The 54,373-nt window shown below is 67.5% G+C and carries 59 protein-coding genes and 4 tRNA genes (2 of these 63 only partly in view); 9 read left to right on the top strand and 54 right to left on the bottom strand.

Annotated elements, in window-relative coordinates; translation table 11 throughout:
- A protein-coding gene (locus ACQYVW_RS15395; protein ID WP_434932358.1) for a LysR family transcriptional regulator crosses the window boundary here: on the bottom strand, positions 1 to 626 show its 5' portion. 331 nt of this gene lie to the left of the window's left edge; 626 of the gene's 957 nt are visible here — the first part of the coding sequence; its start codon is at positions 624 to 626; its stop codon lies off the left edge, out of view.
- A 220-nt stretch (positions 627 to 846) separates the two neighbouring features.
- Here ACQYVW_RS15395 and ACQYVW_RS15390 point away from each other — a divergent pair, with 220 nt between their 5' ends.
- The 6 genes from ACQYVW_RS15390 to ACQYVW_RS15365 all read left to right on the top strand — a co-directional run bounded on the left by ACQYVW_RS15390 (position 847) and on the right by ACQYVW_RS15365 (position 7,435).
- A complete protein-coding gene (locus ACQYVW_RS15390) occupies positions 847 to 1,896 on the top strand; it encodes an aldo/keto reductase (protein ID WP_434947568.1) in 1,050 nt (349 codons plus the stop codon).
- A 19-nt stretch (positions 1,897 to 1,915) separates the two neighbouring features.
- A complete protein-coding gene (locus tag ACQYVW_RS15385) occupies positions 1,916 to 2,854 on the top strand; it encodes a PhzF family phenazine biosynthesis protein (protein ID WP_434947566.1) in 939 nt (312 codons plus the stop codon).
- Entirely contained in the window at positions 2,784 to 3,800 is a 1,017-nt protein-coding gene (locus ACQYVW_RS15380; RefSeq protein WP_434947584.1) for a zinc-binding alcohol dehydrogenase family protein, read from the top strand. Before ACQYVW_RS15385 ends, ACQYVW_RS15380 begins: the two co-directional genes overlap by 71 nt.
- Before the next feature lie 80 nt (positions 3,801 to 3,880).
- Positions 3,881 to 4,489, top strand: coding sequence for a membrane protein YczE (gene yczE, locus ACQYVW_RS15375; RefSeq protein ID WP_434947583.1), 609 nt, complete (start codon positions 3,881 to 3,883; stop codon positions 4,487 to 4,489).
- A 73-nt stretch (positions 4,490 to 4,562) separates the two neighbouring features.
- Positions 4,563 to 6,599 (top strand): FAD-dependent oxidoreductase, encoded by a 2,037-nt coding sequence (locus ACQYVW_RS15370; RefSeq protein WP_434947565.1) that lies wholly within the window; start codon positions 4,563 to 4,565, stop codon positions 6,597 to 6,599.
- A 380-nt stretch (positions 6,600 to 6,979) separates the two neighbouring features.
- Positions 6,980 to 7,435 (top strand): cell wall hydrolase, encoded by a 456-nt coding sequence (locus ACQYVW_RS15365; protein ID WP_434947564.1) that lies wholly within the window; start codon positions 6,980 to 6,982, stop codon positions 7,433 to 7,435.
- Between the two features lie 75 nt (positions 7,436 to 7,510).
- On the opposite strand, the gene ACQYVW_RS15360 is transcribed toward ACQYVW_RS15365, so the two are convergent.
- The 6 genes from ACQYVW_RS15360 to ACQYVW_RS15335 all read right to left on the bottom strand — a co-directional run bounded on the left by ACQYVW_RS15360 (position 7,511) and on the right by ACQYVW_RS15335 (position 13,772).
- Positions 7,511 to 8,017, bottom strand: a complete 507-nt coding sequence (locus tag ACQYVW_RS15360; RefSeq protein WP_434932353.1) for a hypothetical protein — start codon at positions 8,015 to 8,017, stop codon at positions 7,511 to 7,513.
- A 280-nt stretch (positions 8,018 to 8,297) separates the two neighbouring features.
- A complete protein-coding gene (gene prpE / locus ACQYVW_RS15355; protein WP_434932352.1) occupies positions 8,298 to 10,196 on the bottom strand; it encodes a propionate--CoA ligase in 1,899 nt (632 codons plus the stop codon).
- A gap of 226 nt (positions 10,197 to 10,422) precedes the next feature.
- Positions 10,423 to 11,409 carry a malate dehydrogenase gene (locus ACQYVW_RS15350; protein ID WP_434932351.1) on the bottom strand — a complete coding sequence of 329 codons (987 nt, stop codon included), beginning with the start codon at positions 11,407 to 11,409 and terminating at the stop codon, positions 10,423 to 10,425.
- A 31-nt stretch (positions 11,410 to 11,440) separates the two neighbouring features.
- Positions 11,441 to 11,803 (bottom strand): glutaredoxin family protein, encoded by a 363-nt coding sequence (locus tag ACQYVW_RS15345; RefSeq protein ID WP_434932350.1) that lies wholly within the window; start codon positions 11,801 to 11,803, stop codon positions 11,441 to 11,443.
- Between the two features lie 8 nt (positions 11,804 to 11,811).
- Complete coding sequence (locus ACQYVW_RS15340) at positions 11,812 to 13,017, bottom strand: aminotransferase class I/II-fold pyridoxal phosphate-dependent enzyme (RefSeq protein ID WP_434947563.1); 1,206 nt, start codon at positions 13,015 to 13,017, stop codon at positions 11,812 to 11,814.
- Positions 13,018 to 13,277: 260 nt separating this feature from the next.
- Positions 13,278 to 13,772, bottom strand: coding sequence for a peptidylprolyl isomerase (locus ACQYVW_RS15335; RefSeq protein WP_434932348.1), 495 nt, complete (start codon positions 13,770 to 13,772; stop codon positions 13,278 to 13,280).
- 122 nt (positions 13,773 to 13,894) lie between these two features.
- Between ACQYVW_RS15335 and typA the strand changes: the two genes are divergently transcribed.
- Genes typA through ACQYVW_RS15320 form a run of 3 tightly spaced genes read left to right on the top strand, consistent with a single transcriptional unit; the run spans position 13,895 to position 16,784 of the window.
- On the top strand, positions 13,895 to 15,724 hold the full coding sequence (gene typA / locus ACQYVW_RS15330) for a translational GTPase TypA (RefSeq protein ID WP_434932347.1): 1,830 nt from the start codon (positions 13,895 to 13,897) through the stop codon (positions 15,722 to 15,724).
- Positions 15,721 to 16,302 carry a 2'-5' RNA ligase family protein gene (locus tag ACQYVW_RS15325; protein WP_434947562.1) on the top strand — a complete coding sequence of 194 codons (582 nt, stop codon included), beginning with the start codon at positions 15,721 to 15,723 and terminating at the stop codon, positions 16,300 to 16,302. The genes typA and ACQYVW_RS15325 overlap by 4 nt, the downstream gene beginning before the upstream one ends.
- 5 nt (positions 16,303 to 16,307) lie before the next feature.
- Complete coding sequence (locus ACQYVW_RS15320) at positions 16,308 to 16,784, top strand: DUF2127 domain-containing protein (protein WP_434947561.1); 477 nt, start codon at positions 16,308 to 16,310, stop codon at positions 16,782 to 16,784.
- Positions 16,785 to 16,817: 33 nt separating this feature from the next.
- Here the strand turns inward: ACQYVW_RS15320 and ACQYVW_RS15315 are convergent, their stop codons facing one another.
- The 47 genes from ACQYVW_RS15315 to ychF all read right to left on the bottom strand — a co-directional run.
- On the bottom strand, positions 16,818 to 18,212 hold the full coding sequence (locus ACQYVW_RS15315) for a class II 3-deoxy-7-phosphoheptulonate synthase (RefSeq protein WP_434932344.1): 1,395 nt from the start codon (positions 18,210 to 18,212) through the stop codon (positions 16,818 to 16,820).
- Between the two features lie 79 nt (positions 18,213 to 18,291).
- Complete coding sequence (locus ACQYVW_RS15310; protein WP_434947560.1) at positions 18,292 to 18,789, bottom strand: disulfide bond formation protein B; 498 nt, start codon at positions 18,787 to 18,789, stop codon at positions 18,292 to 18,294.
- A gap of 252 nt (positions 18,790 to 19,041) precedes the next feature.
- Positions 19,042 to 19,416: a 50S ribosomal protein L17 gene (gene rplQ / locus ACQYVW_RS15305; RefSeq protein WP_434932342.1), complete on the bottom strand. Its 375-nt coding sequence runs from the start codon at positions 19,414 to 19,416 to the stop codon at positions 19,042 to 19,044.
- A gap of 264 nt (positions 19,417 to 19,680) precedes the next feature.
- Positions 19,681 to 20,679, bottom strand: a complete 999-nt coding sequence (locus tag ACQYVW_RS15300; RefSeq protein ID WP_434932341.1) for a DNA-directed RNA polymerase subunit alpha — start codon at positions 20,677 to 20,679, stop codon at positions 19,681 to 19,683.
- A gap of 147 nt (positions 20,680 to 20,826) precedes the next feature.
- The gene (gene rpsD / locus ACQYVW_RS15295) at positions 20,827 to 21,462 is read right to left on the bottom strand and encodes a 30S ribosomal protein S4 (RefSeq protein ID WP_280578315.1); all 636 of its coding nucleotides are present in this window, start codon (positions 21,460 to 21,462) and stop codon (positions 20,827 to 20,829) included.
- A gap of 14 nt (positions 21,463 to 21,476) precedes the next feature.
- Positions 21,477 to 21,866, bottom strand: coding sequence for a 30S ribosomal protein S11 (rpsK, locus tag ACQYVW_RS15290; RefSeq protein ID WP_280943425.1), 390 nt, complete (start codon positions 21,864 to 21,866; stop codon positions 21,477 to 21,479).
- A gap of 12 nt (positions 21,867 to 21,878) precedes the next feature.
- Complete coding sequence (gene rpsM, locus ACQYVW_RS15285) at positions 21,879 to 22,235, bottom strand: 30S ribosomal protein S13 (RefSeq protein ID WP_434947559.1); 357 nt, start codon at positions 22,233 to 22,235, stop codon at positions 21,879 to 21,881.
- 403 nt (positions 22,236 to 22,638) lie between these two features.
- Positions 22,639 to 23,964: a preprotein translocase subunit SecY gene (gene secY / locus ACQYVW_RS15280; protein ID WP_434932392.1), complete on the bottom strand. Its 1,326-nt coding sequence runs from the start codon at positions 23,962 to 23,964 to the stop codon at positions 22,639 to 22,641.
- Between the two features lie 28 nt (positions 23,965 to 23,992).
- Complete coding sequence (gene rplO, locus ACQYVW_RS15275; RefSeq protein WP_434932339.1) at positions 23,993 to 24,427, bottom strand: 50S ribosomal protein L15; 435 nt, start codon at positions 24,425 to 24,427, stop codon at positions 23,993 to 23,995.
- A 4-nt stretch (positions 24,428 to 24,431) separates the two neighbouring features.
- Positions 24,432 to 24,629: a 50S ribosomal protein L30 gene (rpmD, locus tag ACQYVW_RS15270; protein WP_434932338.1), complete on the bottom strand. Its 198-nt coding sequence runs from the start codon at positions 24,627 to 24,629 to the stop codon at positions 24,432 to 24,434.
- Positions 24,622 to 25,161: a 30S ribosomal protein S5 gene (rpsE, locus tag ACQYVW_RS15265; protein WP_434932337.1), complete on the bottom strand. Its 540-nt coding sequence runs from the start codon at positions 25,159 to 25,161 to the stop codon at positions 24,622 to 24,624. Before rpsE ends, rpmD begins: the two co-directional genes overlap by 8 nt.
- Before the next feature lie 277 nt (positions 25,162 to 25,438).
- Positions 25,439 to 25,798 (bottom strand): 50S ribosomal protein L18, encoded by a 360-nt coding sequence (rplR, locus tag ACQYVW_RS15260; protein ID WP_434932391.1) that lies wholly within the window; start codon positions 25,796 to 25,798, stop codon positions 25,439 to 25,441.
- A 54-nt stretch (positions 25,799 to 25,852) separates the two neighbouring features.
- Entirely contained in the window at positions 25,853 to 26,380 is a 528-nt protein-coding gene (gene rplF, locus ACQYVW_RS15255) for a 50S ribosomal protein L6 (RefSeq protein ID WP_434947558.1), read from the bottom strand.
- A 13-nt stretch (positions 26,381 to 26,393) separates the two neighbouring features.
- Positions 26,394 to 26,789, bottom strand: a complete 396-nt coding sequence (gene rpsH / locus ACQYVW_RS15250) for a 30S ribosomal protein S8 (RefSeq protein ID WP_434932335.1) — start codon at positions 26,787 to 26,789, stop codon at positions 26,394 to 26,396.
- A gap of 211 nt (positions 26,790 to 27,000) precedes the next feature.
- Positions 27,001 to 27,306, bottom strand: a complete 306-nt coding sequence (gene rpsN, locus ACQYVW_RS15245; protein WP_434932334.1) for a 30S ribosomal protein S14 — start codon at positions 27,304 to 27,306, stop codon at positions 27,001 to 27,003.
- A gap of 10 nt (positions 27,307 to 27,316) precedes the next feature.
- Positions 27,317 to 27,859 carry a 50S ribosomal protein L5 gene (gene rplE, locus ACQYVW_RS15240; RefSeq protein WP_280943416.1) on the bottom strand — a complete coding sequence of 181 codons (543 nt, stop codon included), beginning with the start codon at positions 27,857 to 27,859 and terminating at the stop codon, positions 27,317 to 27,319.
- Positions 27,860 to 27,891: 32 nt separating this feature from the next.
- Positions 27,892 to 28,203: a 50S ribosomal protein L24 gene (gene rplX, locus ACQYVW_RS15235; RefSeq protein WP_280943415.1), complete on the bottom strand. Its 312-nt coding sequence runs from the start codon at positions 28,201 to 28,203 to the stop codon at positions 27,892 to 27,894.
- A 16-nt stretch (positions 28,204 to 28,219) separates the two neighbouring features.
- Entirely contained in the window at positions 28,220 to 28,588 is a 369-nt protein-coding gene (gene rplN, locus ACQYVW_RS15230; RefSeq protein ID WP_298577826.1) for a 50S ribosomal protein L14, read from the bottom strand.
- Positions 28,589 to 28,604: 16 nt separating this feature from the next.
- Positions 28,605 to 28,868: a 30S ribosomal protein S17 gene (gene rpsQ / locus ACQYVW_RS15225; RefSeq protein ID WP_434932332.1), complete on the bottom strand. Its 264-nt coding sequence runs from the start codon at positions 28,866 to 28,868 to the stop codon at positions 28,605 to 28,607.
- 11 nt (positions 28,869 to 28,879) lie between these two features.
- Positions 28,880 to 29,068 carry a 50S ribosomal protein L29 gene (gene rpmC, locus ACQYVW_RS15220; protein ID WP_434932331.1) on the bottom strand — a complete coding sequence of 63 codons (189 nt, stop codon included), beginning with the start codon at positions 29,066 to 29,068 and terminating at the stop codon, positions 28,880 to 28,882.
- A complete protein-coding gene (gene rplP, locus ACQYVW_RS15215; protein WP_434932330.1) occupies positions 29,068 to 29,481 on the bottom strand; it encodes a 50S ribosomal protein L16 in 414 nt (137 codons plus the stop codon). Before rplP ends, rpmC begins: the two co-directional genes overlap by 1 nt.
- Positions 29,482 to 29,484: 3 nt before the next feature.
- Positions 29,485 to 30,234, bottom strand: a complete 750-nt coding sequence (rpsC, locus tag ACQYVW_RS15210; protein WP_280943410.1) for a 30S ribosomal protein S3 — start codon at positions 30,232 to 30,234, stop codon at positions 29,485 to 29,487.
- A gap of 1 nt (position 30,235) precedes the next feature.
- Positions 30,236 to 30,628: a 50S ribosomal protein L22 gene (gene rplV, locus ACQYVW_RS15205; protein ID WP_434932329.1), complete on the bottom strand. Its 393-nt coding sequence runs from the start codon at positions 30,626 to 30,628 to the stop codon at positions 30,236 to 30,238.
- Positions 30,629 to 30,638: 10 nt separating this feature from the next.
- Complete coding sequence (rpsS, locus tag ACQYVW_RS15200) at positions 30,639 to 30,908, bottom strand: 30S ribosomal protein S19 (protein ID WP_298577821.1); 270 nt, start codon at positions 30,906 to 30,908, stop codon at positions 30,639 to 30,641.
- 6 nt (positions 30,909 to 30,914) lie between these two features.
- On the bottom strand, positions 30,915 to 31,742 hold the full coding sequence (rplB, locus tag ACQYVW_RS15195; protein WP_434932328.1) for a 50S ribosomal protein L2: 828 nt from the start codon (positions 31,740 to 31,742) through the stop codon (positions 30,915 to 30,917).
- A gap of 10 nt (positions 31,743 to 31,752) precedes the next feature.
- A complete protein-coding gene (gene rplW / locus ACQYVW_RS15190) occupies positions 31,753 to 32,052 on the bottom strand; it encodes a 50S ribosomal protein L23 (RefSeq protein ID WP_434932326.1) in 300 nt (99 codons plus the stop codon).
- Complete coding sequence (gene rplD, locus ACQYVW_RS15185) at positions 32,049 to 32,654, bottom strand: 50S ribosomal protein L4 (protein WP_434932325.1); 606 nt, start codon at positions 32,652 to 32,654, stop codon at positions 32,049 to 32,051. Before rplD ends, rplW begins: the two co-directional genes overlap by 4 nt.
- Before the next feature lie 12 nt (positions 32,655 to 32,666).
- Entirely contained in the window at positions 32,667 to 33,320 is a 654-nt protein-coding gene (gene rplC, locus ACQYVW_RS15180) for a 50S ribosomal protein L3 (protein ID WP_434932324.1), read from the bottom strand.
- A gap of 11 nt (positions 33,321 to 33,331) precedes the next feature.
- Positions 33,332 to 33,643, bottom strand: coding sequence for a 30S ribosomal protein S10 (rpsJ, locus tag ACQYVW_RS15175; protein ID WP_140908250.1), 312 nt, complete (start codon positions 33,641 to 33,643; stop codon positions 33,332 to 33,334).
- A gap of 540 nt (positions 33,644 to 34,183) precedes the next feature.
- Positions 34,184 to 35,374: an elongation factor Tu gene (gene tuf / locus ACQYVW_RS15170; RefSeq protein ID WP_434932315.1), complete on the bottom strand. Its 1,191-nt coding sequence runs from the start codon at positions 35,372 to 35,374 to the stop codon at positions 34,184 to 34,186.
- Positions 35,375 to 35,446: 72 nt separating this feature from the next.
- Entirely contained in the window at positions 35,447 to 37,576 is a 2,130-nt protein-coding gene (gene fusA, locus ACQYVW_RS15165; RefSeq protein WP_434932323.1) for an elongation factor G, read from the bottom strand.
- A 180-nt stretch (positions 37,577 to 37,756) separates the two neighbouring features.
- Positions 37,757 to 38,224 (bottom strand): 30S ribosomal protein S7, encoded by a 468-nt coding sequence (gene rpsG / locus ACQYVW_RS15160; protein WP_434932322.1) that lies wholly within the window; start codon positions 38,222 to 38,224, stop codon positions 37,757 to 37,759.
- Positions 38,225 to 38,236: 12 nt separating this feature from the next.
- The gene (gene rpsL, locus ACQYVW_RS15155) at positions 38,237 to 38,611 is read right to left on the bottom strand and encodes a 30S ribosomal protein S12 (protein ID WP_146387473.1); all 375 of its coding nucleotides are present in this window, start codon (positions 38,609 to 38,611) and stop codon (positions 38,237 to 38,239) included.
- A 256-nt stretch (positions 38,612 to 38,867) separates the two neighbouring features.
- Positions 38,868 to 43,118, bottom strand: a complete 4,251-nt coding sequence (gene rpoC / locus ACQYVW_RS15150) for a DNA-directed RNA polymerase subunit beta' (RefSeq protein WP_434932321.1) — start codon at positions 43,116 to 43,118, stop codon at positions 38,868 to 38,870.
- Between the two features lie 118 nt (positions 43,119 to 43,236).
- On the bottom strand, positions 43,237 to 47,409 hold the full coding sequence (rpoB, locus tag ACQYVW_RS15145; protein WP_434932320.1) for a DNA-directed RNA polymerase subunit beta: 4,173 nt from the start codon (positions 47,407 to 47,409) through the stop codon (positions 43,237 to 43,239).
- Positions 47,410 to 47,845: 436 nt separating this feature from the next.
- Positions 47,846 to 48,214 (bottom strand): 50S ribosomal protein L7/L12, encoded by a 369-nt coding sequence (gene rplL, locus ACQYVW_RS15140; protein ID WP_434932319.1) that lies wholly within the window; start codon positions 48,212 to 48,214, stop codon positions 47,846 to 47,848.
- A gap of 59 nt (positions 48,215 to 48,273) precedes the next feature.
- On the bottom strand, positions 48,274 to 48,810 hold the full coding sequence (rplJ, locus tag ACQYVW_RS15135; RefSeq protein ID WP_434932318.1) for a 50S ribosomal protein L10: 537 nt from the start codon (positions 48,808 to 48,810) through the stop codon (positions 48,274 to 48,276).
- A 354-nt stretch (positions 48,811 to 49,164) separates the two neighbouring features.
- Positions 49,165 to 49,863, bottom strand: a complete 699-nt coding sequence (gene rplA / locus ACQYVW_RS15130) for a 50S ribosomal protein L1 (RefSeq protein ID WP_434947557.1) — start codon at positions 49,861 to 49,863, stop codon at positions 49,165 to 49,167.
- Between the two features lie 4 nt (positions 49,864 to 49,867).
- Entirely contained in the window at positions 49,868 to 50,296 is a 429-nt protein-coding gene (gene rplK / locus ACQYVW_RS15125) for a 50S ribosomal protein L11 (protein WP_028840193.1), read from the bottom strand.
- 202 nt (positions 50,297 to 50,498) lie between these two features.
- Positions 50,499 to 51,071, bottom strand: coding sequence for a transcription termination/antitermination protein NusG (nusG, locus tag ACQYVW_RS15120; protein WP_280943514.1), 573 nt, complete (start codon positions 51,069 to 51,071; stop codon positions 50,499 to 50,501).
- 17 nt (positions 51,072 to 51,088) lie between these two features.
- On the bottom strand, positions 51,089 to 51,469 hold the full coding sequence (gene secE, locus ACQYVW_RS15115) for a preprotein translocase subunit SecE (protein WP_434932316.1): 381 nt from the start codon (positions 51,467 to 51,469) through the stop codon (positions 51,089 to 51,091).
- 18 nt (positions 51,470 to 51,487) lie between these two features.
- Positions 51,488 to 51,563: transfer RNA gene (locus ACQYVW_RS15110), tRNA-Trp, on the bottom strand.
- A 192-nt stretch (positions 51,564 to 51,755) separates the two neighbouring features.
- Complete coding sequence (gene tuf / locus ACQYVW_RS15105) at positions 51,756 to 52,946, bottom strand: elongation factor Tu (protein WP_434932315.1); 1,191 nt, start codon at positions 52,944 to 52,946, stop codon at positions 51,756 to 51,758.
- Between the two features lie 88 nt (positions 52,947 to 53,034).
- Positions 53,035 to 53,110 (bottom strand) — tRNA-Thr (locus tag ACQYVW_RS15100).
- A 29-nt stretch (positions 53,111 to 53,139) separates the two neighbouring features.
- Positions 53,140 to 53,213: transfer RNA gene (locus ACQYVW_RS15095), tRNA-Gly, on the bottom strand.
- Between the two features lie 35 nt (positions 53,214 to 53,248).
- Positions 53,249 to 53,334 (bottom strand) — tRNA-Tyr (locus ACQYVW_RS15090).
- A 136-nt stretch (positions 53,335 to 53,470) separates the two neighbouring features.
- A protein-coding gene (gene ychF / locus ACQYVW_RS15085) for a redox-regulated ATPase YchF (protein WP_434932314.1) crosses the window boundary here: on the bottom strand, positions 53,471 to 54,373 show its 3' portion. Its footprint extends 189 nt past the window's final position; the window shows 903 of its 1,092 coding nt (coding positions 190-1,092); its start codon lies off the right edge, out of view; its stop codon occupies positions 53,471 to 53,473.

Genomic DNA, 54,373 nt, shown 5'->3' with positions numbered 1-54,373 from the left:
CCATCCGTGCCGGTCAGCGGCCAGCTCTCATGCCGCCCGTCGCGACCGCTCAGGAGCAGGCAGTCGTGGTGGGCGAGGTCGGCAGGCGTCTGCGGCTCCCCGCGCCGGCGCAGGTAGTCCGGCGAGGCGCACAGCACGCGTTCGTTGTGGGCCAGCTGGCGCGAGACCAGCGAGGAATCGTCGAGCCGCCCGATCCGGATCGCCAGGTCGTAGCCGGCACCGACCAGGTCGACGACGCGGTCGTCGAGGTGCAGGCTCACCCGCAGCCCCGGATGCTTCGCGAGAAAGCCGGGCAGCAGGGCGGCGATGTACTGGCGGCCGAACGAGGCCGAAGCGGTGACCCGCAGCGTGCCGGTGACTTCGCCGCCGCGCTGCTTGAGCCGGTCGCCCAGCGCGGCGAGTTCGTCCACGAGCGCGCGCCCCTCCTGCGCCAGCGCCAGGCCTTCCGCGGTGGGATGCAGCCTGCGCGTGGTCCGGTGCAGCAGGCGCACGCCGAGGTCGCGCTCCAGGCGCTTGAGCCGCTGGCTGGCCACGGCGACCGACAGGTCGAGCTGCCGCGCGGCCGCGCTGATCGAGCCCTGGTCGAGTACCTGCAGGAACAGGGCGATATCGCCGACGCGGTCCATGGCTGTCAACAATCCATTGAAAGTGCTTCTCCATCTTCTCCATTTTTCATCGAGAAGCAAACGGCGACAGTGGGCGCCCTTCGTCGCAATGCCCGCGTCCATGCCCGCCCCGGCCGCCTCCCGCTCGCGGCCCCGGCGGTTGCCTGGTTCGCCCGGCGCGGCGCTCCCGCATCCACGTCCTGACCGCCGGTGTCGCCCGGCACCACGACCGGAGACCCCCATGCAATACCGCTCCCTCGGCACGTCCGGCCTGAAGGTCTCGGCACTCGGTTTCGGCGCCGGCACCTTCGGCGGCAAGGGCCCGCTGTTCTCGGCCTGGGGCGACACCGGCGTCGACGAGGCATCTCGCCTGGCCGACATCGCGCTCGATGCCGGCGTCACCCTGTTCGACACCGCCGACGTGTACTCGGACGGCGCGTCCGAATCGATCCTTGGCGCTGCGCTCGCGGGCCGCCGCGACCGCGTCGTGCTCTCGACCAAGACCGCGCTCCGCCTCGGCGACGGACCCAACGACGCGGGCGCCTCGCGCCATCGCCTGCTGCGCGCGGTCGACGCCTCGCTCGCACGCCTGCGCACCGACTACATCGACCTGCTGCAGCTGCATGCCTTCGATGCGAACACGCCGCTGGAGGAGACCCTCGACACGCTCGATGGCCTGGTACGCGCGGGCAAGCTGCGTTACTACGGCGTGTCGAACTTTTCCGGCTGGCAGCTGATGAAGGCGCTGGCCATCGCCGACCGGCGTGGCCTCACGCCGCCCATCGCGCACCAGGCCTACTACTCGCTGGTCGGCCGCGACTACGAGTGGGAACTGATGCCGCTGGCGCTCGACCAGGGCATCGGCACGGTGGTCTGGAGCCCGCTGGGATGGGGGCGGTTGACCGGCAGGATCCGCCGCGGCCAGCCGCTGCCCGAACGCAGCCGCCTGCACGACACCGAGGCCTTCGCGCCGCCGCTCGAGGCCGAACGCCTGTACCGCGTGGTCGATGCGCTGGACGCGGTCGCGGCGCAGCTCGATGCCAGCGTGCCCGAAGTCGCACTGGCCTGGCTGCTGCGGCGGCCGACCGTGTCCACCGTGCTGGTCGGCGCGCGCAACGAGGCGCAGCTGCGCGAGAACCTCGGGGCCGCCGCGTTGCCGCTGTCGCAGGAACACATCGCCCTGCTCGATGCCGCCAGCCACGTGCCGCCGCCCTACCCCTACTATCCCTACTGGAACGGCATGTTCACCGAGCTCGCACCGCCTTCCGTGCCCCTGCCCGTCGCCGGCTGAGCCGCCCCCGAGAATCCACATGGCATCGCAACTGCTGCGTTACACCGCGTTCTCCCGCGATCCCGCCGGCGGCAACCCCGCCGGCGTCTGGCTGGGCGAGCAGCTGCCCGACGCAGCGCGGATGCAGCGAATCGCCGCGCAGGTCGGCGATTCGGAAACCGCTTTCGTCGCCGCGCCCGGCGCGGACGGCCGGCGTCCCACGCGCTACTTCAGTCCCGAGGCCGAAGTGCCGTTCTGCGGCCATGCCACCATCGCCGCCGCCGTCGCCCTGGGCGATCGCGAAGGCGATGGCCGCTACGTGTTCGCCACGGCCACCGGCGACATCCCCGCGCAGGTGTCGACGCATGCCGGGGCGCGCATGGCCAGCCTGGTCTCGGTGCCGCCTCGCCACGAGCCCGCCCCGCCGGCGCTGCTGCGCGACGTGCTGGACACGCTGGGTTGGCGCGAGGCCGAACTCGATCCCGCGATACCGCCCGCGCGCGCCTTCGCGGGTGCCTGGCACCTGGTGCTGGCCGCCGCGGATGCCGCGCGCCTGGCGCGGCTGGACTACGACTTCGCGCGCCTCAAGGCGCTGATGCTGGGCGACGGCCTCACCACGCTGCAGCTCGTCTGGCGCGAATCGCCCACGCGCTGGCATGCGCGCAATCCCTTCCCCGTCGGCGGCGTGGTCGAAGATCCCGCCACCGGCGCCGCGGCGGCCGCGCTGGGCGGCTACCTCCGCGATGCCGGCATCGTCATGGCGCCCGCGCGCCTGGAGATCCACCAGGGCGCGGCGATGGGCCGTCCGGGCCTGCTGCGGGTCGACATCCCGGCTGCCGGCGGCATCACCGTGTCAGGCGATGCCGTCGCCCTTCCTTCCCCCACACGGATATCTCCCCATGAGCACCATGCGAGCGGTCGGCCTGCGCCGCTACCTGCCCATCGACGACCCCGATTCCCTCATCGAGCTCGAGCTTGAACGCCCCGTGCCCGGCGCGCGCGACCTGCTGGTGCGCGTGGAAGCGGTGTCGGTCAATCCGGTCGACACCAAGGTGCGCGCGCCCAGGCCGCAGGTCGAAGCGCAGCCGCGGGTGCTGGGCTACGACGGCGCAGGCGTGGTGGAGGCGGTCGGCAGCCACGTCACCGGCTTCCGCCCCGGCGATGCGGTGTATTACGCGGGCGACATCACCCGGCCCGGCAGCAACGCGCAACTGCAGCTGGTGGATGAACGCATCGTCGCGCGCAAGCCCGCATCGCTCGATTTCGCGCAGGCCGCGGCGCTGCCCCTGACCGCGCTCACCGCCTGGGAGCTGCTGTTCGACCGCATGGGTTATGCGTTCGAAGGCGGTGGGGCCGGCCGCAGCCTGCTGGTGATCGGGGGCGCCGGCGGCGTGGGTTCGATCGCGATCCAGCTGGCGAAGCTTGCGGGCTTCCGCGTCGTCGCCACTGCTTCGCGCCAGGAAAGCGCCGACTGGTGCCGCGAGCTGGGTGCCGACGAGGTGGTCGACCATCGCCAGCCGCTGGCGCCTCAGCTGCAGTCGCAAGGCATCGATGCGATCGATGCCGCGCTCAACTTCGCCGATACCGACCGCTACTGGACAGAACTCGGCGAACTGCTGGCGCCGCAGGGCCGCGTCGGCCTGATCGTGGAGCCGGTCGGCGCACTACGCATCGGCGATCCCTACAAGGCCAAATGCATCGGCATCCACTGGGAATTCATGTTCGCGCGCCCGCGCTTCGGCACTGCCGACATGGACCGGCAGGGGAGGATCCTCGCGCAGGTCGCGCAGCTGGTGGACGAGGGACGCCTGCGCGGCACGCTGCGCGAGACGCTCTCTCCGATCAGCGCCGCCAACCTGCGCGAGGCGCACCGGCGCCTGGAATCGGGACGCAGTATCGGCAAGCTCGCGCTCTCGGGCTGGTAGCCGCGATGGCTGCGCAACGCAGCAGGCCGCGGCGCGCAACGCCGCGCTCCGTCTTCCTCCGCCACACTCCTTCCATGACCCTGCCTCCCCTGCTGGCCCTGCGCCTGTCGAAACTGCTGTCCGGCGTGTTCCTCTACGGCTTCGCGATGAGCCTGATGGTGCGCGCCGGCCTCGGCGTGGCGCCGTGGGACGTACTGAACCTGGGCCTGGTGCGTCAGACCGGCCTGTCGTTCGGCACGCTGACCGTCCTGATCGGCGTGGGCGTCCTGCTGCTGTGGTGGCCACTGCGGCAGCGACCAGGACTGGGCACCGTGCTCAACGCGCTGCTGGTCGGCCCCAGCGCGCAGTTCGGGCTCTGGCTGCTGCCCGATGTCCACGGCGTCTGGCAGCAGGTGTTGGTGTTCGGATCCGGCCTGCTCCTGCTGGCCCTGGCCACCGGGCTGTACATCGGCGCCCGCTTCGGCCCCGGTCCGCGCGACGGACTGATGACCGGGCTGCACGCCCGCACCGGCTGGCCGGTGTGGGCGGTACGCAGCGGCATCGAGGGCTCGGTGTTGCTGGCTGGCTGGTGGATGGGCGGCACGGTGGGCCTGGGCACGCTGGCCTTCGCCCTGCTGATCGGGCCGCTGGTCGGACGCACCCTGCCCTGGTGCGAAACCCGGCTGCCGCCGCGTCCCGCGCTGGCCTGAGCCCACGGCGGCGACTTGCCGCCGTCCGGGATTCGCGGCATGGTGCGCGATCCATACGGCAGCGTATTCCGCCATGATCGCCGACCGCGACGACGCCACCGCCTATCCGCACCTGTTCGCGCCGCTGGACCTGGGCTTCACCACCCTGCGCAACAGGGTGCTGATGGGCTCGATGCATACCGGGCTGGAAGATCGCAAGCGCGACTTCCCGAAGCTGGCGGCGTACTTCGCCGAACGTGCGGCCGGCGGCGTGGCGCTGATCGTCACCGGCGGTTTCTCGCCCAACTTCGAGGGCTGGCTCACGCCCTTCGCCAGCCGTCTGGCCTGGCCCTGGGAGGCGCGCAAGCATCGCCAGGTCACCGATGCCGTACACGGGCACGGCGCGAAGATCTGCCTGCAGCTGCTGCACGCCGGGCGCTATGCCTACCACCCGCTGTCGGTGGCGCCTTCGAAGATCAAGTCGCCGATCACGCCCTTCGCCCCACGCGCGCTCAGCGCGCGTGGCATCGAACGCACGATCGATGCCTACGCGACTGCCGCGCGCCTCGCCCGCGAGGGCGGCTACGACGGCGTGGAGGTGATGGGTTCGGAAGGCTACCTGATCAACCAGTTCCTCAGCGCGCGCACCAATCGCCGCGACGACCGCTGGGGCGGCGACGTCTCCGCGCGCATGCGCTTCGCCACCGAGATCGTGCGCCGCGTGCGCGAGGCCTGCGGGCCGGACTTCATCATCATCTACCGGCTGTCGATGCTCGAGCTGGTGCCCGACGGCTCCGACTGGAGCGAGATCGTGCAGCAGGCGCGCGCGATCGAAACCGCCGGCGCCACGCTCATCAACACCGGCATCGGCTGGCACGAGGCGCGCGTGCCGACCATCGCCACCTCGGTGCCGCGCGCCGCGTTCGCCGGCGTCACCGCCAAGCTCAAGCCACATGTCTCGCTGCCGCTGGTGGCGACCAACCGCATCAACATGCCCGACGTGGCCGAAGCGGTGCTCGCCTCCGGCGGCGCCGACATGGTGTCGATGGCGCGGCCGCTGCTGGCCGATCCCGAATGGGTGAACAAGGCGCGCGCGGGCATGCCGCAGGCAATCAACACCTGCATCGCCTGCAACCAGGCCTGCCTGGACCATGTGTTCCAGCGCAAGACCGCAAGCTGCCTGGTCAATCCCCGTGCCTGCGCCGAAACCGAGCTGAACTACCTGCCGGCCAGCACCCGCAAGCGCGTGGCCGTGGTCGGTGCGGGCCCTGCCGGCCTGGCCTGCGCAACGGTCGCCGCCCAGCGCGGCCACGACGTCGTGTTGTTCGATCGCGCCGACCGCATCGGTGGCCAGTTCAACCTGGCGTGGAAGATCCCCGGCAAGGAAGAGTTCGGCGAGACGCTGCGGTGGTTCGGGCATCGCATTCGCGAAACCGGCGTCACGCTGCGCCTGTCCACCGACGCCACGCCCGATGCACTTTCGGGTTTCGACGAGATCGTGCTGGCCACGGGCGTGAACCCGCGCCGCGTCGACTTCGAAGGCCACGATCATCCGAAAGTGGTCGGCTACCTAGACGTCCTGCGCGGTCACGCGGTGCCCGGCCGCCGCGTGGCCATCGTGGGCGCTGGCGGCATCGGTTTCGACGTCGGCGAGTTCCTGGTGCAGGACAAGCCGTCGCCGAGTCTCGATCCGGCGCTGTGGATGCGCGAATGGGGCGTCGATCCGGCGTTCGAGAGCGCCGGCGGCCTGCACCCGCCACGCGTGGCGCCGCCCTCGCGCGAGGTGTGGCTGCTGCAGCGGAGCCCGGGCCGCCCCGGCGCGCGCCTGGGCAAGACGACCGGCTGGATCCATCGCAGCACGCTCAAGCACAAGGGCGTGCGGATGATCGGCGGAGTCGAGTACGTCGCCGTCGACGACGAGGGCTTCCATCTGCGTGTCGACGGGCAGCCGCAGCTGCTGCCGGTGGACCATGTGGTGGTCTGCGCCGGCCAGGAACCCGAGCGCAGCCTGCTCGCCCCTCTGCAGGCGGCCGGGCGGCCGGTCCATCTGATCGGCGGCGCCGAGGTGGCGGCCGAACTCGACGCCAAGCGGGCCATCGCCCAGGCCTGCCGGCTGGCGGCGGCGCTCTAGACCGCCGCCGGTTCCCTGCAGCACAGCGGCCAACCCGCCATGACCGCGTCAGGATCTGAAGGCCGCCCGCTAACGCCTTGATCCTGCTGGCTGAACGCGTTCTGGATTGAGCAAAAACTCCAATCGAATCATCCACTTCTCCACCCGCATTCAGGAACGATTCGGTTACCGGCTTTTACCGTGCGCGCACTTTCCCCGCCGCCCACACTGGCGGGAACCGGCCCGATCCGCCTTCCGCGGCCTTCGGCGCCCGGGCAAAAGCGCCATAGAGTCGCTGCCCTCCCCAATACGCCATGTCCGACCATCGCCGCTAACGGCGTCGCTTCTCCAAGGAGGCGCACGCCCGGGGGCGACCGGACGCAACGCAGCAAGGAGTTCCGATGAAACTGGCCTGGATCCTGTGGTTGGCCTCGCTGATGTCGCCGCAAGCCGCCGATTCGCTGTGCCTGAGCACGACGCTCTATCTGGAGGCACGCAACCAGTCCGTGCTGGGCCAGCAGGCCGTCGCCGAGGTCGCCCTTCGCCGTGAGGAAAGCGGCCTGTGGGGCGATTCGATGTGCGAGGTTGTCACCGCGCGCAAGCAGTTCGCTCCCACGATCGTGTCCCCCGGGACCCGCATGCACAACACCGAAGCCTGGGCGCAGGCGGTGGGCATCGCCATCGAGTCGGAGCGCAACTGGGCGCTGCCGGCTGGCGAACGCACCGAAGTCGTGCCGGGCGCCAGCCACTTCATGGCGCATGCCATCGCCGCGCCGAGCTGGCGCAATGCCTACCAGGTCGCGACGATCGGCGATCACACCTTCCTCAAGGTGCAGAGGCTCAAGCCCAAGAGCTGAGCACCGGCGCCGGGCGCTGTTGCGCGCAGGCGCGCCGATGACGCAATGACGCAATGACGCCGCGAGCGACGTCGCTCAGCCGGCGTCCGCAACCTCTGCCGCAGCGCGGATGCGGGCGATGCTCGATGCCGCGCCCTGCATGCTGGTTTTCTTGGCCAGGGCGGACTGCAGTTCCGGCAGCAGTGCTTCCAGCGCTGCGTAGTCTTCGGCACGCTCCAGCTTGAGCTGGAAGAAATAGCCGCGCACGCCCAGCTGCTCGCGCACCAGGTCGGTCATCAGCGAATAGACGATCGCGTAGCGGTTGTTGCCGCTCTCGCGCGGCCCGATCGGCTCGTTGGCCGGTTCGCCGATCGAAGGGCGCGCATCGGCCATCTCGCCCGAGATCAGTTCCAGCGACAGCAGTTGCTGCAACGCGTCTTCCGGCGCGTTCAGGCGCTTGGCCAGCTCTTGGAGTTCAGCCACGGTCCGCCTTCCATCCACGAGCAGCAGCACCGAGCGCAGCCCCCCCGGCAGCTTGCGGCTGCGGCTTTCGATCTCGGCGCGCCCCTGTTCGGTCTTCGCCGGCATTAGCTGAAGCTGCATATCGCCTCCCGGTTATCGCGTCCCAACGGGTGGAAATTCGCACGATCCATACCAGCGCCGTCCCAACGCCGGGCCAGCGCGCTGGCGGCTTCTGGATTTGTGACTCGACGCACGAAAATCAGGCCGGTCCGACCTTTCCATATCCGACTGGGTGTGATTACTGCATCGCAACAATTGCGTGCCGCGCCAGGCCCGGTGCAGCAGACCCCGCCCCTGCGGCAGCCAGCACCTGCCCTGTTGCGTCAGCTTGTGGCGCCCTGCGCAGGACGCCATGCCCGTCTCAGCTGCCCGCCTCCGGGCCACGCTCCAGCGCTCGGCGGACCTCCTCCAGCGCACCGGGATCGTCGAGGGTGGACAGGTCGCCCGGATCGCGCGACTCGGCCAGCGCCTGCAGCGACCGCCTGAGCAGCTTGCCCGAGCGGGTCTTGGGCAGGGCATTGAGCAGGTACACGCGCGCGGGACGGGCCACGCCTCCCAGTTGTTCGACCACCACCTTCTGCATCTGCGCGGCGGTCTCGCTGGCCTCTTCATCCGAATGGGCGCGCTTGAGCGTGGCGAACACGATCGGCACCTGCCCTTTCAGCGCGTCCTGCACGCCGATCACGGCGGCCTCCGCCACGTCCGGATGGCTCGACACCGACTCCTCGATCTCGCGCGTTCCCAGCCGGTGTCCGGCGACGTTGATCACGTCGTCGGTCCGCCCCAGGATGAAGGTGTATCCGTCCTGATCGCGGATCGCCCAGTCCAGCGAACTGTAGAGCAGCTCCTTGAAGTGGCTGAAGTAGCTGTCGACGAACCGCTGGTCGTTGCGCCACACCGTGCTCATGCAGCCCGGCGGCAGCGGTGGCTGGATCACCAGCACGCCCTTCTCGCCCGCCGCGGCGTCTTCGCCGGTGACCTCGTCGATCACCCGCAGCCGGAAGCCGAGGTTGGGCATGCCGGGCGAGCCAAATCGCACCGGCTTCATGTCCAGGCCCGGCATCAGGGTCAACACCGGCCAGCCCGTTTCGGTCTGCCAGTAATTGTCGATCACGGGCTTGCCCAGCACCTCCGAGATCCAGCGCGCGGTGGGCTCGTCCAGCGGCTCTCCCGCCAGGAACAGGTGCTGCAGCGTCGACAGGTCGCGATCGGTGATGAAGGCCGGATCGTTCTTCTTGAGCACGCGCAGCGCGGTGGGCGAGGAAAACATCGTGCGCACGCCGTAGCGCTCGACGATGCGCCACCAGATGCCCGCGTCGGGCGAGGTCGGCAGGCCCTCGTAGATGATCGAGGTGGCGCCGGCGATCAGCGGCCCGTAGACGTTGTAGGAATGCCCGACCACCCAGCCGATGTCGGAGGTGGAGAACATCACCTGGCCGGCGCGGATGTCGTACACGGACCACATCGACAACGCCAGCGCGACCGCGTATCCACCGACGTCGCGCTGCACGCCCTTCGGTTTGCCGGTGGTGCCGGAGGTGTAGAGGATGTAGCTCGGCTCGTTGGACTCCAGCCAGGCCACCGGCACGTCGGCATCCTCGTGCGCGCGCCGCAGCGTCGCGTAATCCACGTCGCGACCCGCCCGCAGCGGCAGCGGCCCGGCCAGGCCGCGGTCGATCACCAGCACCTTCTCCGGTGGATGTTCGGCCCGTGCCAGCGCCTCGTCCACCAGGGGCAGGAACGGAATGACCTTGCCGCCACGGATGCCCGCATCGGCAGTCACCAGCACCCGTGGCTGCGCGTCGTCCACGCGCAGGGCCAGGTTGTGCGCGGCGAAGCCACCGAACACGACCGAGTGGATCGCACCGATGCGCGCGCATGCCAGCATCGCGATCACCGCATCGACGGTGTGCGGCATGTAGATCACCACGCGGTCTCCGCTGCCGACGCCGAGCGACTGCAGGCTGGCCGCGAACACGTTCACCTCGCGATGCAGTTCCCGGTAGCTCAGCTCGCGGATGCTGTCGGTCTCGGTCGACCAGCCGACCAGCGCCAGCTGGTCGCCACGCGCATCGAGATGACGGTCGACGGCGTTGAAGCAGAGGTTGGTCTGGCCGCCCACGAACCACTTGCGGAACGGGGGATTCGAGTCGTCGAGGATCCGCTCGGGTGGACGATGCCAATGGATCGCCCGCGCCTGCTCAGCCCAGAATTCCTCCGGCGCCTCGATCGACTGCCGGTACAGCTCTTCGTAGCCCATGGCCGCCTCCGCGATGTTCGGGCGAAAGGCTAGGCCCGCGCCGCCGGGAAAGCGTTAAGACCTTCGTATCATTCGCGATGAAATGCAGAAAAGGCCGGAAAAATCGGCCTTTTCTGTACCTGTTGACGGTCCCGATCAAGCGGGTTGATCGGGATGGTCAACCCGGGAAATGCGCGGCGAGGCCCCGGATCTGTCGCCGTTGGGCGGCGGTATCGGGGCCGGGCGCTCAGCCCAGCAGGTGCGCCACGCCGCTGCGCTCTTCCTCGAGCTCGGCCAGCGTCTTGTCGATCGCCGCGCGGCTGAAGTCGTCGACCGGCAGGTCGCGCACCATCGTGTACTCGCCGTTCTCGGTGGTCACGGCGAACCCGAAGATCACGCCTTCCGGGATGCCGTAGGAGCCATCGGAAGGGATGCCCATCGTGACCCACTTGCCGTTGCTGCCCAGCGCCCAGTCGCGGATATGGTCGATCGCGGCGTTCGCGGCGGACGCCGCGGAAGAGAGGCCGCGCGCTTCGATGATCGCGGCGCCGCGCTTGCCCACCTTGGGAATGAACTCGTTGGCGTTCCAGTCCGCGTCGTTGATCCTGTCCTTGAGCGACTCGCCCTTGACCGTGGCGAAGCGGTAGTCGGGGTACATGGTCGGGCTGTGGTTGCCCCAAACCACCAGCTTCTCGATATCGCCCACGGCCACGCCCGCCTTGCCGGCCAGCTGGCTCAGCGCGCGGTTGTGGTCGAGACGCAGCATCGCGGTGAAGTTCTTCGCCGGCAGGTCGGGCGCGGACTTCATCGCGATGTAGGCGTTGGTGTTGGCCGGGTTGCCGACCACCAGCACCCTGACGTCGCGGCTGGCGACCTTGTTCAGCGCGGCGCCCTGGGCGGTGAAGATCTTGGCGTTCTCCAGCAGCAGGTCCTTGCGCTCCATGCCGGGGCCACGCGGACGCGCACCGACGAGCAGCGCATAGTCGGCGTCCTTGAACGCGACCTCCGGATCGTCGGTACCGACCATGCCTGCCAGCAGCGGGAACGCGCAGTCTTCCAGCTCCATCATCACGCCCTTGAGCGCGGCCTGCGCCTTGTCGATCGGCAGTTCGAGCAGTTGCAGGATGACGGGCTGGTCCGTGCCCAGCATTTCGCCGGACGCGATGCGGAACAGCAGGGCGTAGCCGATCTGGCCGGCGGCGCCGGTGACTGCGACTCGAACGGGGGCTTTCATGGGGAGATCCTCTTGCGACGTGGAATACAGGTCAGCGTGGGAACACGCGATAACCCAGGGGTGAGAGAGAGTGGCGCAGGGCATCGGGGTCGAACCCGCGGATGACGGTCTGTCCCACGACGGTGACCGGCACGCCGCGTGCGCCCAGCGCCTGCATCGCGCGATCGCCATCCGGCGTGTCGACGTCGAGCAGGCGGTAGCGCACGTTCGCGCGTTCGAACTCGGCCTGCTGCCTGCGGCAGTAGCCGCACCATTCGGCGGCCAGCATGACGATGCGCTCGTCGCCGGTGGTATTGCGCGGATCGTCGGCGGCCAAAACCGGGGCGTCGGCGTCGCGGAAGTGGAAGAACGCGCCCGCCAGACCGACCAGCATCAGCAGGGCCAGCGCGCGCATCGCAGCGCTCAGGACAGTTCCGCGAAGAACTCGCGGAAGCGCTGCAGGCCCGGCGTGAGCTGCGCCTCCGGGCAGGTATAGCTGATCCGCAACGCGCGCGGCTCGCCGAAGGCCGAACCCGGTACGCAGGCCACGCCCTTGGCCTCGAGCAGCGCGTTGCACAGGTCGACGTCGTTGTCGATCCGCAGACCGGACGGCGCATGGCGGCGACCGAACGCGACACTGACATCCGGAAACACGTAGAACGCGCCCTGCGGCTTCGGGCAGACCACGCCGGGAATCGTTGCAAGCACCGCGAGCACCTGGTCGCGGCGCTGCTGGAACTCCTCGCGCCGAGCCTCCGGCACGTCCTGCGGGCCCGACAGCGCCGCCACCGCAGCGGCCGTGACCACTTCCGGCACGTTGGTGATGTGGGTCGAATTGAGCGCAGTGAGCGCCTGGGCGACCACCTCGGGCCCGGCCATGAATCCGGTGCGCCATCCCGGCATGCCATAGGTCTTGGACAGCGAATCGACGAAGATCACGCGGTCGCGCAGTTCCGGCCTTGCATGCAGGAAGTTGTGGTAGCCCACGCCGTCGAACACCATCCGGTGGTAGATGTCGTCGGTGATCACCCAGGTGTCGGGATGGCGCGCGAGGACGTCCGCCAGCGCGGCGATCTCCTCGCGGGTATAGACCATGCCGGTCGGGTTGGACGGGTTGTTGAACAGGAACAGCCTGGGCTTGCGCGACAGCGCCGCGTCGAGCTGCGCGGGGACGAGCTTGTAGTCCTGCTCCGGCGGGCAGGGCAGCAGGCGGACGTCCGCGCCCAGCAGTTCGCCGATGTCCAGGTAGCTGGTCCAGTACGGCGTGGCGAAGACGAAGCCGTCGCCCGGGTCGAGCAGCGCCTCGCACAGGTTGTAGAGCACGTGCTTGGCGCCGATGCCGGTGGCGCAGTTGGCCCGCGTGTAGCCGGTCAGGCCCGCCGCCTCGAGGTGCCCGAGGAAGGCGTCGAGCAGCGCATCGGCACCGCGGTTGCTGCCGTATTGGCCGGAATCGGCGTCGAGCGCGGCGCGCGCAGCCGCGTACACGTGCGCACCCGGCAGAAAATTGGGCACGCCGATCGAGAAGCTGATGATGTCGCGGCCCTGGGCCTTGAGCTGCCTTGCCCGTTCGGCGACGAGCATGATCGCGCTCTGCTTGGCGCGGCCCATGCGGCGGGCGAGTTGCGGCATCGCGAGGATTCCCGGAAAAGGTGGGCGGACCGGCGACCGCCGGGCGCGCATTTTGCGGCGCAGGATTCTAGCATGCGACACCGCCACGAGCGGCCTTGGCGGGACGCAAGCCACTGTTTCCGCTTGCTTCCCTGTCCGACTGCCCCCGGTTGCGCCACGCCCGGAGACGAGGCGGCCGTTCGATCAGGGACCGCCCGTCTTCATTGCCAGTGTCCCGGCGCGTCAGCTCGTGACCGCCGCGCCGGCACGCTGGCGATGACTCAGGCGGCGAGGATCCGGTCCCACTCCGCGACGCGGTCGGCCTTGGCTGCGAGCACGGAGTCCACGTCGCCCTCGATCTTCACCGACTTGATGGCGTCGCCCTGCTTCACCGCATCCACCACGTCCAGGCCTTCGAGGACCTTGCCGAACACGGTGTGCTTGCCGTCCAGCCAGTCAGTCTTGATGTGGGTGATGAAGAACTGGCTGCCGTTGGTGTTGGGGCCGGCGTTGGCCATCGACAGCACGCCCCGGTCGTGCTTCACGCCATTGTTGGTCTCATCCTCGAACTTGTAGCCCGGGCCGCCCGTCCCGGTGCCCTTGGGGCAGCCACCCTGGATCATGAAGTCGGGGATCACGCGGTGGAAATTCAGCCCGTCGTAGAAGCCGCGGCGGGCCAGGTTGACGAAGCTGGCGACGGTCAGCGGCGCCTTGTCGGCGAACAATTCGACCTTGATCGGGCCCCGGTCGGTGTCGAAAACGGCAATAAGGCTCATGTATTCAGCTCCAATGGCCCGGACCGGGCGGTTGACCCCATATAATAGCCCGCTTCCTCCACCCTCCCCCGCGCCCTGCCCCTTCCACGGCAGCGTGTGCGGATGACCCGACCTCCGAATCCATGTCCATCCAACGCCTGCGCAATATCGCCATCGTCGCCCACGTCGACCACGGCAAGACCACCCTCGTCGACCAGTTGCTCAAGCAGTCGGGCACCCTGAACGAACGCACCGTCCTCGCCGAGCGCGTGATGGACAGCAACGATCAGGAAAAGGAACGGGGCATCACCATCCTGGCCAAGAACACCGCCATCACCTGGCAGGGCAACCGCATCAACATCGTCGACACCCCTGGGCACGCCGACTTCGGCGGCGAGGTCGAACGCGTGCTGTCGATGGTCGACTCGGTGCTGCTGCTGGTCGACGCGATGGACGGTCCGATGCCGCAGACGCGCTTCGTCACCCAGAAGGCGTTCGCGATGGGCTTCAAGCCGATCGTGGTGATCAACAAGGTCGACCGCCCCGGCGCGCGGCCGGAGTGGGTGGTGGAGCAGGTCTGGGATCTGTTCGACCGCCTCGGCGCGACCCCGGAACAGATGGATTTCCCGATCATCTACGCCTCCGGCCTCAACGGCTATGCCGGCCTGACCGAGGACGTGCGCGAGGGCGACATGACCCCGCTGTACGAGGCGATCATGGAGCACGTGCCCGCGCCGCCGGTCGACCTGGAGGGCGCGTTCCAGATGCGCATCAGCCAGCTCGACTACAACAGCTTCGTCGGCGTGATCGGCATCGGCCGCGTGCAGCGCGGCACGGTGAAGAAGAACCAGCCGGTCGTGATCATCGATCGCGAAGGCAAGAAGCGCCAGGGCAAGGTGCTGCAGGTGCTGGGCTTCATGGGCCTGGAGCGCATCGAGCAGGACAGCGCGCAGGCCGGCGACATCGTCGCCATCTCCGGCATCGCCGACCTAACCATTTCCGATACCGTCTGCGCGCTCGACACGCCCGAGGCGCTGCCGGCGCTGACGGTCGACGAGCCCACGATCTCGATGACCTTCCAGGTCAACAACTCGCCGTTCGCCGGCAACAAGGATCTGTCGGGCGGCAAGTTCCTCACCAGCCGCCAGATCAAGGACCGCCTCGAGCGCGAAGCCGTGCACAACGTCGCGCTGCGCGTCGAGCAGCTCGAGGATGCCGACAAGTTCCTGGTCTCCGGCCGTGGCGAACTGCACCTGTCGGTGCTGATCGAGAACATGCGCCGCGAAGGCTTCGAGCTCGCCGTGTCGCGCCCGGAAGTGATCATCAAGGAGATCGACGGCCAGCTGATGGAGCCGATCGAGCAGCTCGTCGTCGACGTGGAGGAGATCCACCAGGGCGGCGTGATGGAGAAGCTGGGCATGCGCAAGGCGCAGCTCAAGAACATGGAGTCGGACGGCAAGGGCCGCGTACGGCTCGACTACATGATCCCCGCGCGCGGGCTGATCGGCTTCCAGAACGAGTTCAAGACGCTCACCTCCGGCAGCGGCCTGCTGTTCCACGTCTTCGACCATTACGGCCCGAAGGAACAGGGGGCGATCGCCAAGCGCCAGAACGGCGTGATGATCGCCAACGCGCCAGGCACCACGCCGGCCTACTCGCTCGGGCCGCTGCAGGAGCGCGGCAAGCTGTTCGCCGCCGAGGGCGACAACGTCTACGAAGGGCAGCTGGTCGGCATCCACTCCAAGGACAACGACCTGACCGTCAACGCGATCAAGCCCAAGCCGCTGACCAACATGCGCGCCTCCGGCAAGGACGATGCGATCCAGCTTTCGCCTGCGATCAAGTTCTCGCTGGAGCAGGCGCTGGACTTCATCGACGACGACGAGCTGGTCGAGATCACGCCGAAGGAAATCCGCCTGCGCAAGAAGCTGCTGACCGAGAGCGACCGCAAGCGGGCCAGCCGCGCGGCGTGAGCCGCACACTGTTCACCGGCTGGAAACCGGGCGTCGCCGCGCAGGCGACGCTCGGCGGCCTGCGCGACCGCATCGTGGCGGCCCGGCCAGGCGATGCGCCGTCGCTGTCGCTGCGTCGCCCCGACCAATGGCACATCACCCTGTGCTTCGTCGCACGCGACTTCGACGACGCTGTCGTGGCAGCGACACGCAACGCCCTCGGCGCCGCGGCCAAGGCCGTCCCGCCGCACGAGTTCAGCATCGAACGCCTCGCGTTCTGGCGCGCCGCCGGCGTGCTGGTCGCCCTGCCCCGGCGCAACGCGCTGCTGCAGGCGCTGTGCGACGCCAACCGCGACGCACTTCGCGATGCCGGCATCCGCCCGCAGGAGGCGACCACGCAACCGCACGTGACCCTGGCCTACCTGGAGCGCGGTGCGGCGCCGCAGCCCTGGCTCGACGAGGTCGATTGCGCCGGCGAGCCGCTCCGGGTCGACGGCTTCGAACTGCTGTTCAACGCCGGTGGCCGCTACCAGACGCTGGGCGAATGGCCGCTGCGCGGCACCGCGCCGCCCGCGCAGCAACAGCCGTCGCTGTTCTGACCGCGATGCGCACGCCCGCGGAGATCGTCGCTGTTGCCGCGGCTCCACCGTCCGCCGATCCAGCGCTGCGCGCCGTGGCGCTGTTCGAAGGCCTCAAGGGCATCGTGTCGCTGGCCGCCGCTGCCGGGCTCGCCCTGGCCGGCGCCGCCCTGCTGCAGCAATGGGCCGCGATCCTGCTCTCGCGGTTCCAGGCCCGGGCTCCCGGTACCGGCTGGCTGCAGCGCGCGATCAGCACCGAATCGGTGCGCCTGGTCGTGCTTGCGGTCGTCGTCTACGGCCTGCTGCGGCTGGTCGAAGCCTGGGGCCTGTGGCGCGCCCGCGCCTGGGCGTCATGGCTGGGTTGCGTCTCGGCCGCGCTCTACCTGCCGTTCGAACTGCATGCGCTGATCCGCCATCCCGGCTGGCTCGCGCTGTCCGTGCTCGCGGTGAACCTGGTCGTGGTCGCAGTGCTGGGCCGCGATCTGCTGCGTCGTCGGGCCTGAAACCGGCGCGGGATCGCCCCGCGCCCTCGCCCCTCAGGCGCTGATCGGCGGATTGAGCTGGGCGTGCTTGCGCACGATCAGCATCGCGGTTTCGAGCGCCTGTTCGTAGTTCAGGCGCGGGTCGACGGTCGAGCGGTACGCGCGTTCCAGGTCGACCTCGGTAAGCGCACGCGCGCCGCCGGTGCACTCGGTGACGTCCTCGCCGGTGAGCTCCAGGTGCACGCCGCCCAGGCGCGTGCCGGCGGCGGCGTGGATGTCGAACGACTGCTCGATCTCGCTACGGATATTGTCGAAGCGGCGGGTCTTGTAGCCGTTGCTGGTGGACTCGGTGTTGCCGTGCATCGCGTCGCAGATCCACAGCACGCGCCGGCCCTCGCGCTTCACCGCGTCCAGCAGCGGCGGCAGCTTGGCCGCGACGTCCGCGGCGCCCATGCGATGGATCAGGCCGAGGCGACCCGGCTCGTCGTCGGGATTGAGCACGTCGATCAGCTTGAGCAACTGGTCCACCGTCGCGGTCGGCCCCACCTTGACCGCGATCGGGTTGCGGATGCCCCGGAAGTACTCGGTATGCGCGCCCTCGAGCGCCGCGGTGCGCATGCCCACCCACGGGAAATGCGTGCTGAGGTTGAACCAGCCCCACTGACGCGGCACCTGGCGCGTCTGCGTTTCCTCGTAAGGCAGCAGCAGCGCCTCGTGCGAGGTGTAGAAGTCGACGCGGTTGAGGCTGTGCATCTGCCGCCCCGCCAGCGTCTCCATGAAGCGCACGGCGTCGCCGATGCCGGCGACCATCTTCTCGTACTCGCCCGCCAGCGGCGCCTGCGAGACCCAGCCCAGGCCCCAGTACTCGGGGTGGTGCAGGTCGGCGAAGCCGCCATCGATCAGCGAACGCACGAAGTTCATCGTCATCGCCGAGCGCGCGTGCGCCTTGACCATGCGCCGCGGGTCGGGGATGCGCGCCTCGGCCGTGAATGCAGGCCCGTTGACGATGTCGCCACGGTAGCTCGGCAGCTCCACGCCGTCGCGCACCTCGGTGCCTGCCGAGCGCGGCTTGGCGTACTGGCCGGCGAAGCGGCCCACGCGCACCACCGGCAGCTTCATGCCGTGCACCAGCACCAGGCTCATCTGCAGCAGCACCTTGAGCCGGTTGGAGATGATCTCCGAGCTGCACTCGGCGAAGTTCTCGGCGCAGTCGCCGCCCTGCAGCAGGAAGCGCCTGCCCTCCTGGGCCTCGGCCAGCTGCTGCTTGAGGGTGAGGATCTCGCGCGAGGTCACCAGCGGCGGCAGCTGCCGCAGCTCGTCCTGCACCTCGGCCAGCGCCTCTTCATCGGGATAGACCGGCATCTGCAGCGCAGGGCGCGCACGCCAGCTGCCCGGGTGCCATTCGGAGGGGAGATTCACTGCCTGGAGGGTGCGGTCTGCGCTTTGCATGGGGGTGTCCGATACGAAAGCGCATGGTGCGCCGCTTGCTGCGGCGCGTCAATTTCAGCTGCAACGGACGCGCGACGACTCAGCGGCGACGCAAACCCGCGTGCAGTGCCCACGCCGCGAGCAGCACGAACCAGATCAGGCTCCACCAGGGCATCGACAGGCCGAGGAAGGTCCAGTCGATCGTGCCGCAGTCGCCCGTGCCGGTCAGCACCTGGCGGATCAGCCCGGGCGTGTCCATGGTCTCGCGCATGAACGCGAAGGGCGCGCCGCAGGCGGGAATCTCCGGCGGGAACATCTGCAGCCACACGTGGCGCCCGGCAATGCCGATGCCGACCGCGGCCGCAACCAGGGACAGCAGCGCCCAGACGCCGCGCCCGCCGGACCCGCGCGGCGCATGCAGCCCAGCGGCCAGCATCACCATGCCCAGCGCCGCGAAGGCGATGCGCTGGAAGATGCACAGCGGGCAGGGATCCAGCCCCCAGGCGAGCTGGCTGTAGATCGCAAAACCGATCAGCGCGAAGCAGATGGCCGCGCCTGCCAGCATCTGGAAGCGGAATGACCAGCGGAATGGATTCATGGACGCCTGCGGGCAACGGAACCGGCCTGCATTATCGCTGCTGCGCGGCGCGGCGCGCGTCCGCCCGGCGCTCGGTGCATGCCGCCCGGCGCAGTGGGCGCCAGTGCCTGCATGCAGACGGAGTCGGGCCCACCCCCAGTCGCATCGGCTGCCGCAATCGGTCGTCGCGCAGGCGACCGCATTTTCCTGGTCCGGAAAAGCAGAAACCCCGGCGGCGGCCGGGGTTTCGCTTGACGTCTCTGGCGGGCCGGATTACTCGGCGGACGCCTGCGGACGATCGACCAGTTCGACGTACGCCATCGGCGCGTTGTCGCCGGCTCGGAAGCCGCACTTGAGGATGCGCAGGTAACCACCCGGACGGCTCGCGTAACGCGGGCCCAGCGTGGTGAACAGGTTGCCGACGGCTTCCTTGTCGCGCAGGCGCGAGAAGGCCAGACGGCGGTTGGCCACGCTGTCGACCTTGGCCAGGGTGACCAGCGGCTCGGCGACGCGGCGCAGTTCCTTGGCCTTGGGCAGGGTGGTCTTGATCAGCTCGTGCTTGAACAGCGAGGCGGCCATGTTGGAGAACATCGCCTGGCGGTGCGCGCTGGTGCGGTTGAACTTGCGGCCGGCTTTCTGGTGACGCATGGTGAATTCCTTTGAGAATGAAGTGTGGAGCCGTGTACGTCTGTGTCGCCTTCCCGGCGTTGTATGCGGACTGCGGATGGTCCTTGCCGGCGTCCCTTGCCGGTCGTGCCGCGGGCTTCAGCCCGTCGGCAATATTGCAACGACTACGATAGAACTACGGCTGCCGTCCATGGCGCAACTGCGCGGGCTTCGGAACGCCCGGCCCGGCCATCCGTGGCCGGGCGTTCGGCAGCGCGCGAGCCAGTGGCTCGCGAACGCGCTGCCTCACCCAAGCATTCCGTGCGCCGAGACGCCGGCCGGCGGCCAGTTCTCGAGCTTCATGCCGAGCGACAGGCCACGCTGGGCCAGCACTTCCTTGATCTCGGTGAGCGACTTCTTGCCGAGGTTCGGGGTCTTGAGCAGCTCCACTTCGGTCTTCTGGATCAGGTCGCCGATGTAGTAGATGCTCTCGGCCTTGAGGCAGTTGGCCGAACGCACGGTCAGCTCCAGGTCGTCGATCGGGCGCAGCAGGATCGGGTCGACGCCCGGCGTGGCCGCCTTCTGGCCGCCGCGGTCGCGGTGGGTGAAGTCGCCGAACACGCTCAGCTGGTCGGTGAGGATGTCGGCGGCGGTGCGCACGGCTTCCTCGGCGTCGATCGTGCCGTTGGTCTCGATGTCCAGGACCAGCTTGTCCAGGTCGGTGCGCTGTTCGACGCGGGCCGCTTCGACCTCATAGGCCACGCGGCGGACCGGCGAGAACGACGCGTCCAGCATCAGGCGACCGATGGCGCGGGTCTCTTCATCCGGACGACGGCGGGCGGCGGCAGGCTGGTAGCCGAAACCGCGCTCGATCTTCAGGCGGATGTTGAGCTGGGTGTCCTTGGTCAGGTGCGCGATCACGTGGTCGGGATTGAGGATCTCGACGTTGTGGTCGGTCTTGATGTCGGCGGCGGTAACGACGCCCGGGCCGCCCTTGCTCAGGGTGAGGGTCGAGCTCTCGCCCGTGCCCATGCGGATCGCGACGTCCTTGAGGTTCAGCAGGACTTCGAGCACGTCCTCCTGCAGGCCCTCGATCGTGCTGTACTCATGCAGCACGCCATCGATCTCGACCTCGGTGATCGCGAAGCCGGGGATCGAGGACAGCAGCACGCGGCGCAGCGCATTGCCCAGGGTATGGCCATAGCCACGCTCGAGGGGTTCGATCACGACCTTCGCACGGTTGCCGGCGAGGCGTTCGATCTGGGGACCACGGGGGCGCAGGACCTGGTTGGCGGTAACAGTCATATTCGTAGCGTCTCCTGCAGGGCCACCGCATCCGTCGATGCACGGCCCTGGACGTTTGGAGCCCCTTGCTGCCAAGGGGTGGCCCGTGCGCGGGCACGGGCCGGGGGAGTTGTTGCTGGTGCCGCGGGAATGACCCGCCGCCAGTCCTTACTTCGAGTACAGCTCGACGATCAGCGCCTCGTTGATGTCGGCGGGCAGGTCGCCGCGGTCGGGGACCGCCTTGAACACGCCGCTGAACTTCTTCTGGTCGACTTCGACCCAGGACGGCGACAGGTCCATGCTGGACGAGACGTTCAGCGCTTCCTGCACGCGCATCTGCTTCTGCGCCTTCTCCGACAGCGCAATCGCGTCGCCGGCCTTCACCTGGTAGGACGGCAGGTTGACCGGCTTGCCGTTGACCGTGACGCCGCGGTGCGAGACCAGCTGGCGGGCCGACGGACGGGTCACCGCGAAGCCCATGCGGTAGACGACGTTGTCCAGGCGGGTCTCGAGGAGCTGCAGCAGGTTCTCACCCGTGTTGCCCTTCTTGTTCGAGGCCTTCTTGTAGTAGTTGCGGAACTGGCGCTCCAGCAGGCCGTAGATACGCTTGACCTTCTGCTTCTCGCGAAGCTGCAGGGCGTAGTCGGACAGCTTGCTGCGACGCGCGCCGGTGCCGGCGCCGTGCTGGCCGGGCTTCTGCTCCAGCTTGCACTTGGAGTCGAGCGCGCGGGTCGGGGACTTGAGCGAGAGGTCGGCGCCTTCGCGGCGCGCGAGCTTGCAGGTGGGACCGATGTAACGAGCCATTTCTTATCGCTCCCTTAGACGCGACGCTTCTTCGGCGGACGGCACCCGTTGTGCGGGATCGGCGTCACGTCGATGATGTTGGTGATCTTGTAGCCCACGTTGTTCAACGAACGCACGGCCGACTCACGACCCGGACCCGGGCCCTTGATGCGGACTTCCAGCGACTTCACGCCGTAGTCCAGCGCATCCTTGCCCGCCTTCTCGGCGGCCACCTGCGCGGCGAACGGGGTGGACTTGCGCGAGCCGCGGAAACCCGCGCCGCCCGAAGTCGCCCACGACAGCGCATTGCCCTGGCGGTCGGTGATCGTGATGATGGTGTTGTTGAACGAAGCGTGGACATGCGCGATGCCGTCGGTGACGACGCGCTTGATCTTCTTCTTCTGCTTGGCAGCTGGCTTGGCCATGGTGTCTGTTCCTTACTTCTTGATGGCCTTGCGCGGACCCTTGCGGGTGCGTGCATTGGTCCGGGTGCGCTGGCCACGCAGCGGCAGGCCGCGACGGTGGCGCAGGCCGCGATAGCAGGCCAGGTCCATCAGGCGCTTGATCGCCATGCCGATCTCGCGACGCAGGTCGCCCTCGACCACGTACTTGCCGACCTCGACGCGCAGGCGCTCGACTTCCGGCTCCGACAGGTCGCGGATCTTGGTGTTCGAGGTCACGCCTGCGGCTTCGCAGACCTGCTTCGAACGGGTACGGCCGATGCCGTAGATGCTTTGCAGCCCGACCCAGACGTGCTTCTGGGCAGGCAGGTTGACACCTGCAATACGCGCCATGCGCGGATCTCCAACTGGTTGGTCGGCCGGAAACGGGGGTCCCCGGCGGAGTGAACACGAAATTCTAACAGGGTCCCGGGTTGCTTGGAAGCCGACGGCGCCGTAGCGCCGCCGACCCGGCATGGGGAGTGTGCCCATGCTCCGGCGATGGACCCGGACTGGCCGGCCGGGGTCTCCCCCGCCCGGCCCCGCGCACTACTCTGGTGCGCGAACGGCCCGGATCCACCCCCGCGCGGGACTGCCGCAGGGGTCGCCCATCGTGCCGGGGGAGGCTTGGCTCCGCGCCGGCTGAATGCTTGCCGCTCCCTGGCATACCGGGACAGGGCCGAGGCCTTCGTCCCGCACCGGCCCCATCCTGGGTCCGGGTCCAACCAGGCCCGCCGAGGCGGGCCTGTCCTGCGTCTCAGCGCCCCCGGGCCCCGCCCTTGAGGTTCGCCTTCTTCAGCAGGCTTTCGTACTGGTGCGACATCAGGTGGGCCTGGATCTGGGCGATGAAGTCCATCACCACGACCACCACGATCAGCAGCGAAGTGCCGCCGAAATAGAACGAGACGTTGAGCTCGGCGCGCATGAACTCGGGCAGCAGGCACACCAGCACCAGGTAGGCGGCGCCCGCCGCGGTCAGTCGGGTCAGCACCCCGTCGATGTACTCGGCGGTCGCCTTGCCCGGCCGGATGCCCGGCACCAGCGCGCCAGACTTCTTCAGGTTGTCGGCCGTTTCCTGCGAGTTGAACACCAGCGCGGTGTAGAAGAACGCGAAACCGGCGATCAGGCCCGCATACAGCAGGATGTACAGCGGCTCGCCCGGCGAGAGCGCCTGCGCCACACGCTGCAGCCACTGGGCCGAGCCCGCCTGACCGAACCAGGTGGTCGCCGTGGCCGGGAACATGATGATCGACGAGGCGAAGATCGCCGGAATCACGCCCGCCATGTTGAGCTTGAGCGGCAGGAACGAGGTCTGGTTCATGTACGCGTTGCGGCCACCCTGGCGGCGCGCGTAGTTCACCGTGATCCGGCGCTGGCCGCGCTCGACGAACACCACGAAGTAGGTGAACACCGCCACGATCACCGCGATCATGATCACCGCGATCGGGCTGATGTCGCCGTTGCGGGCGGCCTCGATCGTGCCGATCACCGCCGAGGGCAGGCCCGCGACGATACCGGCGAAGATGATCAGCGACACGCCGTTGCCGATGCCGCGCTCGGTGACCTGCTCGCCCAGCCAGACCAGGAACATGGTGCCGGCGGTGAGGGCCACGATCGCGGTCGCCACGAAGCCCGGCCCCGGAGCGTAGACCACCGGGATACCGGTGCCCGCGCCCTGCGTCTGCAGCGCGATCGCGATGCCCGCCGACTGGAAGATCGCCAGCGGGATCGCGCCGATGCGCGACCACTGGGTGATCCGCCGGCGGCCGGACTCGCCTTCCTTCTGGATCGCCTTCAGGCTCGGCACGATCTGCACCATGAGCTGCATGACGATCGACGCCGAGATGTAGGGGATCACGTTCAGCGCGAACAGGCTGAAACGCTCCAGGGCACCACCGGAGAACATGTTGAACATGTCCACGATGGTGCCTTCCTGGCGCTCCATCAGCTGCAGCATCGCGTCCGGGTTCACGCCCGGCACCGGGATGAAGCAGCCGATCCGGTAGACGATCAGCGCACCGAGCACGAACAGCAGGCGCTGGCGCAGTTCGGTGAACTTGCCCGCGCCGGCCAGACCCGACATCGCTCCCGCGCTTCGCGCCATGCCTTGCTTACTCCTCGATCTTGCCGCCGGCGGCCTCGATCGCCGCGCGCGCACCTGCCGTTGCCAGCAGGCCCTTGAGCACGAGCTTCTTCGAGATCTCGCCCTTCTTCACGATCTTCGCCTTCTTCGCGGTGCTCGGCACCAGCTTGGCGGCGCGCAGCGCGGCGAAGTCGACGTCGCCCTCGAGCTTGTCGAGCTGGTACAGGAACACCTCGGCGGTGTCGGCCTTCAGCTTGGAGCGGAAGCCGATCTTCGGCAGGCGCATGTGCATGGGCATCTGGCCGCCTTCGAAGCCGGCCTTGATCTTGCCCTTGCCGGAACGTGCGAACGAACCCTTGTGGCCGCGGCCGGCGGTCTTGCCGAGGCCGGAACCGATGCCGCGACCGACGCGGGTGCGCTCCTTGCGGGCGCCGTCGGCAGGCTTGAGCGTATTGAGCTTCATGTGATTACTCCTCCACCCGGACCAGGTAGTGGACCTTGTTGATCAGGCCACGGACCTGGGGGCTGTCCTTCAGTTCGCGGACGTCGTTGAGCTTGTTCAGGCCGAGCGCGCGCACCGACAGGCGATGCTTCGCCTGCGAGCCGCGCAGGCCCTTGACCAGGCGCACCTTGACGGTGCCGCCGGCGGCTTCGTTCTTAGCCATTGAGGATCTCCTCCACCTTCTTGCCGCGCTTGGCCGCGATGCGGGCAGGCGACTGCATCTCGGTCAGGCCCTTGACGGTGGCGCGGACCAGGTTGATCGGGTTGCGCGAGCCGGTGGCCTTGGCCAGCACGTCCTTCACGCCCACCGCCTCGAGCACGGCGCGCATCGCGCCGCCGGCGATCACGCCGGTACCCTCGGAGGCCGGCTGCATGAACACGCGCGCCGCGCCGTGACCGGACTTCACGCTGTGGAACAGCGTGCCGCCGTTGAGGTCGACCGCGTTCATGTTCTTGCGCGCGTACTCCATCGACTTCTGGATCGCGACCGGCACTTCGCGCGCCTTGCCGTAGCCGAAGCCGACCTTGCCGTTGCCGTCGCCCACCACCGTCAGCGCGGTGAAGGTGAACTGGCGGCCGCCCTTGACGGTCTTGCTGACGCGGTTGACCGCGACCAGCTTCTCGATCATGCCGTCGTCGATCTCTTCCCGGTCGCGATTGCGGTCGCGCCCGCGGGGTTCACGTTGTTCTGCCATTGCCGTATCTCGTCTTGAAAGGGAATTTGCGGCTTGGCCGCTTATGGTTGTGGTCTGGAGCGGTGGACCGCGTCCGTCGGGCAGAAGCCGCGGCGCGCCCGGTGCAGCCCGCACCGGCAGGGTGAGTCAAGACACGCTCGGCGCGGCACTGCCGCGCTGCCCTGGCGAACGCCCGGCCATGGAAGGCCGGGCCGACTGCCCCGAGGGACAGTGTTCCGCCATGGATGGCGTCCATGACCGGATTTACAAGCGACGGAGGCAAGCCCCCGTCGATCCATCAGAACTGCAGACCACCCTCGCGGGCGGCATCGGCCAGTGCCTTGATGCGGCCATGGTAGCGGTAGCCGGAGCGGTCGAAAGCGACCTTCTCGATACCGGCAGCCTTGGCCTTCTCGGCGATCGCACGGCCGACCTTGGCGGCGGCATCGGCGTTCTTGCCGTTCTTCAGGCCGTCGCGAACGTCGGCCTGGGTGGTGCTGGCCGCGGCCAGAACCTTGGAGCCGTCGGCGCTGAACACCTGGGCGTAGACGTGCTGGCCGGTGCGCAGCACCGACAGGCGCGGCACGCCGAGTTCGCGAATGTGCGCGCGCGTGGACTTGGCGCGGCGCAGGCGGGCGATTTTCTTGTCCATGGATATGCTCTGTGGCGGGAAGCGGATCGGCTGGCGGTGCCGGCAATGCCGGCGCCCGCATTACGCCTTCTTGGCTTCCTTGCGGATGATGACTTCGTCGGAGTACTTCACACCCTTGCCCTTGTAGGGCTCCGGCGGACGGAATCCGCGGATCTTGGCGGCGACCTCGCCCACCAGCTGCTTGTCCGCGCCGGCGACCACGATCTCGGTCTGGGTCGGCGTGGTGATGGTGATGCCTTCGGGCGCCTGGAACACGACCGGGTGCGAGAAGCCCAGCGAGAGGTTCAGGTCCTTGCCCTGGGCCGCGGCACGGTAACCGACGCCGACCAGCTCGAGCTTGCGCTCGAAGCCCTGCGAGACGCCGTGGACCATGTTGGCGACGATGGCGCGCAGGGTGCCGGTCAGGGCGATCTGCGCCGGATCGTTGGCCGACAGCAGTGCGTTGCCGCCCTCGATCTGGACCTGGATATCGGCCGGCTTGACCACCGACAGGGTGCCCTTGGGACCCTTGACGCTGATCGACTCGGGCTGCGCGTTGATCTCGACACCCTTCGGCAGGGCAATCGGCTTCTTGGCGATGCGGGACATGCGGGTTACTCCCTTAGGCCACGAAGCACAGGACCTCGCCGCCGACGCCCTGCTGGCGCGCCTGCGCATCGGTCATGATGCCCTTCGAGGTGGAGATGATGGCGACGCCGAGGCCACCGAGGACCTTGGGCAGCGCGTCCTTGCCGCGGTACTGGCGCAGGCCCGAGCGCGACACGCGCTTGAGCTGCTCGATCACCGGACGGCCTTCGAAATACTTGAGAACGATCTCGAGCTCGGCCTTGGCGCCGTTCTCGATCACGCGCAGGTCGCCGATATAGCCTTCGGCCTTCAGCACGTTGGCGATCGCGACCTTGGTCTTGGAGGACGGCATCTTCACCGTCGGCTTGCCGACCGCCGCCGCATTCCTGATGCGGACCAGCATGTCGGCGATGGGATCAGTCATGCTCATGGAAGTTCCTTATGAGTGCACCGATATCCGCTTTCGCGAAAATCTGTTTGGTTGTCCACGGCCGGTTGGCCGGGCCGTGGCCTGCACGCTGACGCGAGCAAGCCGGCGATTATATACGACTGACGCGCCCTTGTGGGGCGCGACGGCCGCATCCACCCCGGCGCGGCCGCCGCGGTGGCACCTGCCCGCCCTGCGGCGGGGCGGGTCCTGCTTACCAGCTGGCCTTGCGCAGGCCCGGCACGTCGCCGCGCATGGTGGCCTGGCGCAGCATGTTGCGGCCGAGGCCGAACTTCGCGTAGACGCCGCGGGGACGGCCGCTCATCGCGCAGCGGGTGGTCTGACGCGCCGGCGACGAGTCGCGCGGCAGCTTCTGCAGCCGAGTCGCGGCCTCGATCTTCTCCTCGTAGCTCGCCGTCAGGCTGGAGATGATCTTCTTCAGTTCGGCGCGCTTGGCGGCGTGCTTCTTCACCAGCTTGGCGCGCTTGGCCTCGCGGTTGACCATGGAGGTCTTCGCCATATCTGTTTCCTCAGTTGCGGAACGGGAAGCGGAAGGCCTCGAGCAGGGCCTTGGCTTCAGCGTTGGTCTTGGCCGTCGTGGTGATGGCGATGTCCATGCCGCGCACCGCGTCCACCTGGTCGAAATCGATCTCCGGGAAGATGATCTGTTCCTTGACGCCCATGTTGTAGTTGCCGCGGCCGTCGAACGAACGCGCCGACACGCCGCGGAAGTCGCGAACGCGCGGCAGCGAGACGTTGACCAGGCGGTCGAGGAACTCGTACATCTTCGCGCGGCGCAGCGTGACCTTGCAGCCGATCGGCCAGCCGTCGCGGATCTTGAACGAAGCCACCGAGATGCGCGACTTGGTCACCAGCGGCTTCTGGCCGCTGATCTTCGCCATGTCGGCGGTCGCGTTCTCGAGGATCTTCTTATTGGCCGCGGCCTCGCCCACGCCCATGTTGAGCGTGATCTTGGTCAGGCGCGGAACCTGCATGATGTTGTCGTAGCCGAACTGCTGCATCAGCTTCGGCACCACTTCATCCTTGTAGAACTTTTCCAGACGGGTCGTCATTGTCTTCTTTCCTGGGGATCAGGCGGGTCTTTTCAGACCGCCTCGCCACTCGAGCGGAACACGCGCAGCCGCCGTCCATCCTCGAGCACCTTGGTACCGACGCGCTCGCCCTTGCCGGTGGCAGGGTTGAACAGCATCACGTTCGACACGTGGATCGGCGACTCGCGCTCGATCACGCCGCCGGGCTGGCCGGCCTGGGGGTTGGGCTTGGTGTGGCGCTTGACGATGTTGATGTTCGACACGACGACCTTGTCGCCGAGCACGCGCACCACGTCGCCCGTCTTGCCCTTGTCCCTGCCGGCGATCACGACAACCTGATCGCCCTTCTTGATTCGATTAGCCATGTCTAGGTCCTTCCGCTCACAGCACTTCGGGAGCGAGCGAGACGATCTTCATGAACTTCTCGGTACGCAGCTCGCGGGTCACAGGCCCGAAGATGCGGGTGCCGATCGGCTCCTGCTTGTTGTTGAGCAACACCGCGGCGTTGCCGTCGAAGCGGATCAGCGAACCGTCGGCGCGGCGCACGCCCTTGCGGGTACGCACCACGACGGCGTCGTAGACCTCGCCCTTCTTGACCTTGCCGCGCGGGATCGCATCCTTGACAGAAACCTTGATGATGTCGCCGATCGCGGCGTAACGGCGCTTGGAGCCGCCGAGCACCTTGATGCACATCACTTCCTTGGCACCGGAGTTGTCGGCCACGTCGAGGTGGCTCTGCATCTGGATCATGGGAAGCGTCCTTTCGTTATTCGGCCGCGCGGGCGACGATCTCGACCACGCGCCAGTTCTTGGTCTTCGAGATCGGGGCCACTTCCACGAGGCGGACGATGTCGCCTTCCTTCGCGGAGTTTTCGGCGTCGTGCGCGTGCAGCTTGGTCGAGCGGCGGATGTACTTGCCGTACAGCGCGTGCTTGACGTTGCGCTCGACCAGGACGGTGACCGTCTTGTCCATCTTGTCGCTGACCACGCGGCCCTGAACCGTGTTCTGCTTCTTTTCGCTGTTGTTCATGGTCTTGTGCCTTACTTCTTCGCCGACAGCAGCGTGTTGACGCGTGCGATCTCACGACGCACGCGACGCGCCTCGTGGGTCTTGGTCAGCTGGCCGGTCGCCTTCTGCATGCGCAGGGCGAAACGCTCCTTCTGCAGCTCCAGCAGGTGGCTCTGCAGCTCGTCCGCGGACTTGCCGCGCAGTTCCTTGGTCGTCGCCATCAGCGCACCGTCCGGGTCACGAAAGTGGTGGTCACCGAGAGCTTGGCCGCGGCCAGGCGAAACGCCTCGCGCGCCACTTCCTCGCTCACGCCCTCGATCTCGTAGATCATGCGGCCGGGCTGGATCTGCGCGACCCAGTATTCCACCGAGCCCTTGCCCGAGCCCATGCGGACTTCGATCGGCTTCTTGGTGATCGGCTTGTCGGGGAACACGCGGATCCACATCTTGCCGCCGCGCTTGACGTGGCGGCTGATGGACCGGCGGCCGGCTTCGATCTGGCGGGCGGTGAGCTGCCCGGTCGCGGTCGACTTCAGGCCGTACTCGCCGAAGCTGACGGCGTTGCCGCTCCACGCCAGGCCGTCGTTACGGCCCTTGTGCATCTTGCGGTATTTGGTTCGCTTGGGTTGCAACATGACTTAGTCCCTCGCCTCGCGGTCGCCACGGTCACGGCGCGGGCCGCGCGGACGCTCACGGTCGCCGCGGTCGCCACGCTCGCCACGCGGCGAGTCGTCCTGCTTCTCCTGGCCCACCTGGCTGAAATCGAAGATCTCGCCCTTGTAGATCCAGGTCTTGATGCCGATGATCCCGTAGGTCGTCTTGGCCTCGGCGAAGCCGTAGTCGACGTCGGCGCGCAGCGTGTGCAGCGGCACGCGACCTTCGCGGTACCACTCCGAACGCGCGATCTCGGCGCCGTTGAGGCGGCCGGCGACGTTGACCTTGATGCCCAGCGCGCCCAAGCGCATCGCGTTGCCCACGGCGCGCTTCATCGCGCGACGGAACATGATGCGGCGCTCGAGCTGCTGCGCGATCGACTCGGCGACCAGCTGCGCGTCGAGCTCGGGCTTGCGCACTTCGGTCACGTTGATGTGGGCGGGCACGCCCATCATCTCGCTGACGTCCTTGCGCAGCTTCTCGATGTCCTCGCCGCGCTTGCCGATCACCACGCCCGGGCGGGCGGTGTGGATCGTCACGCGCGCCGTCTTGGCCGGACGCTCGATCAGGATCTTGCTGATGCCGGCCGCGGCGAGCCGCTTGCGCAGCATGTCGCGGACCTTGAGGTCGGCCGCCAGGTAACCGGCGTATTCCTTCTTGCCGGCGTACCACTTGGAGTTCCAGTCCTTGGCGATGCCGAGGCGGATGCCGGTGGGGTGAACTTTATGACCCATATTACTTGCCCTCTCCCACGACGACGGTGATGTGGCTGGTGCGCTTGAGGATGCGCGTGCCGCGGCCCTTGGCGCGCGCCATGAAGCGCTTCAGCAGCGGGCCTTCGTCGACGGTGATCGTGGCGATCTTCAGCTCGTCGATGTCGGCGCCAGCGTTGTTTTCCGCATTGGCGATCGCCGACTCGACCAGCTTCTTGATCAGCGCAGCCGCCTTCTTGTCCGAGAACTTGAGCAGGTTGACCGCGCGCTCGGCCGGCAGGCCGCGGACCTGGTCTGCGACCAGGCGCGCCTTCTGCGGCGAGATGCGGGCCGTGCGCAGCACGGCGGTCCGCTTGTTGACCTCGGAGCGCGCGCGCTTGGCTTCTTCGTGCTTGGCTCGTGTTGCCTTGTCCATCGTGCGCTCCTTACCTGCCCGACTTCTTGTCGCCGCCGTGACCCTTGAAGGTCCGCGTCAACGCGAATTCGCCGAGCTTGTGGCCAACCATGTTCTCGTTGACCAACACCGGGATGTGGTTCTTGCCGTTGTGGACGGCGATCGTGAAGCCCACCATTTCGGGCAGGATCATCGAACGGCGCGACCAGGTCTTGATCGGCTTCTTGGTGTTGCCCGCCGCTTCCACCTTCTTGATCAGGTGGTGGTCCACGAACGGGCCCTTCTTCAGTGAACGTGCCATGGCCGATTAACTCCTGCGATCGCGCACGATGAATTGCTGGGTGCGCTTGTTCTTGCGCGTCTTGTAGCCCTTGGTCGGCACGCCCCACGGGGTGACCGGGTGCGGGTTGCCCTGGCCGGCCTTGGCCTCACCACCGCCGTGCGGGTGGTCGACCGGGTTCATCGCCGCGCCGCGGACGGTCGGCTTGACGCCGCGCCAGCGCTTCGCACCGGCCTTGCCCAGCTTCTCGAGGTTGTGCTCGACATTGCCGACTTCGCCGATGGTGGCGCGGCACTCGGCCGGCACCTTGCGCATCTCGCCCGAACGCAGGCGGAGCAGCGCATAGACGCCTTCGCGCGCGACCAGCTGCACGCCGGCACCGGCGGCACGGGCGATCTGCGCGCCCTTGCCGGGCTTCATCTCGATGCAATGCACCGTGGAGCCGACCGGGATGTTGCGCAGCGGCAGCGTGTTGCCTGCCTTGATCGGCGCATCGTTGCCCGCGATCACCTGGTCGCCGGCCTTCAGGCCCTTCGGCGCGATGATGTAGCGACGCTCGCCATCGACGTAGCACAGCAGCGCGATGTGCGCGGTGCGGTTGGGATCGTATTCGATCCGCTCCACGCGCGCCGGGATGCCTTCCTTGTCGCGCTTGAAGTCGATGATGCGGTAGTGCTGCTTGTGGCCACCGCCCATGTGACGGGTGGTGATGCGGCCGTGGTGGTTACGACCGCCGGTCTTGCCCTGCGGTTCGACGAGCGCCGCGTGCGGCGCACCCTTGTGCAGGTCGGGCGTCACCACGCGGACCGCGCTGCGGCGGCCGGGGGACGTGGGCTTGAACTTCATCAATGGCATGGGAGCTTCCTCAGGCCGTCGCGTTGATCACGTCGATCGACTGGCCTTCGGCCAGCGTCACATACGCCTTGCGCCAGTTGCCACGGCTGCCCTGGCGGAAACGGAAGGCCTTGTTCTTGCCCTTCACGTTGACCACGTTGACAGCCTGCACCTTGACGTCGAAAAGCTTCTCGACCGCAGCCTTGATGTCGGCCTTGGTCGCATCCTTCGCCACTTCGAACGCGTACTGGTTGGACACTTCCTGCAGGCGCGCGGTCTTTTCGGACACGCGCGGTGCACGGATCACTTCATAGAGCTTGGCGTCGTTCATGCCAGCCACTCCTCGATCTTCTTCACCGCATCGGTGGTGACCAGCACGCTGTCGGCACCGACCAGCGACACCGGGTCCAGCCCCTGCACGTCGCGCACTTCGACGTACGGCAGGTTGCGCGCGGACAGGTACAGGTTTTCCGAGGCGTCCTCGGTGACGATCAGCGGGCGCTTGCCCAGCTCGAAGCCCTTGAGCTTGGACACCAGGCCGGCGGTCTTGGGCGCGTCGACGTCGAACGACTCGACCACCGTGATGCGGCCCTGGCGGTTGAGCTCGGACAGGATCACGGCCATGGCGGCGCGATACTGCTTGCGGTTGACCTTCTGCGCGAAGCTGCGCGGCTTGGCCGCGAAGGTCACGCCGCCGCCGACGAAGATCGGAGCGGTCAGCGCGCCGTGACGGGCACCGCCGCCCTTCTGCTTCTTCGACTTCTTGGTGGTGCCGTTGACTTCGGCGCGGGTCTTCTGCGCCTTGGTCCCGGCGCGACCGGCGTTGCGGTAGGCAACGACGACCTGGTGGACCAGGTCCTCGCTGAACTCGCGGCCGAAGATCGCGTCGGAGACGGACAGTTTGTCGTTGCTACCGTTGATGGCGAGTTCCATCGTCATCTCTCCTTATGCCTTGCTCGAGGGACGCACGATGACGTCGCCACCCGGTGCACCGGGGACCGCGCCCTTGACGGCGATCAGCCCGCGCTCGGCGTCGACCTTGACCACCTGCAGACGCTGGGTGGTCTGGGTTTCGGCGCCCATGTGGCCGGACATCTTCTTGCCCGGGAACACGCGACCCGGGGTCTGGCGCTGGCCGATCGAGCCGGGCGAACGGTGCGACAGCGAGTTGCCGTGCGTCGCATCGCCCATGCTGAAGTTCCAGCGCTTGATCGTGCCTTGGAAGCCTTTGCCCTTGGTGACACCCTGGACGTCGACCAGCTGGCCGACCTCGAAGATGTCGGCCTTGATCTCGCCACCGACCTGGAAGTCGGAGACGCGATCGTCGGCCACGCGCAGCTCCCACAGGCCGCGGCCGGACTCGACCTTGGCCTTGGCCAGGTGGCCGGCCTCGGGCTTGGTCAGCAGCGAGGCGCGCTTGACGCCGGCGGTCACCTGCACGGCGCTGTAGCCGTCGGTGTCGACCGTCTTCACCTGGGTGATGCGGTTCGGGGTGGCTTCGATCAGGGTCACGGGGACGGACTTGCCATCCTCGGTGAACACTCGGCTCATGCCGGCCTTGCGGCCGACAATGCCCAACGAATGGATCTTCGCGGTCATGGTTCGGGGCCTCAGGTCAGCTTGATCTGGACGTCGACGCCAGCCGCGAGTTCGAGCTTCATCAGCGCGTCCACGGTCTTGTCGTTGGGGTCGACGATGTCGAGCACGCGCTTGTGCGTGCGGGTTTCGTACTGGTCGCGCGCGTCCTTGTCGACGTGCGGCGAGGTCAGAACGGTGTAGCGTTCGATCTTGGTGGGCAGCGGGATCGGGCCGCGCACCTGCGCGCCGGTCCGCTTGGCCGTTTCGACGATCTCGCTGGCCGAACGGTCGATCAGCCTGTGATCGAACGCCTTGAGCCGGATCCGGATTTTCTGGTCCGCCATGACGGAATTCCTTCGTTGAAAGAGCGACAGGCCCGACGGCTGTGTGCGTCGGACCCCGTATCGGGGCCCCGACCTCCGGACCAGACGCCTCCGGAAAGCTGGGGAAGAACAAAAAAGCAGGGCAGACCGGTTTCCCGATCCGCCCAGACCTGGATCACGAACGTGCCGAAACGCCCCGCCTATGTGTCCCGGAGACTTCCGGAACGGGCGGAGCACCTGCCACGCGACAAGATCCTTGTCTGGCGAAAACGAGGCGCGTCCTGCACCTCATTTCGCGGTCCCGCAGCCGCCTGACAAACTCGGCTGCGGTGAGTCGAACATTATGAAACCTTCACCCCCGGGATGCAAGGGGGTAGCCGCTTTTTCTGCTGGAGGCGCCAAGGGGCCCGGCGAGCGGCGCCCTCCTGCCCTCCCCCGCCCATCCGCGAGGGACGGGCGGACTCCCCTGCGGGAACCCTGGCGCGGCGGGGATCGGGATCCCTCGCTGCGCCCGGGACGACCTTCCGGTGCCCACGCGCCAGCGGCGCGTGGGCCGTCAGATCACTTGATGATCTTCGCCACCACGCCGGCGCCGACCGTGCGGCCGCCTTCGCGGATCGCGAAACGCAGGCCTTCGTCCATCGCGATCGGGTTGATCAGCGCCACCTGCATCTTCACGTTGTCGCCCGGCATCACCATCTCGGTGCCCTCCGGCAGCGTCACCGCGCCGGTGATGTCGGTCGTGCGGAAGTAGAACTGCGGGCGGTAGCCCTTGAAGAACGGGGTATGACGGCCACCCTCGTCCTTCGACAGCACGTACACCTCGGCCTCGAACTCGGTGTGCGGCGCGATCGAACCCGGCTTGCACAGCACCTGGCCGCGCTCCACGTCGTCACGCTTGGTGCCGCGCAGCAGCAGGCCCGCGTTGTCGCCCGCCTGACCCTGGTCCAGCAGCTTGCGGAACATTTCCACGCCGGTCACGGTGGTCTTCTGGGTCGGGCGGATACCGACGATCTCGATTTCCTCGCCCACCTTGATCACACCGCGCTCGATGCGGCCGGTCACCACGGTGCCGCGGCCCGAGATCGAGAACACGTCTTCCACCGGCATCAGGAACGGCTTGTCCACGTCGCGCTCCGGCTCCGGGATCCAGCTGTCCAGCGCCTCGACCAGCTTGATGATCGCCGGCACGCCGATGTCCGACTGGTCGCCTTCCAGCGCCTTCAGCGCCGAACCGTGCACGATCGGGGTGTCGTCGCCCGGGAACTCGTACTTGGACAGAAGCTCGCGCACTTCCATCTCCACCAGCTCCAGCAGCTCGGCGTCGTCCACCATGTCCGCCTTGTTCAGGAAGACCACGATGTACGGCACGCCCACCTGGCGCGCCAGCAGGATGTGCTCGCGCGTCTGCGGCATCGGGCCGTCAGCGGCCGAGCACACCAGGATCGCGCCGTCCATCTGCGCCGCACCCGTGATCATGTTCTTCACGTAGTCGGCGTGCCCAGGGCAGTCGACGTGCGCGTAGTGGCGGGTCGGGCTCTCGTACTCCACGTGCGAGGTCGAGATCGTGATCCCGCGCGCCTTCTCTTCCGGCGCCTTGTCGATCGCGTCGTAGGCGCGGAACTCGCCGCCGAAACGCTCCGCACCGATCTTCGTCAGCGCCGCCGTCAGCGTCGTCTTGCCGTGGTCAACGTGACCAATCGTGCCCACGTTCACGTGGGGCTTGGTGCGCTCGAACTTGCCCTTTGCCATGATCTTTACCTCTGGATTCGAAATCAGTGATGTGGCGCGGCGCACCGGGTCCGGTGCGCCGCGAAACCGGGATCAACCCTTCTTGATGACCGCGTCGGCGATGTTGGTCGGCGCTTCTTCGTAGTGGTCGAACTCCATCGTGAAGGTGGCGCGGCCCTGGGTCATCGAACGCAGCGAGGTCGCATAGCCGAACATCTCGCCCAGCGGGATCATCGCGTTGATGATCTTGCCCGAGGGGCTGTCGTCCTGGCCCTGCAGCACGCCGCGGCGGCGGCTCACGTCGCCCATCACGTCGCCCAGGTAGTCCTCGGGGCTGACGATCTCCACCTTCATGATCGGTTCGAGCAGCGCAGGCGAGGCCTTCGCGAAGCCCTGCTTGAACGCCATCGAGGCGGCCAGCTTGAACGCCATTTCCGACGAGTCGACGTCGTGGTACGAGCCGAACACCAGCTTGGCCTTGACGCCCACCACCGGGAAGCCGGCCAGCGGACCGCTGGTGATGGTTTCGCGCATGCCCTTCTCGACCGAGGGGATGAACTCCTTCGGGATCACGCCACCGGTGATCTCGTTGATGAACAGGAAGTCATCCTTGATGTCCGAAGCGTACTTCTCGCGGTCCTCGGCGGTCAGCGGCGACATCTCGATCACCACGTGGCCGTACTGGCCCTTGCCGCCCGACTGCTTGGCGTGCTTGTAGTCGGACTTGACGTCCTTCGAGCGGATGGTCTCGCGGTAGGCGACCTGCGGCTTGCCGACGTTGGCCTCGACGTTGAACTCGCGCTTCATGCGGTCGACGATGATGTCCAGGTGCAGCTCGCCCATGCCCGAAATGATGGTCTGGCCGGACTCTTCGTCGGTCTTGACGCGGAACGACGGGTCTTCCTGCGCCAGGCGACCCAGCGCCAGGCCCATCTTCTCCTGGTCCGACTTGGTCTTGGGCTCGACCGCCATCGAGATCACGGGCTCCGGGAAGCTCATGCGCTCGAGCACGATCGGCGCGTCCTGCGCGCACAGCGTGTCGCCGGTGGTGACGTCCTTCAGGCCCACCGCCGCGGCGATGTCGCCGGCCAGCACTTCCTTGATTTCCTCGCGGTTGTTGGAGTGCATCTGCAGCACGCGGCCGATGCGCTCCTTCTTGCCCTTGACCGAGTTCAGTACCTGGTCGCCGGCGTTGAGCACGCCCGAGTAGACGCGGAAGAAGGTCAGCGACCCTACGAACGGGTCGGTCATGATCTTGAACGCCAGGGCCGAGAACGGCGCCTTGTCGCTGGACTCGCGGGTCAGTTCCTTGGTCTCGTCGTCGACGTCGACGCCCCTGATCGCCGGCACGTCGACCGGCGACGGCAGCAGCTGCACCACGCCGTCGAGCATCGCCTGAACGCCCTTGTTCTTGAACGCCGTGCCGCAGAACATCGGCACGATCTCGGTCTTGAGCGTGCGCGCGCGCAGGCCGCCGATGATCTCGGCCTCGGAGAGCTCGCCGCCCTCGAGGTACTTGTCCATCAGTTCTTCGCTGGCTTCGGCCGCGGACTCGACCATGAACGCGCGCGCTTCCTCGGCCTGCGACTGCAGGTTGGCCGGGATGTCGCGGTACTCGAAGTTCAGGCCCTGCGAGGCGGTATCCCAATGGATCGCCTTCATCTTGAGCAGGTCGACCACGCCCTCGAATCCGTCTTCGGCGCCGATCGGCACCTGCATCGGCACCGGGAACGCGCCCAGGCGCGCCTTCAGCTGGTCGCGGACCTTGAAGAAGTTGGCGCCGGTGCGGTCCATCTTGTTGACGAACGCGATGCGCGGCACGTGGTACTTGTTGGCCTGGCGCCACACCGTCTCGGACTGCGGCTGCACGCCGCCGACCGCGCACAGCACGAACACCGCGCCGTCGAGCACGCGCAGCGAACGCTCGACCTCGATGGTGAAGTCGACGTGCCCGGGGGTGTCGATGATGTTGAAGCGGTGCTCAGGCAGGGACTTGTCCATGCCCTTCCAGAACGCCGTGGTGGCCGCCGACTGGATCGTGATGCCGCGTTCCTGCTCCTGCTCCATCCAGTCCATCGTCGCGGCGCCATCGTGCACCTCGCCGATCTTGTGGCTCTTGCCGGTGTAGAACAGGATGCGCTCCGACGTCGTGGTCTTGCCGGCGTCGATGTGCGCCATGATGCCGAAGTTGCGGTAGCGTTCGATGGGGGTCGTGCGGGCCACGGGTATGCCTCAGATTCGATGCTGTGGAAGTCCGCGCAGCAAGGGCGGGGACCGTCGCGAAGGACTCGCTTCTTCAATGGCCGAATGCCGCCTGGCGGCGGCATCGGACATCGCGTGCGGCATGGCCGCTGAAGTGGCGCCGTTGGCGCCGCGGGGGCCGAAGCCCGGCCCCAGGTGCTGTTACCAGCGGTAGTGCGCGAACGCCTTGTTCGCATCCGCCATGCGGTGCGTTTCCTCGCGCTTCTTGATCGCGCCACCGCGGCTCTCGGACGCGTCGATCAGTTCGCCGGCCAGCTTGCGCGGCATCGAGTTCTCGCCGCGCTTGCGCGCCGACTCGATCAGCCAGCGCATCGCCAGCGCCATGCGGCGCGACTGGCGCACTTCGACCGGCACCTGGTAGGTGGCGCCGCCGACGCGGCGGGACTTCACCTCGACCGCCGGGGACACGTTGCCCAGGGCCTTCTCGACCACTTCCAGGGCGTTGCCGTTCTTCTCGCCGATCACGTCCATGGCGCCGTACACGATCTTCTCGGCGACCGACTTCTTGCCGCTCTGCATGACCATGTTGATGAAACGGGCGATGACTTCGCTGCCGTGCTTGGGATCGGGCAGGACCGAACGCTGGGGAGTATTGCCTTTACGCGACATGATTCAGTTTCCTCAGGCCTTCGGGCGCTTGGCGCCGTACTTGGAACGCGCCTGCTTGCGCTTGGCGACGCCGGCGGCGTCGAGCGAGCCGCGCACGGTGTGGTAACGCACGCCCGGCAGGTCCTTGACGCGACCGCCGCGGATCAGCACCACGCTGTGTTCCTGCAGGTTGTGGCCTTCGCCGCCGATGTACGAAATGACTTCGTACCCGTTGGTCAGGCGCACCTTGGCCACCTTGCGCAGGGCCGAGTTCGGCTTCTTCGGGGTGGTGGTGTACACGCGCGTGCACACGCCACGACGCTGCGGGCAGTTGGCCAGCGCGGGCGACGTGCTCTTGTAGATTTCAGGGCTGCGCGGCTTGCGCACCAGCTGATTGATCGTTGCCATCGGTCAGGGGTTTCTTGGGTTTCGGGGCGGATGCCCTCGTGAAAACGACGGCAGGCGGGAACTCCCACCTGCCGAGACGAAAAAGTATAGCCCGCGCTGACGGAGACCGTCAACGCAAGCCATGCTCCGTGGCCCCGTCGCCGCGGTTACCCGCTGCCGGACCAAACTGCCTCCGCCCATCCTGGGCCGAAAACGAGGCGCTCCCTGCGCCTCATTTCGAGATCTGGGCCCCCTGACGGGGGCCGGGTATTGCCGCTCAGCTCGCGCTGGAGTCCTGGTCGGCGGCGGGCGCGTCCTCGATCATGATCGTGGACGGATCCGCCACGGCCGTGGCCGCTTCCGCCGGGGCGCCCGCCAGGGCGTCCAGCTCGGACTCGGTCAGGCCGGTGGCCTTGTTGCGACGGCGGGTATGGTACGCCAGGCCGGTGCCGGCGGGAATCAGGCGGCCGACGATCACGTTCTCCTTCAGGCCGCGCAGGCTGTCGCGGGTGCCGCGGACGGCCGCCTCGGTCAGCACGCGGGTGGTCTCCTGGAAGGAGGCCGCCGACAGGAACGACTCGGTCGCCAGCGAGGCCTTGGTGATGCCCAGCAGCACCGGGTCGACGCGCACCGGCAGTTCGTTGCGCGCGACCAGCTTCTGGTTCTCCTCGATCACGCGCTGGCGCTCGGCCTGCTCGCCGGCCAGGTAGCGGCTGTCGCCCGGGTCGGTGACCTCGACCTTGCGCAGCATCTGGCGAATGATCACCTCGATGTGCTTGTCGTTGATCTTCACGCCCTGCAGGCGATAGACGTCCTGGATCTCCTTGGTCAGGTACGAGGCCAGCGGCTCCACGCCCAGCAGGCGCAGGATGTCCTGCGGGCTCGGCTCGCCGTCAACCACGGTCTCGCCCTTCTCCACGTGCTCGCCTTCGAACACGATGATCTGGCGGTACTTCGGAATCAGCTCCTCGTGGTCCTCACCATCGGCGCCCTTGATGATCAGGCGCTGCTTGCCCTTGGTGTCCTTGCCGAAGCTCACGACGCCCGACTTCTCGGCCAGGATCGCCGGGTCCTTGGGCTTGCGCGCCTCGAACAGGTCGGCCACGCGCGGCAGACCACCGGTGATGTCGCGGGTCTTCGAGGCTTCCTGCGGGATCTTGGCGACTACGTCGCCCACGCCCACCGGCGCGCCGTCCTGCAGGTTCACGATCGAGCGCGGCGGCAGCAGGTACTGCGCCGGCAGGTCGGTGCCCGGGATGTTGAGGTCGTTGCCATCCTTGTCGACGATGCGCACGATCGGGCGCAGGTCCTTGCCCTGCGAGCCGCGGCGCTTGGGATCGGTGATCTCGCGCGAGGCCAGGCCGGTCAGTTCGTCGGTCTTCTCGATGACGGTGACGCCATCGACGAAGTCCACGAAGCGGATCGAACCGGCCACTTCCGAGACGATCGGGTGGTTATGCGGATCCCAGTTGGCGACGGTCTGGCCGGCCTTGATCTCGGCGCCGTCCTTGACGGTGATGGTCGCGCCATAGGGCAGCTTGTAGCGCTCGCGCTCGCGGCCGTGGCCATCGAGCACGGAGAGCTCGCCCGAACGCGAGACCACCGTCAGGTTGCCGCTGGCGTGCTGCACCGTCTTGAGGTTGTTGAACTTGATCGAGCCGGTGGTCTTGACCGTCACGTTGTCGATGGCGGCCGCACGCGACGCCGCACCACCGATGTGGAACGTACGCATCGTCAGCTGGGTACCGGGCTCGCCGATCGACTGCGCGGCGACCACGCCCACGGCCTCGCCGAGGTTGACGATGTGGCCACGGCCCAGGTCGCGGCCGTAGCAGTGCGCGCACACGCCGAAGCTGCTTTCGCAGGTGATCGTCGAGCGCACCTTGAACGACTGCACGCTCGCGTCCTCGAGCTTCTGCACCCACGCCTCGTCGAGCAGCGTGTTGCGGGTGACGATCGGATCCTCGTCGTTGCCCGGCAGGAACACGTCCTCGGCCACGACGCGGCCGAGCACGCGGTCGCGCAGCGGCTCGACCACGTCGCCGCCTTCCACGATCGGGGTCATGGTCAGGCCGTTCATCGTGCCGCAGTCGCTCTCGGTGATCACCACGTCCTGCGCCACGTCGACCAGGCGACGGGTCAGGTAACCGGAGTTCGCCGTCTTCAGCGCGGTATCCGCCAGGCCCTTACGGGCGCCGTGGGTCGAGATGAAGTACTGCTGGACGTTCAGGCCCTCGCGGAAGTTCGAGGTGATCGGCGTTTCGATGATCGAGCCGTCCGGCTTGGCCATCAGGCCGCGCATGCCGGCCAGCTGGCGGATCTGCGCCTGCGAACCACGCGCGCCGGAGTCGGCCATGATGTAGATCGAGTTCATCGACTTCTGCGCGACCTGCTCGCCCTTGGCGTTGGTCACGGTCTCGGTGCCGATGGTGTCCATCATCGCCTTGGCCACGCGCTCGTTGGTGCGCGACCAGATGTCGACCACCTTGTTGTAGCGCTCGCCCGCGGTGACCAGGCCCGACTGGTACTGCTGCTGGATCTCCAGCACCTCGGCTTCGGCCTCGGCGAGGATGCCCTTCTTCTCGTCGGGGATGGTCATGTCGTCGATGCCGATCGACACGCCCGCGCGGGTGGCGAAGCCGAAGCCGGTGTACATCAGCTTGTCGGCGAACACCACGGTGTCCTTCAGGCCCAGCTGGCGGTAGCAGCTGTTGATCAGGCGCGAGATGTTCTTCTTGGTCAGCTCGGTGTTGGCCAGGGCGAACGGCAGCCCTTCCGGCAGGATCTCGGCCAGCAGCGCACGCCCGACCGTGGTGTCCACGATCGAGGTCTTCTTCTCGCGGTTGCCCTCCTCGTCCACCACCGTCTCGGTGATGCGCACCTTCACCTTGGCATGCAGGCCCGCGACCTTGTTGTCGTAGGCACGGCGCGCTTCGGCGACGTTGGCGAACGCCATGCCCTCGCCCGGGGTGTTCTCCAGCGCACGGGTCATGTAGTACAGGCCGAGCACCACGTCCTGCGACGGCACGATGATCGGCTCGCCGTTCGCCGGCGAGAGGATGTTGTTGGTCGACATCATCAGCGCGCGCGCTTCCAGCTGGGCTTCCAGCGAGAGCGGCACGTGGACGGCCATCTGGTCACCGTCGAAGTCGGCGTTGAACGCGGTGCAGACCAGCGGGTGCAGCTGGATCGCCTTGCCCTCGATCAGCACCGGCTCGAACGCCTGGATGCCCAGGCGGTGCAGCGTCGGGGCGCGGTTGAGCAGCACGGGGTGTTCGCGGATCACCTCTTCGAGGATGTCCCACACCTCGGCCTCTTCGCGCTCGACCAGCTTCTTGGCGGCCTTGATCGTCGTGGCCAGGCCACGGCGCTGCAGCTTGGCGAAGATGAAGGGCTTGAACAGCTCCAGCGCCATCTTCTTCGGCAGGCCGCACTCGTGCAGGCGCAGGGTCGGGCCGACCACGATGACCGAACGGCCCGAGTAGTCGACGCGCTTGCCGAGCAGGTTCTGGCGGAAGCGGCCCTGCTTGCCCTTGATCATATCGGCGAGCGACTTGAGCGGGCGCTTGTTGGTGCCGGTGATGGCGCGGCCGCGGCGGCCGTTGTCCATCAGCGCGTCCACCGACTCCTGCAGCATGCGCTTCTCGTTGCGCACGATGATGTCGGGCGCATTGAGCTCCAGCAGGCGGCGCAGGCGGTTGTTGCGGTTGATGACGCGGCGGTACAGGTCGTTCAGGTCGGAGGTCGCGAAGCGGCCGCCGTCCAGCGGCACCAGCGGACGCAGGTCCGGCGGCAGCACCGGCAGCACGGTCATGACCATCCACTCGGGGCGGTTGCCCGACTCGAGGAAGGCCTCGACCAGCTTGATGCGCTTGGTCAGGCGCTTGAGCTTGGTTTCCGAACCGGTGGCGGCGATGTCTTCCTTCAGCTTGACCGTTTCGGCCTGCAGGTCGATGGTGCGCAGCAGGTCGTAGACCGCCTCGGCGCCCATGGCGGCGTCGAAGTCGTCGCCATGCTCCTGGCGCATCTGCATGAACTGCTCTTCATTGAGCAGCTGGCCGCGCTCAAGCGGGGTCAGGCCCGGCTCGGTGACGACGAACGCCTCGAAGTACAGGATGCGCTCGATGTCGCGCAGGGTCATGTCCAGCATCAGGCCGATGCGCGAGGGCAGCGACTTGAGGAACCAGATGTGCGCGACCGGCGAAGCCAGGTCGATGTGGCCCATGCGCTCGCGGCGCACCTTGGCCAGGGTCACTTCCGTGCCGCACTTCTCGCAGACCACGCCGCGGTGCTTCATGCGCTTGTACTTGCCGCACAGGCACTCGTAGTCCTTGATCGGCCCGAAGATGGACGCGCAGAACAGGCCGTCGCGCTCGGGCTTGAAGGTACGGTAGTTGATGGTCTCGGGCTTCTTCACTTCGCCGTAGGACCACGAACGGATCAGGTCCGGCGACGCCAGCGCGATCTTGATCGCGTCGAAATCGGGCGTCGGACGCTGCTGGTTGAAGAGGTTGAGCAAGTCTTTCATGTGTATCTCCGGGATTCGGGATTCGAGATTCGGGATTGGATAAGGCGGGGATCGTGGTTTCGGGCGCGCGGCGTGTGCCTTTGCGAAGCCCTAGTCCCTAATCCCCAATCACCGCTTCTCAGTGCTCCTCGAGTTCCATATTGATGGCCAGCGAGCGGATTTCCTTGACCAGGACGTTGAAGGACTCCGGCATGCCGGCGACCATCTCGTACTCGCCATCGACGATGTTCTTGTACATCTGGTTGCGGCCCTGCACGTCGTCGGACTTCACCGTCAGCATTTCCTGCATGGTGTAGGCCGCGCCGTAGGCTTCCAGCGCCCACATTTCCATCTCACCGAAGCGCTGGCCGCCGAACTGCGCCTTGCCGCCCAGCGGCTGCTGGGTGACGAGCGAGTACGGGCCGGTCGAACGGGCGTGCATCTTGTCGTCGACCAGGTGGTTGAGCTTCAGCATGTGCATGTAGCCCACGGTCACCTTGCGCTCGAAGGCCTCGCCGGTACGGCCGTCGAACAGCTGCGCCTGGCCGCTGGTCGGCAGGTCGGCGAGTTCGAGCATGCGCTTGATCTCGGCCTCGCTGGCGCCGTCGAACACCGGGGTGGCCATCGGCACGCCGTCGGTGAGGTTCCTGGCGAGCGTGATCAGTTCCTCGTCGCTGAACTGCTTGAGGTCGACGCGCTGCGCGATGAGTTCCTTGTCGTGGTTGTAGATCTCGTCGAGGAACTTGCGCAGTTCGGCCACCTTGGCCTGCGCCTGCAGCATCTGGTCGATCTTGCGACCCAGGCCCTTCGCCGCCCAGCCCAGGTGGGTTTCCAGGATCTGGCCGATGTTCATACGCGAGGGCACGCCCAGCGGGTTGAGCACGATGTCGACGGTCTCGCCGTTGGCCATGTGCGGCATGTCCTCGACCGGCACGATGGTCGACACCACACCCTTGTTGCCGTGGCGGCCGGCCATCTTGTCGCCCGGCTGGATGCGGCGCTTCACGGCCAGGTAGACCTTGACCATCTTCAGCACGCCAGGAGCGAGGTCGTCGCCCTGCATGATCTTGCCGCGCTTGTCGGCGAAGCGCTTCTCGAACTCCTTCTCGTGCACCTCGATCTGCTTCTGCGCACGCTCGATCGCTTCGGACGCGTCATCGTCCTTCATGCGCAGCTGGAACCAGTCGGACTTCTTCAGCCCGTCGAGCACCAGCGAGGTGACCGTGTCGCCCTTCTTCAGGCCCGGGCCGCCATTGGCGACCTTGCCCAGCAGCTGCGAGCGCAGGCGGTCGTAGATCGCCGCCTCGAGGATGCGGAACTGGTCGTCGAAGTCCTTCTTGACGCGCTTGACCTCGGATTCCTCGATCTGGCGGGCGCGCTTGTCCTTCTCGATGCCGTCGCGGGTGAAGACCTGCACGTCGATGACGGTGCCGTCCATGCCCGGGGGCACGCGCAGCGAGCTGTCCTTCACGTCCGAGGCCTTCTCGCCGAAGATCGCGCGCAGCAGCTTCTCTTCCGGAGTCAGCTGGCTCTCGCCCTTGGGCGTGACCTTGCCGACCAGGATGTCGCCGGCGCGCACTTCGGCGCCGATGTACACCACGCCCGACTCGTCGAGGCGGTTCAGCGCCTGCTCGGAGACGTTCGGGATGTCGGCCGAGATCTCCTCCGGCCCGAGCTTGGTGTCGCGGGCGACGGCGGTGAGTTCTTCGATGTGGATCGTGGTGTAGCGGTCTTCCTGGACCACGCGCTCCGACAGCAGGATCGAGTCCTCGAAGTTGTAGCCGTTCCAGGGCATGAACGCGACCAGCATGTTCTGGCCGAGCGCCAGCTCGCCGATGTCGGTCGAGGGGCCGTCGGCCAACACGTCGCCGCGCGCGACCACGTCGCCCACGTTCACCAGCGGGGTCTGGTTGATGCAGGTGTTCTGGTTGGAACGGGTGTACTTGATCAGGTTGTAGATGTCGACGCCGGCATCGGTCTCGCCGGTGATCTCGTCCTCGAACGCCTTGACCACGATGCGGCCGGCGTCGATCTGCTCGATCACGCCGCCGCGGCGGGCGTTCACCGTCACGCCCGAGTCGCGCGCCACGGCGCGCTCGATGCCGGTGCCCACCAGCGGCTTCTGCGCGCGCAGCGTCGGCACGGCCTGACGCTGCATGTTGGCGCCCATCAGTGCGCGGTTAGCGTCGTCGTGCTCCAGGAAGGGCACCAGCGCCGCGGCGACCGACACGGTCTGCATCGGCGAGACGTCCATGTAATGGATCTCGGCCGGCGGCTTGAGCAGGTTTTCGCCCTGGAAGCGGCAGGAGACGAACTGCGCGTCGAGGTTGCCCTTGGCATCCTGAGGCGAGTCGGCCTGCGCGATCACGAACTCGTTCTCTTCGATCGCCGACAGGTACTCGATCTCGTCGGTGACGCGGCCGTCCACGACCTTGCGGTACGGCGTCTCGAGGAAGCCGTAGCGGTTGGTGCGGGCGAACACGGCCAGCGAGTTGATCAGGCCGATGTTCGGGCCTTCCGGCGTCTCGATGGTGCAGACGCGGCCGTAGTGGGTCGGATGCACGTCGCGCACTTCGAAGCCGGCGCGCTCGCGGGTCAGGCCGCCCGGGCCCAGCGCCGAGACGCGGCGCTTGTGGGTGACTTCCGACAGCGGATTGTTCTGGTCCATGAACTGCGACAGCTGCGAGGAGCCGAAGAACTCCTTGACCGCGGCCGCGACCGGCTTGGCGTTGATCAGCTCCTGCGGGGTCAGGCCATCGGCCTCGGCCATGGTCAGGCGCTCGCGCACGGCGCGCTCGACGCGGACCAGGCCCACGCGGAACACGTTCTCGGCCATCTCGCCCACCGAACGCACGCGACGGTTGCCCAGGTGGTCGATGTCGTCCACCACGCCACGGCCGTTGCGGATCTCGGTCAGCACCTTGATCACGTCGAGGATGTCGGAGCTGTCGCCGCAGGCCTCGCGCAGGCGCACGGACTCTTCGTCCTTGCGCTCGGCGAAGTACTTGGCGTCGTACAGCACCGCGGCGCCGGTCACCTCGCGGCGGCCCAGCCGGCGGTTGAACTTCATCCGGCCGACGCCCGACAGGTCGTAGCGCTCGAAGGCGAAGAACAGGTTGTGGAACAGGTTCTGCGCGGCGTCCTTGGTCGGCGGCTCGCCGGGACGCATCATGCGGTAGATCTCGACCAGCGCATCGAGCTGGGTCTTGGTCGCGTCCACGCGCAGGGTGTTGGACAGGTAGGCGCCGCGATCCAGGTCGTTGGTCCAGATCGTGCCGACGGCCTCGATGCCGGCCTTGCGCAGCGCCTGCAGCGTGTCGTCGTTGATCTCGTCGTTGGCCGAGGCGATCAGCTCGCCGGTCGAGGCATCGACCACGTCGTGCGAGAGCACGCGCCCGACCAGGTACTCGTCCGGCACGGCCAGCGCGGCGACGCCGGCGGCCTCGAGCTGCTTCACGTGGCGCGCGGTGATGCGCTTGCCGGCCTCGACGATCACCTTGTCGCCATCGGCCAGGTCGAAGTTCAGCGTCTCGCCGCGCAGGCGCTCGGGCACCAGCTCCAGCTGCACGCCCTCCCCTTCGGGCAGGATGTGGAAGGTGTTGATCTCGAAGAACTCATTGAGCATTTCTTCGTTGTTGTAGCCGAGCGCGCGCAGCAGCACCGACACCGGCAGCTTGCGACGGCGGTCGATACGGGTGTACAGCGCGTCCTTCGGGTCGAACTCGAAGTCCAGCCACGAGCCGCGGTAGGGGATCACGCGCGCGGAGAACAGCAGCTTGCCCGAGCTGTGGGTCTTGCCGCGGTCGTGGTCGAAGAACACGCCGGGCGAACGGTGCAGCTGCGAGACGATGACGCGCTCGGTGCCGTTGACGATGAAGGTGCCGTTGTCGGTCATGAGCGGGATCTCGCCCATGTAGACCTCCTGCTCCTTCACGTACTTGATCGCCTTGTTCGACGACTCGCGGTCGTAGATCACCAGGCGCACGGTCACGCGCAGCGGCGCACCGTAGCTCATGCCGCGCTGGCGGCACTCTCGCTCGTCGAACACGGGCTCGCCGAGCTTGTAGCCGACGTACTCGAGGGCGGCGTAGCCGTTGTAGCTGACGATCGGGAACACCGACTTCAGCGCGGCGTGCAGGCCCTTGTCGTCGCGCTTGTTCGGATCCTTGTCGGCCTGCAGGAACTCGCGGTACGAGTCGACCTGGATGGCGAGCAGGAACGGCACTTCGAGGATCGAGCGGCGCTTTCCGAAGTTCTTCCGGATGCGCTTCTTCTCGGTGAACGAGTAGTTCGACTGGAGTTGGGTCGTCATGGGGAGCTGATGCCTCGGTCGGGGACGCGCGCGGACGCGAGTCCTTGAAAACGAAAAGTTGTCACTGGACAGTCGCTGGTATTGCCGGCACCAGCACGCCTTCTCCCGCTACTGACCACTGACAACTAGTGGAGCCGGGATGGGTGTCGGGATTCGGGATTGGCAAAAGCGGCTGCTTTTACGAATCCCGAATCCCAAATTCCGAATCCCTGCTTTACAACGACCGAAGGCCGGGGGCGTTATGCCCCCAGCCTCGGCTTCCGCCATCAGTCCCGCGGAGGCGGCACTGCGGCGGCTACTGCTGCGATTTGCTCTCGGTTGAGGGCCAATCTCTACCTCGGTTGGCTGCCGCGGTGGCGGAAGCCGTGGACCCCCGCCTGGGCGGGGATGACACCTCGGCCGACGCGCGCGCCATGCGCACGGGCCGGCCGCTGCATCACTTGATCTCGACGGTGGCGCCGGCCGCCTCGAGGTCCTTCTTGCACTTCTCGGCATCTTCCTTCGAGACGCCTTCCTTCAGGACGCCGCCGGCCTCGGTGAGGTCCTTGGCTTCCTTCAGGCCCAGGCCGGTGATCGCGCGCACGGCCTTGATCACTTCGACCTTCTTGTCGCCGGCCGACTTCAGGGTGACGGTGAACTCGGTCTGCTCCTCGACAGCAGCGGCCGGGCCGGCAGCAGCGGCGACGGCGACCGGGGCGGCGGCGGAGACGCCGAACTTCTCTTCGATGGCCTTGACCAGCTCCACCACTTCCATCAGGGACTTTTCGGCGATCGCGTCGACGATCTGTTCGTTGGTAAGGGACATGATGTTTACCTTTGGAAATTATCTGGGTTTGGGTTCAAGCGAACCGGATGACGTCGAACTCAGGCTTCGGCCGTGGCTTCGGCGGCGGCTTCCGCCGGCGCTTCGCCACCACCCTGCTTGTCGGCCACGGCCTGGACGGCACGGGCGAACATCGCGGCCGGCTCGAGCAGGACGCGGGCCAGCATGGACAGCGCCTGGTCGCGGGTCGGCAGCGCAGCGAGCACATCCACGTGGCTGGCGGGATACAGCTCGCCCCCCACGGAAACGACCTTCGGCTGCAGCTTGTCGTTGCCCTTGGCGAATTCCTTGATCAGGCGGCCGGCGGCGCCGGGCTCCTCGATCGAAAACGCATACAGCAGCGGGCCGACGAGCTTGTCCTTGACAACCTCGTAGTCCGTGCCTTCGACGGCGCGCGCGGCCAGGGTGTTCTTGACAACCTTCAAGAACACGCCTTCCTCGCGGGCCTTCTTGCGCATGGCGGTCATTTGCGCGACCGTCGTGCCTGCGTATTCGGCGGCGACCAGGGAGTGTGCCTTGGAGGCGACGTCTGCCAGTTCGGCGACAACTTCTTGCTTCTGGGACAGATTGAGAGCCATACACTCCTCACTTGTTGACTCCGCCCGCGGCTCCTGCCGCTGGCGGTCCTGGACGGCATCCGGTCCGTGGACGCCGGGGACGCGAGGTCCCGGGTTGGTGGCCTGTCCGGCTGGCGGTTCGCGAACGCACCAGAACAACTTCCATCAAGGCGGCACCATCTGCGCAGGCGGACCCCGGAGGGTTCGATTAAGCGATCCCGCTAGCCACGACGGCGATTCCCTGCCAGCACGAGCTCCCTGCCCGTCGTCGTTGCGCGCTGACCGCACCTGCGGTCTTTGACGGCTGTCGCCGACGTTGCCGGCGGCGACTGCCCTCAAGTGCCCCGTCCGTGTCCGGGCGGGGCGTTAACACGATTACTTCAGGCTCAGCGTCGACGCATCGACGATGACGCCCGGACCCATGGTCGAGCTGACCGAGATCTTCTGCAGGTACTGCCCCTTGGAGGTGGCCGGCTTGGCCTTGACCAGGTCGACCAGCAGCGCCTGCAGGTTCTCCTTCAGGCGGTCGGCGTCGAAGTCGGCCTTGCCGATGGTGCAGTGGATGATGCCGGCCTTGTCGGTGCGGTAGCGCACCTGGCCGCCCTTGGCGTTCTTCACCGCTTCGCCCGGGTTCGGGGACACGGTGCCGACCTTCGGGTTCGGCATCAGGCCGCGCGGACCCAGCAGGGTGCCGAGCTTGCCGACCACGCGCATCGCGTCCGGCGTGGCGATGACCACGTCGTAGTTCAGGTCGCCGCCCTGCATCTTCTCGGCCAGGTCGTCCATGCCGACCGCGTCGGCGCCGGCGGCCAGGGCCTCGTCGGCCTTCGCGCCGGCCGGGGCGAACACCGCCACGCGCACGGTCTTGCCGGTGCCCTCCGGCAGCACAGTCGAGCCGCGCACCTGCTGGTCGGACTTCTTGGCGTCCACGCCCAGGCGCACGGCCACGTCCACGGCCTCGACGAACTTGGCCTTGCTGTTGTCCTTGACGATCTTCAGGGCGTCATCGATCGCATACGCCTTGCCGGGCTGGACCGCCGCCTTGCCCGCCTTCTGTCGCTTGTTCAGTGCCATGTGCTCAGCCCTCCACCGTCAGACCCATCGAACGGGCCGAGCCCGCGATGGTGCGCACCGCTGCGTCCAGGTCGGCCGCGGTCAGGTCGGGTTCCTTCGCCTTGGCGATGTCCTCGAGCTGGGCACGGGTGACCTTGCCCACCTTCTCGGTGTTCGGGCGCTTGGAGCCGGAGGTGACGCCGGCGGCCTTCTTCAGCAGCACCGTGGCCGGCGTGCTCTTGGTGACGAAGGTGAAGGTACGGTCCGAGTAGGCCGTGATGATGACCGGGGTCGGCAGACCCGGCTCGAGCTTGGAGGTCGCCGCGTTGAACGCCTTGCAGAACTCCATGATGTTCAGGCCGCGCTGACCCAGCGCGGGACCGACCGGCGGCGAGGGGTTGGCCTGCCCGGCCTTCACCTGCAGCTTGATGTAACCGACTACTTTCTTTGCCATTTCTCAGGTCTCTCCGGGTGCAAGCGCCGTCAGGCTCCCCATCGGGCCGGGAACAGTCCATCCAGAGCAGCGCGTCCCGGCATCGCGGCGCTCCTTCCACGCGAAAGACCGCCTGTGCGGCGGCCTGCGGTTCTGCCCGGCTTCCCGGGCGGGGAGCCGGCTAGTATAGCGGGTTTTCCGGGCCATTGCAGCCCGGGCGGCCTCAGGCCTTCTCGACCTGTCCGAACTCGAGTTCGACCGGGGTCGAACGGCCGAAGATCAGCACCGCCACGCGCAGGCGGCTCTTCTCGTAATTGACTTCCTCGACCACGCCGTTGAAGTCGTTGAAGGGCCCGTCGACCACGCGGACCATCTGGCCCGGCTCGAACAGCACCTTCGGGCGCGGCTTCTCGACGCCTTCCTGAACGCGGTCGAGGATGGCGGCCGCCTCCTCGTCGCGGATCGGCAGCGGCCGGTCGGCGGTGCCGCCGATGAAGCCCATCACCTTCGGGGTCTCCTTCACCAGATGCCAGCTCTCGCTGTCCATCCGGGGGATGCCGCCCTCGTCGCGGGTCGCGATCTGGACCAGCACGTAGCCCGGGAAGAACTTGCGCTCGGAACGGCGCTTCTGGCCGGAGCGCATCTCCACCACTTCCTCGGTCGGGACCAGGACGTCGCCGAAGCGGTCCTGCATTTCCGCGCGCGCGATGCGGTCACGCAGCGCCTGCGCCACCGACTTCTCGAAGCCGGAATAGGCGTGCACCACATACCAACGCTTGACGCTTTCGGCTTCCATCAAACCCGACTCTCCACTTATTGCCCGAGGAACAACTTCACCAGCCACTGGATGACCGTGTCGAAACCGGCCAGCATCAGCGCGATGACGACCACGACGATCATCACCACCCAGGTCATGCGCATGGCCTCCTGGCGCGTCGGCCAGACCACCTTGCGCAGCTCGAAACGCGACTCGGACAGGAATTCGCGCGTCTGGCGGCCCTTGAAGCTGGTCATGAACACCGCCACCGCCGCCGCCACGCCAACCACCACCAGGCCAACGCGCGCTGGCGCCGGCCACTGCGTCTCGAACCAGTAGAACGCGAACACCCCGGCCGCCACCAGCAGCAGCGCCAGTGCGTACTTGACCATGTCGCCCGCGGACGCGGTGCCGGGCTGCTCGACTCTGCTGTTCACTCGACTCGATACTCTGGATGGCACGCCAGGAGGGACTCGAACCCCCAACCTGCGGTTTTGGAGACCGCTGCTCTGCCAATTGAGCTACTGGCGTATCTTTGAATTATGCCGCTTCCGAAAATGGCAATGGCGGCTTGCGCCGCCTTGCCCTGTTCCGACCATCTCCAGGGGAGAGGGGAAGCGGAGATCCCTTGCGGGAACCCTGGCGCGGCGGGGATCGGGATCCCTCGCTGCGCCCGGGACGACCTTCCGGTGCCCACGCGCCAGCGGCGCGTGGGCCGTCAGATCACTTGATGATCTTCGCCACCACGCCGGCGCCGACCGTGCGGCCGCCTTCGCGGATCGCGAAACGCAGGCCTTCGTCCATCGCGATCGGGTTGATCAGCGCCACCTGCATCTTCACGTTGTCGCCCGGCATCACCATCTCGGTGCCCTCCGGCAGCGTCACCGCGCCGGTGATGTCGGTCGTGCGGAAGTAGAACTGCGGGCGGTAGCCCTTGAAGAACGGGGTATGACGGCCACCCTCGTCCTTCGACAGCACGTACACCTCGGCCTCGAACTCGGTGTGCGGCGCGATCGAACCCGGCTTGCACAGCACCTGGCCGCGCTCCACGTCGTCACGCTTGGTGCCGCGCAGCAGCAGGCCCGCGTTGTCGCCCGCCTGACCCTGGTCCAGCAGCTTGCGGAACATTTCCACGCCGGTCACGGTGGTCTTCTGGGTCGGGCGGATACCGACGATCTCGATTTCCTCGCCCACCTTGATCACACCGCGCTCGATGCGGCCGGTCACCACGGTGCCGCGGCCCGAGATCGAGAACACGTCTTCCACCGGCATCAGGAACGGCTTGTCCACGTCGCGCTCCGGCTCCGGGATCCAGCTGTCCAGCGCCTCGACCAGCTTGATGATCGCCGGCACGCCGATGTCCGACTGGTCGCCTTCCAGCGCCTTCAGCGCCGAACCGTGCACGATCGGGGTGTCGTCGCCCGGGAACTCGTACTTGGACAGAAGCTCGCGCACTTCCATCTCCACCAGCTCCAGCAGCTCGGCGTCGTCCACCATGTCCGCCTTGTTCAGGAAGACCACGATGTACGGCACGCCCACCTGGCGCGCCAGCAGGATGTGCTCGCGCGTCTGCGGCATCGGGCCGTCAGCGGCCGAGCACACCAGGATCGCGCCGTCCATCTGCGCCGCACCCGTGATCATGTTCTTCACGTAGTCGGCGTGCCCAGGGCAGTCGACGTGCGCGTAGTGGCGGGTCGGGCTCTCGTACTCCACGTGCGAGGTCGAGATCGTGATCCCGCGCGCCTTCTCTTCCGGCGCCTTGTCGATCGCGTCGTAGGCGCGGAACTCGCCGCCGAAACGCTCCGCACCGATCTTCGTCAGCGCCGCCGTCAGCGTCGTCTTGCCGTGGTCAACGTGACCAATCGTGCCCACGTTCACGTGGGGCTTGGTGCGCTCGAACTTACCCTTTGCCATGACTGTGACTCTCGCTGACGGTTGTGACTGCTGGTGGTGGATGGCCCGGCCGGGGGAGCCGGACGCTTGCGGGGAGACCCCGCCTGGATGGTGCTCACGAATGGAATCGAACCATCGACCTCCTCCTTACCAAGGAGGTGCTCTACCGACTGAGCTACGTGAGCGTGAAACTGGTGCGTGTCGCAGGGTGCAATGGAGCGGGAGACGGGAATCGAACCCGCACCATCAGCTTGGAAGGCTGAGGTTCTACCATTGAACTACTCCCGCGCCGCGCGGTTGACTCGTTGTTCCCGGTTGAAGACTGGTGGAGGGAGGTGGATTCGAACCACCGAAGGCGTAAGCCAGCAGATTTACAGTCTGCCCCCGTTGGCCGCTTGGGTATCCCTCCGGTCGTCGAAGAAGCACCGGTGAAACAGCCCGTTATTTTGGAGGTGCCGCGCGGGCCTGTCAACGCATTCCGCATCCCGCGATGAGAATCGGGTCGCCGGCGTGCCGGGAAGTCGCCCGGACCGCCAGCCCGGCGCTCAGACGTTGAAGCGGAAATGCAGGATATCGCCCTCCTGGACCCGGTATTCCTTGCCCTCCAGCCGCAGCCGGCCGGCCTCGCGCGCGCCCGCCTCCCCGCGGTAGCGGACGAAATCCTCGTAACCGATGGTCTCGGCGCGGATGAAGCCCTTCTCGAAGTCGGTGTGGATCACGGCCGCGGCCTGCGGCGCGGTGGCCCCGGCCTTCACCGTCCAGGCCCGGACTTCCTTCACGCCCGCGGTGAAATAGGTCTGCAGCCCCAGCAGGCGGTAGGCGGCGCGGATCACCCGGTTCAGGCCCGGCTCGTCCAGGCCGTAGCTGGCCAGCATCTCGTCGCGGTCGGCGTCGTCGAGCTGGCTCAGCTCTTCCTCGATCGCGGCCGACACCGGCACCACCTCGGCGCCCTCGGTCGCGGCGCGGGCGCGCACGGCGTCCAGGTGCGGATTGCCATCGAAGCCGTCCTCGAGCACGTTGGCGATGTAGAGCACCGGCTTCATGGTCAGCAGGAACAGCTCGCGCAGCAGCGCGCGCTCCTCGTCGGCCAGCGCCACCGAGCGGGCCGGCTTGCCCTCGTCCAGGGCCGCGCGCAACCTGCCCAGCACCTCGATGCGGGCCTTGGCGTCCTTGTCGCCGCTCTTGGCCACGCGCTCGTAGCGGGCGATCGCCTTGTCCACCGAATCCAGGTCCGCCAGGGCCAGCTCGGTGTCGATGGTGTCGATGTCGGCGATCGGATCGACCTTGTTGGCCACGTGGATCACGTCCGGGTGCTCGAAGCAGCGCACCACGTGCGCGATCGCGTCCACCTCGCGGATGTGCGCCAGAAACTTGTTGCCCAGGCCCTCGCCGCTGGCCGCGCCCGCCACCAGGCCGGCGATGTCGACGAACTCGACCGCGGTCGGCAC

The sequence above is a fragment of the Luteimonas campi genome, from assembly GCF_051162505.1.
GTDB lineage: Bacteria > Pseudomonadota > Gammaproteobacteria > Xanthomonadales > Xanthomonadaceae > Luteimonas.
This window is presented reverse-complemented; position numbering and strand designations above follow the sequence as displayed.

Excerpts from the sequence above, each read along its gene's own strand:
- ACQYVW_RS15390 (WP_434947568.1), top strand. The coding sequence starts at position 847 with ATGCAATACCGCTCCCTCGGCACGTCCGGCCTGAAGGTCTCGGCACTC.
- ACQYVW_RS15385 (WP_434947566.1), top strand. The coding sequence starts at position 1,916 with ATGGCATCGCAACTGCTGCGTTACACCGCGTTCTCCCGCGATCCCGCC.
- ACQYVW_RS15380 (WP_434947584.1), top strand. The coding sequence starts at position 2,784 with ATGCGAGCGGTCGGCCTGCGCCGCTACCTGCCCATCGACGACCCCGAT.
- ACQYVW_RS15370 (WP_434947565.1), top strand. The coding sequence starts at position 4,563 with ATGATCGCCGACCGCGACGACGCCACCGCCTATCCGCACCTGTTCGCG.
- ACQYVW_RS15365 (WP_434947564.1), top strand. The coding sequence starts at position 6,980 with ATGAAACTGGCCTGGATCCTGTGGTTGGCCTCGCTGATGTCGCCGCAA.
- ACQYVW_RS15360 (WP_434932353.1), bottom strand. The coding sequence starts at position 8,017 with ATGCAGCTTCAGCTAATGCCGGCGAAGACCGAACAGGGGCGCGCCGAG.
- prpE (WP_434932352.1), bottom strand. The coding sequence starts at position 10,196 with ATGGGCTACGAAGAGCTGTACCGGCAGTCGATCGAGGCGCCGGAGGAA.
- ACQYVW_RS15350 (WP_434932351.1), bottom strand. The coding sequence starts at position 11,409 with ATGAAAGCCCCCGTTCGAGTCGCAGTCACCGGCGCCGCCGGCCAGATC.
- ACQYVW_RS15345 (WP_434932350.1), bottom strand. The coding sequence starts at position 11,803 with ATGCGCGCGCTGGCCCTGCTGATGCTGGTCGGTCTGGCGGGCGCGTTC.
- ACQYVW_RS15340 (WP_434947563.1), bottom strand. The coding sequence starts at position 13,017 with ATGCCGCAACTCGCCCGCCGCATGGGCCGCGCCAAGCAGAGCGCGATC.
- ACQYVW_RS15335 (WP_434932348.1), bottom strand. The coding sequence starts at position 13,772 with ATGAGCCTTATTGCCGTTTTCGACACCGACCGGGGCCCGATCAAGGTC.
- typA (WP_434932347.1), top strand. The coding sequence starts at position 13,895 with ATGTCCATCCAACGCCTGCGCAATATCGCCATCGTCGCCCACGTCGAC.
- ACQYVW_RS15320 (WP_434947561.1), top strand. The coding sequence starts at position 16,308 with ATGCGCACGCCCGCGGAGATCGTCGCTGTTGCCGCGGCTCCACCGTCC.
- ACQYVW_RS15315 (WP_434932344.1), bottom strand. The coding sequence starts at position 18,212 with ATGCAAAGCGCAGACCGCACCCTCCAGGCAGTGAATCTCCCCTCCGAA.
- ACQYVW_RS15310 (WP_434947560.1), bottom strand. The coding sequence starts at position 18,789 with ATGAATCCATTCCGCTGGTCATTCCGCTTCCAGATGCTGGCAGGCGCG.
- rplQ (WP_434932342.1), bottom strand. The coding sequence starts at position 19,416 with ATGCGTCACCAGAAAGCCGGCCGCAAGTTCAACCGCACCAGCGCGCAC.
- ACQYVW_RS15300 (WP_434932341.1), bottom strand. The coding sequence starts at position 20,679 with ATGACTGTTACCGCCAACCAGGTCCTGCGCCCCCGTGGTCCCCAGATC.
- rpsD (WP_280578315.1), bottom strand. The coding sequence starts at position 21,462 with ATGGCTCGTTACATCGGTCCCACCTGCAAGCTCGCGCGCCGCGAAGGC.
- rpsK (WP_280943425.1), bottom strand. The coding sequence starts at position 21,866 with ATGGCCAAGCCAGCTGCCAAGCAGAAGAAGAAGATCAAGCGCGTCGTC.
- rpsM (WP_434947559.1), bottom strand. The coding sequence starts at position 22,235 with ATGGCGCGTATTGCAGGTGTCAACCTGCCTGCCCAGAAGCACGTCTGG.
- secY (WP_434932392.1), bottom strand. The coding sequence starts at position 23,964 with ATGTCGGGTCTGGCCGGCGCGGGCAAGTTCACCGAACTGCGCCAGCGC.
- rplO (WP_434932339.1), bottom strand. The coding sequence starts at position 24,427 with ATGAAGCTCAATACGCTCAAGCCTGCCGACGGCGCCCGCAAGGAGCGC.
- rpmD (WP_434932338.1), bottom strand. The coding sequence starts at position 24,629 with ATGGCTAAGAACGAAGCCGCCGGCGGCACCGTCAAGGTGCGCCTGGTC.
- rpsE (WP_434932337.1), bottom strand. The coding sequence starts at position 25,161 with ATGGCAGAACAACGTGAACCCCGCGGGCGCGACCGCAATCGCGACCGG.
- rplF (WP_434947558.1), bottom strand. The coding sequence starts at position 26,380 with ATGTCCCGCATCGCCAAGAAGCCGATTGCCCTGCCGAAGGGTGTCGAG.
- rpsH (WP_434932335.1), bottom strand. The coding sequence starts at position 26,789 with ATGAGCATGACTGATCCCATCGCCGACATGCTGGTCCGCATCAGGAAT.
- rpsN (WP_434932334.1), bottom strand. The coding sequence starts at position 27,306 with ATGGCGAAGACCTCCATGGTCAACCGCGAGGCCAAGCGCGCCAAGCTG.
- rplE (WP_280943416.1), bottom strand. The coding sequence starts at position 27,859 with ATGACGACCCGTCTGGAAAAGTTCTACAAGGATGAAGTGGTGCCGAAG.
- rplX (WP_280943415.1), bottom strand. The coding sequence starts at position 28,203 with ATGGCTAATCGAATCAAGAAGGGCGATCAGGTTGTCGTGATCGCCGGC.
- rplN (WP_298577826.1), bottom strand. The coding sequence starts at position 28,588 with ATGATCCAGATGCAGAGCCACCTCGACGTGGCCGACAACTCCGGTGCC.
- rpsQ (WP_434932332.1), bottom strand. The coding sequence starts at position 28,868 with ATGAACAACAGCGAAAAGAAGCAGAACACGGTTCAGGGCCGCGTGGTC.
- rpmC (WP_434932331.1), bottom strand. The coding sequence starts at position 29,068 with ATGGCGACGACCAAGGAACTGCGCGGCAAGTCCGCGGACGAGCTGCAG.
- rplP (WP_434932330.1), bottom strand. The coding sequence starts at position 29,481 with ATGTTGCAACCCAAGCGAACCAAATACCGCAAGATGCACAAGGGCCGT.
- rpsC (WP_280943410.1), bottom strand. The coding sequence starts at position 30,234 with ATGGGTCATAAAGTTCACCCCACCGGCATCCGCCTCGGCATCGCCAAG.
- rplV (WP_434932329.1), bottom strand. The coding sequence starts at position 30,628 with ATGGACAAGGCAACACGAGCCAAGCACGAAGAAGCCAAGCGCGCGCGC.
- rpsS (WP_298577821.1), bottom strand. The coding sequence starts at position 30,908 with ATGGCACGTTCACTGAAGAAGGGCCCGTTCGTGGACCACCACCTGATC.
- rplB (WP_434932328.1), bottom strand. The coding sequence starts at position 31,742 with ATGCCATTGATGAAGTTCAAGCCCACGTCCCCCGGCCGCCGCAGCGCG.
- rplW (WP_434932326.1), bottom strand. The coding sequence starts at position 32,052 with ATGAACGACGCCAAGCTCTATGAAGTGATCCGTGCACCGCGCGTGTCC.
- rplD (WP_434932325.1), bottom strand. The coding sequence starts at position 32,654 with ATGGAACTCGCCATCAACGGTAGCAACGACAAACTGTCCGTCTCCGAC.
- rplC (WP_434932324.1), bottom strand. The coding sequence starts at position 33,320 with ATGACCGCGAAGATCCATTCGTTGGGCATTGTCGGCCGCAAGGCCGGC.
- rpsJ (WP_140908250.1), bottom strand. The coding sequence starts at position 33,643 with ATGGCGGACCAGAAAATCCGGATCCGGCTCAAGGCGTTCGATCACAGG.
- tuf (WP_434932315.1), bottom strand. The coding sequence starts at position 35,374 with ATGGCAAAGGGCAAGTTCGAGCGCACCAAGCCCCACGTGAACGTGGGC.
- rpsG (WP_434932322.1), bottom strand. The coding sequence starts at position 38,224 with ATGTCGCGTAAAGGCAATACTCCCCAGCGTTCGGTCCTGCCCGATCCC.
- rpsL (WP_146387473.1), bottom strand. The coding sequence starts at position 38,611 with ATGGCAACGATCAATCAGCTGGTGCGCAAGCCGCGCAGCCCTGAAATC.
- rpoC (WP_434932321.1), bottom strand. The coding sequence starts at position 43,118 with ATGAAAGACTTGCTCAACCTCTTCAACCAGCAGCGTCCGACGCCCGAT.
- rpoB (WP_434932320.1), bottom strand. The coding sequence starts at position 47,409 with ATGACGACCCAACTCCAGTCGAACTACTCGTTCACCGAGAAGAAGCGC.
- rplL (WP_434932319.1), bottom strand. The coding sequence starts at position 48,214 with ATGTCCCTTACCAACGAACAGATCGTCGACGCGATCGCCGAAAAGTCC.
- rplJ (WP_434932318.1), bottom strand. The coding sequence starts at position 48,810 with ATGGCTCTCAATCTGTCCCAGAAGCAAGAAGTTGTCGCCGAACTGGCA.
- rplA (WP_434947557.1), bottom strand. The coding sequence starts at position 49,863 with ATGGCACTGAACAAGCGACAGAAGGCGGGCAAGGCGGCGGTCCAGCCC.
- rplK (WP_028840193.1), bottom strand. The coding sequence starts at position 50,296 with ATGGCAAAGAAAGTAGTCGGTTACATCAAGCTGCAGGTGAAGGCCGGG.
- nusG (WP_280943514.1), bottom strand. The coding sequence starts at position 51,071 with ATGGAAGCCGAAAGCGTCAAGCGTTGGTATGTGGTGCACGCCTATTCC.
- tuf (WP_434932315.1), bottom strand. The coding sequence starts at position 52,946 with ATGGCAAAGGGTAAGTTCGAGCGCACCAAGCCCCACGTGAACGTGGGC.